Origin of the sequence: Acinetobacter sp. YH12041 (genome assembly GCF_013419975.1) — a bacterium.
Classification (GTDB): Bacteria; Pseudomonadota; Gammaproteobacteria; order Pseudomonadales; family Moraxellaceae; genus Acinetobacter.
The window spans coordinates 57,672-115,342 of the sequence record NZ_VOZC01000007.1 but is presented as its reverse complement, the minus strand read 5'-3'; the positions used below and the strand labels follow the sequence as shown (position 1 = coordinate 115,342).

48 protein-coding genes (1 of these 48 only partly in view) are annotated in these 57,671 nt (G+C 43.6%); 23 read left to right on the top strand and 25 right to left on the bottom strand.

Features of this window, described 5'->3' with window-relative positions; all coding sequences use genetic code 11:
- On the top strand, positions 1 to 427 hold the 3' portion of the coding sequence (locus tag FTU00_RS08095; protein WP_004785687.1) for an IclR family transcriptional regulator. The gene continues 410 nt to the left of window position 1, outside the view; only the last 427 of its 837 coding nucleotides appear in the window; its start codon lies off the left edge, out of view; it ends in the stop codon at positions 425 to 427.
- Between the two features lie 163 nt (positions 428 to 590).
- Here FTU00_RS08095 and FTU00_RS08090 read toward each other — a convergent pair whose 3' ends face one another.
- From FTU00_RS08090 to betI, 5 genes are all read right to left on the bottom strand, one after another.
- Positions 591 to 2,789, bottom strand: a complete 2,199-nt coding sequence (locus FTU00_RS08090; protein ID WP_180179481.1) for an OsmC domain/YcaO domain-containing protein — start codon at positions 2,787 to 2,789, stop codon at positions 591 to 593.
- A gap of 355 nt (positions 2,790 to 3,144) precedes the next feature.
- On the bottom strand, positions 3,145 to 3,915 hold the full coding sequence (locus tag FTU00_RS08085; protein ID WP_180179480.1) for a hypothetical protein: 771 nt from the start codon (positions 3,913 to 3,915) through the stop codon (positions 3,145 to 3,147).
- Between the two features lie 127 nt (positions 3,916 to 4,042).
- Positions 4,043 to 5,698: a choline dehydrogenase gene (gene betA / locus FTU00_RS08080; RefSeq protein ID WP_159122947.1), complete on the bottom strand. Its 1,656-nt coding sequence runs from the start codon at positions 5,696 to 5,698 to the stop codon at positions 4,043 to 4,045.
- A 10-nt stretch (positions 5,699 to 5,708) separates the two neighbouring features.
- A complete protein-coding gene (gene betB, locus FTU00_RS08075; RefSeq protein ID WP_179992564.1) occupies positions 5,709 to 7,184 on the bottom strand; it encodes a betaine-aldehyde dehydrogenase in 1,476 nt (491 codons plus the stop codon).
- Positions 7,185 to 7,205: 21 nt separating this feature from the next.
- On the bottom strand, positions 7,206 to 7,784 hold the full coding sequence (gene betI, locus FTU00_RS08070) for a transcriptional regulator BetI (RefSeq protein WP_005235723.1): 579 nt from the start codon (positions 7,782 to 7,784) through the stop codon (positions 7,206 to 7,208).
- A gap of 271 nt (positions 7,785 to 8,055) precedes the next feature.
- On the opposite strand from betI, the gene FTU00_RS08065 reads away from it, so the two are divergent.
- Entirely contained in the window at positions 8,056 to 10,092 is a 2,037-nt protein-coding gene (locus FTU00_RS08065; RefSeq protein ID WP_159122945.1) for a choline transporter, read from the top strand.
- 28 nt (positions 10,093 to 10,120) lie between these two features.
- Positions 10,121 to 10,729, top strand: a complete 609-nt coding sequence (locus FTU00_RS08060; RefSeq protein ID WP_159122944.1) for a MarC family protein — start codon at positions 10,121 to 10,123, stop codon at positions 10,727 to 10,729.
- 66 nt (positions 10,730 to 10,795) lie between these two features.
- Here FTU00_RS08060 and FTU00_RS08055 read toward each other — a convergent pair whose 3' ends face one another.
- Both FTU00_RS08055 and FTU00_RS08050 read right to left on the bottom strand, forming a co-directional pair.
- A complete protein-coding gene (locus FTU00_RS08055; protein ID WP_180179479.1) occupies positions 10,796 to 12,961 on the bottom strand; it encodes a TonB-dependent receptor domain-containing protein in 2,166 nt (721 codons plus the stop codon).
- A 484-nt stretch (positions 12,962 to 13,445) separates the two neighbouring features.
- Positions 13,446 to 13,598 carry a hypothetical protein gene (locus tag FTU00_RS08050; protein ID WP_180002021.1) on the bottom strand — a complete coding sequence of 51 codons (153 nt, stop codon included), beginning with the start codon at positions 13,596 to 13,598 and terminating at the stop codon, positions 13,446 to 13,448.
- Positions 13,599 to 13,991: 393 nt separating this feature from the next.
- Between FTU00_RS08050 and FTU00_RS08045 the strand changes: the two genes are divergently transcribed.
- Together FTU00_RS08045 and FTU00_RS08040 are read left to right on the top strand one after the other, a co-directional pair.
- Positions 13,992 to 14,570 (top strand): ANTAR domain-containing response regulator, encoded by a 579-nt coding sequence (locus FTU00_RS08045; RefSeq protein WP_004785667.1) that lies wholly within the window; start codon positions 13,992 to 13,994, stop codon positions 14,568 to 14,570.
- Between the two features lie 10 nt (positions 14,571 to 14,580).
- Positions 14,581 to 15,585, top strand: a complete 1,005-nt coding sequence (locus tag FTU00_RS08040; RefSeq protein WP_180179478.1) for an ABC transporter substrate-binding protein — start codon at positions 14,581 to 14,583, stop codon at positions 15,583 to 15,585.
- Positions 15,586 to 15,656: 71 nt separating this feature from the next.
- Here FTU00_RS08040 and mtlD read toward each other — a convergent pair whose 3' ends face one another.
- Positions 15,657 to 17,783: a bifunctional mannitol-1-phosphate dehydrogenase/phosphatase gene (gene mtlD, locus FTU00_RS08035; RefSeq protein WP_180179477.1), complete on the bottom strand. Its 2,127-nt coding sequence runs from the start codon at positions 17,781 to 17,783 to the stop codon at positions 15,657 to 15,659.
- 405 nt (positions 17,784 to 18,188) lie between these two features.
- Between mtlD and FTU00_RS08030 the strand changes: the two genes are divergently transcribed.
- Positions 18,189 to 18,899, top strand: coding sequence for an HAD family phosphatase (locus FTU00_RS08030; RefSeq protein WP_180002024.1), 711 nt, complete (start codon positions 18,189 to 18,191; stop codon positions 18,897 to 18,899).
- A 69-nt stretch (positions 18,900 to 18,968) separates the two neighbouring features.
- On the opposite strand, the gene FTU00_RS08025 is transcribed toward FTU00_RS08030, so the two are convergent.
- From FTU00_RS08025 to FTU00_RS08005, 5 genes are all read right to left on the bottom strand, one after another.
- The gene (locus FTU00_RS08025) at positions 18,969 to 19,319 is read right to left on the bottom strand and encodes a hypothetical protein (RefSeq protein WP_180179476.1); all 351 of its coding nucleotides are present in this window, start codon (positions 19,317 to 19,319) and stop codon (positions 18,969 to 18,971) included.
- 251 nt (positions 19,320 to 19,570) lie between these two features.
- The gene (locus FTU00_RS08020) at positions 19,571 to 20,737 is read right to left on the bottom strand and encodes an acyl-CoA desaturase (RefSeq protein ID WP_180179475.1); all 1,167 of its coding nucleotides are present in this window, start codon (positions 20,735 to 20,737) and stop codon (positions 19,571 to 19,573) included.
- A 40-nt stretch (positions 20,738 to 20,777) separates the two neighbouring features.
- Positions 20,778 to 21,800 (bottom strand): flavin reductase family protein, encoded by a 1,023-nt coding sequence (locus tag FTU00_RS08015; protein ID WP_180179474.1) that lies wholly within the window; start codon positions 21,798 to 21,800, stop codon positions 20,778 to 20,780.
- A gap of 317 nt (positions 21,801 to 22,117) precedes the next feature.
- Positions 22,118 to 23,755, bottom strand: a complete 1,638-nt coding sequence (locus FTU00_RS08010; protein ID WP_180179473.1) for a long-chain-fatty-acid--CoA ligase — start codon at positions 23,753 to 23,755, stop codon at positions 22,118 to 22,120.
- Between the two features lie 260 nt (positions 23,756 to 24,015).
- Entirely contained in the window at positions 24,016 to 24,177 is a 162-nt protein-coding gene (locus FTU00_RS08005; RefSeq protein ID WP_166138668.1) for a hypothetical protein, read from the bottom strand.
- Between the two features lie 189 nt (positions 24,178 to 24,366).
- On the opposite strand from FTU00_RS08005, the gene FTU00_RS08000 reads away from it, so the two are divergent.
- On the top strand, positions 24,367 to 25,788 hold the full coding sequence (locus FTU00_RS08000; RefSeq protein ID WP_180179472.1) for a PLP-dependent aminotransferase family protein: 1,422 nt from the start codon (positions 24,367 to 24,369) through the stop codon (positions 25,786 to 25,788).
- A gap of 40 nt (positions 25,789 to 25,828) precedes the next feature.
- Here FTU00_RS08000 and FTU00_RS07995 read toward each other — a convergent pair whose 3' ends face one another.
- The 3 genes from FTU00_RS07995 to FTU00_RS07985 all read right to left on the bottom strand — a co-directional run bounded on the left by FTU00_RS07995 (position 25,829) and on the right by FTU00_RS07985 (position 29,796).
- A complete protein-coding gene (locus tag FTU00_RS07995) occupies positions 25,829 to 27,172 on the bottom strand; it encodes a DcaP family trimeric outer membrane transporter (RefSeq protein WP_180179471.1) in 1,344 nt (447 codons plus the stop codon).
- Between the two features lie 112 nt (positions 27,173 to 27,284).
- The gene (locus FTU00_RS07990; RefSeq protein WP_180137910.1) at positions 27,285 to 28,655 is read right to left on the bottom strand and encodes an MFS transporter; all 1,371 of its coding nucleotides are present in this window, start codon (positions 28,653 to 28,655) and stop codon (positions 27,285 to 27,287) included.
- A 229-nt stretch (positions 28,656 to 28,884) separates the two neighbouring features.
- Entirely contained in the window at positions 28,885 to 29,796 is a 912-nt protein-coding gene (locus FTU00_RS07985) for a LysR family transcriptional regulator (protein ID WP_180137912.1), read from the bottom strand.
- A 115-nt stretch (positions 29,797 to 29,911) separates the two neighbouring features.
- Here FTU00_RS07985 and FTU00_RS07980 point away from each other — a divergent pair, with 115 nt between their 5' ends.
- From FTU00_RS07980 to pcaD, 12 genes are all read left to right on the top strand, one after another.
- The gene (locus tag FTU00_RS07980; RefSeq protein ID WP_180179470.1) at positions 29,912 to 31,021 is read left to right on the top strand and encodes a muconate/chloromuconate family cycloisomerase; all 1,110 of its coding nucleotides are present in this window, start codon (positions 29,912 to 29,914) and stop codon (positions 31,019 to 31,021) included.
- A 15-nt stretch (positions 31,022 to 31,036) separates the two neighbouring features.
- Positions 31,037 to 31,327 carry a muconolactone Delta-isomerase gene (gene catC, locus FTU00_RS07975; protein ID WP_180002032.1) on the top strand — a complete coding sequence of 97 codons (291 nt, stop codon included), beginning with the start codon at positions 31,037 to 31,039 and terminating at the stop codon, positions 31,325 to 31,327.
- Positions 31,328 to 31,482: 155 nt separating this feature from the next.
- Positions 31,483 to 32,403: a catechol 1,2-dioxygenase gene (gene catA / locus FTU00_RS07970; RefSeq protein WP_180179469.1), complete on the top strand. Its 921-nt coding sequence runs from the start codon at positions 31,483 to 31,485 to the stop codon at positions 32,401 to 32,403.
- 75 nt (positions 32,404 to 32,478) lie between these two features.
- Entirely contained in the window at positions 32,479 to 33,867 is a 1,389-nt protein-coding gene (gene benA, locus FTU00_RS07965) for a benzoate 1,2-dioxygenase large subunit (protein WP_104426109.1), read from the top strand.
- Positions 33,864 to 34,355, top strand: coding sequence for a benzoate 1,2-dioxygenase small subunit (gene benB / locus FTU00_RS07960; RefSeq protein WP_004785632.1), 492 nt, complete (start codon positions 33,864 to 33,866; stop codon positions 34,353 to 34,355). The genes benA and benB overlap by 4 nt, the downstream gene beginning before the upstream one ends.
- 88 nt (positions 34,356 to 34,443) lie before the next feature.
- Positions 34,444 to 35,460, top strand: a complete 1,017-nt coding sequence (gene benC / locus FTU00_RS07955) for a benzoate 1,2-dioxygenase electron transfer component BenC (RefSeq protein ID WP_180031195.1) — start codon at positions 34,444 to 34,446, stop codon at positions 35,458 to 35,460.
- Positions 35,461 to 35,481: 21 nt separating this feature from the next.
- Entirely contained in the window at positions 35,482 to 36,267 is a 786-nt protein-coding gene (benD, locus tag FTU00_RS07950; RefSeq protein WP_180179468.1) for a benzoate diol dehydrogenase BenD, read from the top strand.
- Positions 36,268 to 36,311: 44 nt separating this feature from the next.
- Positions 36,312 to 37,532 (top strand): benzoate/H(+) symporter BenE, encoded by a 1,221-nt coding sequence (gene benE / locus FTU00_RS07945; RefSeq protein ID WP_180179467.1) that lies wholly within the window; start codon positions 36,312 to 36,314, stop codon positions 37,530 to 37,532.
- Between the two features lie 24 nt (positions 37,533 to 37,556).
- Complete coding sequence (locus FTU00_RS07940) at positions 37,557 to 38,228, top strand: 3-oxoacid CoA-transferase subunit A (protein ID WP_175967690.1); 672 nt, start codon at positions 37,557 to 37,559, stop codon at positions 38,226 to 38,228.
- 15 nt (positions 38,229 to 38,243) lie between these two features.
- Positions 38,244 to 38,897 (top strand): 3-oxoacid CoA-transferase subunit B, encoded by a 654-nt coding sequence (locus FTU00_RS07935; RefSeq protein WP_180179466.1) that lies wholly within the window; start codon positions 38,244 to 38,246, stop codon positions 38,895 to 38,897.
- A gap of 130 nt (positions 38,898 to 39,027) precedes the next feature.
- Entirely contained in the window at positions 39,028 to 40,233 is a 1,206-nt protein-coding gene (pcaF, locus tag FTU00_RS07930; protein WP_180179465.1) for a 3-oxoadipyl-CoA thiolase, read from the top strand.
- Positions 40,234 to 40,330: 97 nt separating this feature from the next.
- A complete protein-coding gene (pcaD, locus tag FTU00_RS07925) occupies positions 40,331 to 41,110 on the top strand; it encodes a 3-oxoadipate enol-lactonase (RefSeq protein ID WP_180179464.1) in 780 nt (259 codons plus the stop codon).
- Between the two features lie 58 nt (positions 41,111 to 41,168).
- Here pcaD and FTU00_RS07920 read toward each other — a convergent pair whose 3' ends face one another.
- A complete protein-coding gene (locus tag FTU00_RS07920) occupies positions 41,169 to 42,056 on the bottom strand; it encodes a DMT family transporter (RefSeq protein ID WP_180179463.1) in 888 nt (295 codons plus the stop codon).
- 233 nt (positions 42,057 to 42,289) lie between these two features.
- The gene (locus tag FTU00_RS07915; protein WP_180179533.1) at positions 42,290 to 42,748 is read right to left on the bottom strand and encodes a GNAT family N-acetyltransferase; all 459 of its coding nucleotides are present in this window, start codon (positions 42,746 to 42,748) and stop codon (positions 42,290 to 42,292) included.
- Positions 42,749 to 43,205: 457 nt separating this feature from the next.
- Between FTU00_RS07915 and FTU00_RS07910 the strand changes: the two genes are divergently transcribed.
- A complete protein-coding gene (locus FTU00_RS07910) occupies positions 43,206 to 44,294 on the top strand; it encodes a putative zinc-binding metallopeptidase (RefSeq protein ID WP_159122920.1) in 1,089 nt (362 codons plus the stop codon).
- Between the two features lie 73 nt (positions 44,295 to 44,367).
- Here FTU00_RS07910 and FTU00_RS07905 read toward each other — a convergent pair whose 3' ends face one another.
- The 3 genes from FTU00_RS07905 to FTU00_RS07895 all read right to left on the bottom strand — a co-directional run bounded on the left by FTU00_RS07905 (position 44,368) and on the right by FTU00_RS07895 (position 49,025).
- Positions 44,368 to 45,864, bottom strand: coding sequence for a succinate CoA transferase (locus tag FTU00_RS07905; protein WP_179992603.1), 1,497 nt, complete (start codon positions 45,862 to 45,864; stop codon positions 44,368 to 44,370).
- 125 nt (positions 45,865 to 45,989) lie between these two features.
- Positions 45,990 to 47,165 (bottom strand): thiolase family protein, encoded by a 1,176-nt coding sequence (locus FTU00_RS07900; RefSeq protein WP_180179532.1) that lies wholly within the window; start codon positions 47,163 to 47,165, stop codon positions 45,990 to 45,992.
- Between the two features lie 84 nt (positions 47,166 to 47,249).
- Positions 47,250 to 49,025, bottom strand: coding sequence for an acyl-CoA dehydrogenase C-terminal domain-containing protein (locus tag FTU00_RS07895; protein ID WP_180179462.1), 1,776 nt, complete (start codon positions 49,023 to 49,025; stop codon positions 47,250 to 47,252).
- A 563-nt stretch (positions 49,026 to 49,588) separates the two neighbouring features.
- Here FTU00_RS07895 and FTU00_RS07890 point away from each other — a divergent pair.
- On the top strand, positions 49,589 to 50,197 hold the full coding sequence (locus FTU00_RS07890) for a TetR/AcrR family transcriptional regulator (protein ID WP_005235816.1): 609 nt from the start codon (positions 49,589 to 49,591) through the stop codon (positions 50,195 to 50,197).
- Between the two features lie 53 nt (positions 50,198 to 50,250).
- Here FTU00_RS07890 and FTU00_RS07885 read toward each other — a convergent pair whose 3' ends face one another.
- The 4 genes from FTU00_RS07885 to cysK form a co-directional block, all read right to left on the bottom strand.
- A complete protein-coding gene (locus FTU00_RS07885) occupies positions 50,251 to 50,448 on the bottom strand; it encodes a heavy-metal-associated domain-containing protein (RefSeq protein WP_125278609.1) in 198 nt (65 codons plus the stop codon).
- 54 nt (positions 50,449 to 50,502) lie between these two features.
- Positions 50,503 to 50,937, bottom strand: a complete 435-nt coding sequence (gene cueR / locus FTU00_RS07880) for a Cu(I)-responsive transcriptional regulator (protein WP_180179461.1) — start codon at positions 50,935 to 50,937, stop codon at positions 50,503 to 50,505.
- Entirely contained in the window at positions 50,937 to 53,627 is a 2,691-nt protein-coding gene (locus FTU00_RS07875) for a heavy metal translocating P-type ATPase (protein WP_180179460.1), read from the bottom strand. The genes cueR and FTU00_RS07875 overlap by 1 nt, the downstream gene beginning before the upstream one ends.
- A gap of 183 nt (positions 53,628 to 53,810) precedes the next feature.
- Positions 53,811 to 54,809 carry a cysteine synthase A gene (cysK, locus tag FTU00_RS07870; RefSeq protein WP_159122914.1) on the bottom strand — a complete coding sequence of 333 codons (999 nt, stop codon included), beginning with the start codon at positions 54,807 to 54,809 and terminating at the stop codon, positions 53,811 to 53,813.
- Between the two features lie 291 nt (positions 54,810 to 55,100).
- Between cysK and FTU00_RS07865 the strand changes: the two genes are divergently transcribed.
- Both FTU00_RS07865 and FTU00_RS07860 read left to right on the top strand, forming a co-directional pair.
- Positions 55,101 to 55,421, top strand: coding sequence for a metalloregulator ArsR/SmtB family transcription factor (locus FTU00_RS07865; protein ID WP_104426093.1), 321 nt, complete (start codon positions 55,101 to 55,103; stop codon positions 55,419 to 55,421).
- 206 nt (positions 55,422 to 55,627) lie between these two features.
- Positions 55,628 to 57,376, top strand: a complete 1,749-nt coding sequence (locus FTU00_RS07860; RefSeq protein ID WP_175967711.1) for a SulP family inorganic anion transporter — start codon at positions 55,628 to 55,630, stop codon at positions 57,374 to 57,376.
- Positions 57,377 to 57,671 lie beyond the last annotated feature (295 nt).

The following is a 57,671-nucleotide window of genomic DNA, read 5'->3' as shown; positions in this document are numbered from 1 at the left end:
CATGATTTATCTGGAAGTCGTTCACACAGAGTCTACTTTGACCATGCGTCGTCCAGTTGGCTCTACCCTGCCTATTCATAGTAGTGCGATGGGTCGTGCCTGCCTGGCTGCGATGGAAGTTAAAGAACGTGAATATTTATTTGATGCGATCAAGAAAAGAAATGAAGATCAATGGCCAACCATTAAGCGTAATTTAGAACGTGCCATTCGTGATTATCAGGATTATGGCTATTGCCTATCTCTCGGCGATTGGGCCAAAGATGTGAACTCTGTTGCAGTGCCATTGATTCACCCTAAACATGGTATTCTGACCTTTAACTGCGGTGCGCCAACTTACCTGCTTAATCAGGAAAAACTGGAAAATGAAATCGGTCCTCGCCTGATTCATATGGTCAATAATATTTCCCTGACTTTAAATAATATTTAAGCTGTTATTTAAGATTTAAATGGGCGGCAAGGATCGCCCTTTATTTTTTCTTTTTTTAATTACTCCTAAGATGTTAGAGCAATATAAAAAATAGCCCATTCTAAGATGGGCTATTTTTTTAAAGATTTAAAGACTAGCAAAGTCAGCTAATCATCTTCACTTACTACGCTGCTACAAACTTGGCACGCGCTGCATGCAGTTTCTTGTAGCTGTCAATTAAACGTAGATGACGATCCAGACCTTCAAGCTTCATACTGGTTTCAGTCAGGCCATAGAAACGAACTGTGCCCTCAACTGAACCCATCACCGCATCCATACGTTCATCACCAAACATACGGCGGAAGTTGTGCTCATAATCTTCCAGTTCCATGTCATCATCCAGCATGACTTCCAGAACGACATTCATGCACTGGTAGAACAGGCTACGTTCAACGGTATTGGTATTAAACTGCAGGAACTGCTCAACCAGATCTTTAGCTTCTTCAAATTGCTGCAAAGCCACATAAATCAGAAGTTTCAGTTCAAGAATAGTGAGCTGGCCCCATTCAGTATTTTCATCGAACTCGATACCGATCAAGGTTTTGATCTCGGTATAGTCATCCTCATCTGCTTCTTCCAGACGCTCAACCAATGCTTGCAGTTGTTCATCATCCAGTCGATGCAGATTCAGGATATCTTCACGATATAACAAAGCCTTGTTGGTATTGTCCCAAACCAGATCTTCTACCAGATAGATTTCCGAATAGCCCGGTACCAGAATACGGCAAGCGGTGGCACCCAAATGCTGATACACCGCCATATAAACTTCATGGCCCATGTCTTCAAGAATCGTGAATAATTCCTGAGCTTCATCCGCATTCGAGTTTTGACCATTATTGGTGAAATCCCACTCGACAAAATCATAATCTGATTTCGCGCTGAAGAAACGCCAAGACACTACACCACTAGAATCAATAAAGTGCTCAACGAAGTTATTCGGTTCAGTAACTGCATTTGAACTGAAGGTTGGTTTTGGCAGATCATTCAGGCCTTCAAAACTACGGCCTTGTAACAGCTCAGTCAAACTGCGTTCTAAAGCGACTTCAAAGTTTGGATGTGCACCGAATGAGGCAAAGACCCCACCTGTACGCGGGTTCATCAAGGTCACACACATCACCGGGAACTGGCCACCTAAAGAAGCATCTTTGACCAGCACTGGGAAGCCTTGCTCTTCTAAGCCTTTAATGCCTTCAACAATTTTCGGATATTTTGCCAATACGTGTTCAGGTACATCCGGCAGTGCCAGTTCACCTTCCAGAATTTCGCGTTTAACCGCACGTTCGAAAATTTCAGACAGACATTGCACTTGAGCTTCAGCCAAGGTATTGCCCGCGCTCATGCCATTACTGAGGTACAGGTTTTCAATCAGATTCGATGGGAAATATACAGTTTCACCATCAGACTGACGTACGAATGGTAAGGAACAGATACCGCGTGCTTTATTGCCCGAGTTGGTGTCATACAGATGAGTACCTAGTAACTCATCTTCAGGATCATAAATTTCACGGGTATGTTCATCTAAAACTTCGGCTGGCAGTTCACCATTTGGACCTGGCTGGAACCATTTTTCATCCGGATAATGCACAAATTCTGCATTAGCAATATCTTCACCCCAGAACTGATCATTATAGAAGAAGTTACAGTTCAAGCGTTCAATAAATTCACCCAGTGCAGACGCCAGCGCACTTTCTTTGGTTGAACCTTTACCATTGGTAAAGCACATCGGTGACTGAGCATCACGAATATGTAGTGACCAGACATTCGGTACAATGTTACGCCAAGACGCAATTTCAATTTTCATGCCGAGGCCTGCCAGAATCGCAGACATATTGGCAATAGTTTCTTCGAGTGGTAAGTCTTTACCCGGAATACAGGTCAAGCTATCTGAAGCCAGATTAGGCATTAATAATGCCTGAGCATCAGCATCAATACTTTCTACTTCTTCTATGACAAATTCAGGACCGGTTTGAATGACTTTTTTGACGGTACAACGGTCGATCGAACGCAAAATCCCCTGACGGTCTTTTTCAGAGATATCAGCCGGTAGCTCGACCTGAATTTTAAAAATCTGTTTGTAGCGGTTTTCAGGATCGACGATATTGTTTTGAGACAGACGGATATTGTCGGTTGGAATGTCACGCGCTGCACAATAAACTTTAACAAAATAAGCTGCACACAACGCAGAAGATGCCAGAAAATAATCAAATGGACCTGGCGCAGAACCATCACCTTTATAGCGGATCGGCTGATCGGCGATTACCGTGAAGTCATCGAACTTGGCTTCCTGACGAAGATTATCGAGATAATTGACCTTAATTTCCATGTGGATACCTAAATATTCTTATGTGCCACCACGGACAGATAAGATGCTAAATCTGAATATACAAGCCGAATCACGGAGGAGAATTTGACTCAAAAATAAAAATAACCCGGGTTAAACCTTCAACCAGTTAGTTTCAGGATAAGCTCGAGTAAGAATGGGCGCTATTATAGAATCATTTTATGAAATTGATAATGTTTGCTCGAATTTCCTGCAGATTTATCAAAATATCTGTTAATTAAATATTCAGAAAATCTGGCTTTAAGCCGGGAACAGGCTGTTTTTATTGATACTTGCTGTTCCCGACTGGATTTTATGGACTGCGAAATGCATTTTTTAAATCAGATCAAGATCCAAATTAAAAGTCATAACCAATGCCAAACACAGCGAGATCGCGCTGTTTATCACCAAAACGGTCGTAACCACCGAAGATATAATCACCAGACAAGGTCAACTTTGGCGCAACTTCATAACTCAATCCAGCAGTTGCATAACGGAAAGCATGCTGTTTGGTAGTGTTGCCCAGCTCATTACCTTCATATTTGCCTTCATCATTAAAATAACCACCCGCTGCACCGACATGCGCACCCAGCTTATCATTAATCTGATGGGTTAAATCCAAGGTATAAAAAGTATCACCCTGATTGGCATAGGCCACATCATATAAATAGGTCGATACACCCGCTGTAACACTGGTCTTGTCGTTTAGTGTACGACTTACATTCAGACCTAATTCATTTGAAGTGGTATGGCTGCCACCCGGATAATAATAGGTCGCATCCCAGAAATTCCAGTCGTAGTTTTCACTGCTATAGGTATAGCCCACGATAAAATCATGTTCGACTTTATCACGGCGATGTGATTTCTTGCCTTCCAGTTCTGGGTAGGAATAACCTAAGGTTGAGCCCCAGTAACCGACATAAAAATTACCATAAGCCAGATTCAGCGCTGCCTGTAAAGCAACGTCATCATTTTCTGGTGCATTGGTCAGACCACGAGAGATGTATTTAGAAACTACACTGATGTTTCCACTGGTTTCAATTTTTTTTGCTTCCGCATCATCTGCAAAACAATAAACACTAGAAACAGCAGCACAGCCGAAAAGGACTGTTTGTTTGAAAATTCTCATAAAATATAAATTATATTAAGCAAAGAATGGATAACACTGAAACCGATTACAGCCTTATCCAGCTTTGGGTAAAAATAAATTTCGCTATATTCCTTGATGCAATAAGCAACAGGAATATAGCCATGACTTAAGCGCGTGGGGCCCGGTAGAAAGGCGCTGTAGAAGCAGGTAATGCCTGCTTGCCACGGATATGATCTGCAAGCTTTTCAGCCATCATGATCGTGGTTGCATTGAGGTTGCCTGTAATAATAAGCGGCATAATTGAAGCATCGATAACACGCAGGCCTTGCATCTCATGCACACGCCCATAACCATCGACAACTGCCATATCATCCTCACCCATTTTACAGCTACAGGACGGATGATACGCTGTTTCTGCATGATTACGAACAAATTCATCAATTTCTGCATCAGTTTGCAGATTTTTGCCCGGACTGATTTCTTCACCACGATATGGATCCAGGGCGGGCTGATGCATAATTTCACGGGTAATACGGATGGCATCACGGAATTCACGCCAGTCCTGTTCAGTGCTCATATAGTTGAACAGAATGCTTGGATGTTCAAACGGATCTTTGGATTTCAGGCGAACCCGACCACGAGATGGTGAACGCATGGAACCGACATGGGCCTGGAAGCCGTGCTCATGGATAGCATTGGTCCCATTGTAATTGATCGCCACTGGCAGGAAGTGATACTGGATATTTGGCCATTCGAACTCATCCGAAGAACGGATAAAGCCACCGGCTTCAAACTGGTTGCTGGCACCAATGCCTTTACCTAAGAATAACCATTCTGCGCCAATCATGGGCTGATTATACCATTTCAATGCTGGGTATAAGCTGACCGGTTTTTTGCACTTATATTGTAAGTACATTTCCAGATGGTCTTGCAGGTTTTCACCCACACCCGGCAGGTCCTGAACCACCGGAATATCCAGACTTTTTAACAATTCAGCCGGACCTATACCAGAGCGTTGCAGGATTTGTGGAGATGCAATTGCACCTGCACATAGTAGAACTTCACGATCCGCAAAGACCTGAATCGGCTGTAAGGTATTTTGACCTTCAAAATATTCTACGCCAATCGCCTGATTGCGATTAAACAGAATTCGGTTGGTCATGGCATGGGTAATAATGGTGAGATTATCCCGGCCTTTGGCCATATCCAGATAACCACGTGCCGTACTGGAGCGACGACCTTGTGGTGTCACAGTACGATCCATTGGCCCGAAGCCTTCCTGTTGGTAGCCATTCAAGTCATCGGTACGTGGATAACCGGCTTGAACCCCAGCTTCGACCATGGCATGAAACAGCTCATTATTACCATTCTTAGGCGTTGCGACTGAAACCGGGCCTGAATCGCCATGATAGTCATTGCCTCCAATATCGCGGGTTTCAGCTTTTTTGTAATAGGGTAGACACTGCGCATAGTTCCAGTGTTCCAGACCTTTAAGGCTGGCCCACTGTTCCAGATCCATAGCATTACCACGGATATAGCACATGCCATTAATCAGTGAAGATCCGCCCAGACCTTTACCACGGCCGCATTCCATACGGCGATTGTTCATGTGGGGTTCTGGATCGGTCAGATAGGCCCAGTTATAACGGCGTCCTTGTAAAGGATAAGCTAAAGCAGCCGGCATCTGGGTTCTAAAATCCAGACGATAGTCCGGGCCACCTGCCTCAAGTAATAGAACCTTAGTATCTGGATCTTCAGTTAAACGCGCTGCCAGAACATTACCCGCAGAGCCCGCACCGATAATAATATAGTCGTAATTCATCAAATCCCCCTTATGCGCTAAATACAGACTGGAAAGGACTGAGTTCGACCTGAACCGATTTGGTCTGGGTGTAGTGCTGCAAAGTGACTAGACCATTTTCACGTCCGACACCGGAATGCTTATAGCCACCGACCGGCATTTCTGCAGGTGATTCACCCCAGGTATTGATCCAGCAGATACCTGCTTCGACCTGATGAATAATTCGGTGTGCACGGGCTAAGTCTGGTGTGACAACACCGGCGGCCAGACCATAATCGGTATCATTGGCACGACGAATGGCTTCTTGCTCGGTGTCATAACTCAGGATGCTCATGACTGGACCGAAGATTTCTTCACGTACAATGGTCATGTCATCGCGGCAGTCGGTAAATACGGTTGGCAGGACATAAGCCCCTTGGGCAAACTGTTCATCTTCGGCACGGCCGCCGCCACACAATAAGCGCGCCCCTTCTATCTTGCCTTTTTCGATATAGCCCAGCACTTTTTCCATATGCTCAAAGCTGGACACTGGGCCGAAATTGGTTTCAGGATCGAGAGGATCACCCATACGGATATGTTCAACACGCTGCAAAATCTTTTCTTCAAATGCTGCTTTCAATGCCAAAGGTACAAAAACACGAGTACCGTTGGTACAGACCTGACCAGAGCTATAGAAGTTGGCCATCATGGCAATATCAGCCGCTAGATCCAGATCGGCATCTTCACAGATAATCAGCGGAGACTTACCGCCCAGCTCCATAGTGACTTCTTTCAAACTAGAATTGGCAGCTTGCGCCATAACTTTTTTGCCGGTAGAAACGCCACCAGTGAATGACACTTTGGCAATATCGGGATGCGAAGTCAGATAACCACCAATTTCACCACTACCAGTCACCACATTAAATACACCATGCGGTACACCGGCTTCAGTATAAATTTCTGCCAGTTTCAACGCAGTTAAAGGTGTGACTTCACTGGCTTTGAAAATCATGGCATTGCCTGCAGCGAGTGCCGGTGCAGATTTCCATAAAGCGATCTGAATCGGATAATTCCATGCGCCAATTCCAGCGACGACACCCAAAGGTTCACGGCGGGTATAGACAAAGGAACTGCTTCTCAGCGGGATTTGCTGGCCTTCAAGAACCGGTAGAATCCCCGCATAATATTCGAGTACATCTGCACCTGTCGTAATATCAACAGTCGATGTTTCACTAAAGGCTTTACCGCTGTCCAGACTTTCTAATTTTGCCAGCTCATCGTTGCGCTCGCGTAAAATGGCGACTGCCTTGTTCAAGATGCGCGAACGTTGAATCGCGGTCATTTCTGCCCAGACTTTTTGCCCTTGTTGTGCAGATTCAACCGCACGATCGATATCATTTTTTGAACATACCTGCACTTCAGCCAGGACTTCGCCTGTTGCAGGGTTAATAGTTTGAAACGTGCTATTGGACGTTGCATCGACATATTGTCCATGGATATAAGGACGTTGCAGTTTGAATGTTGTCAATGGAATTCCCTCGCAGATTGGTTATTTGAGTTGTTGCCGGATATATTCACTACACAGTTCAATCGGCAGTTCTGGATCAATTTCGCCACTTACTAAAGCACCTCTTAGCCAGAATCCATCAATGAGTGCAGCCAGACCTTGTGCTGCCTTCTCAGCTTGATCCTTACTCAGCTTTTTCATGAATTCATATTTAAGATTGGAATGTAAGCGGTAATGGTTTATTTGCTGTAAACGATGTAAATCAGGCTGGTGCAGACTGCTGGCCCAAAAAGCCAACCACACCTTCATGGCCGCTTTATCCGTTTGTGGAGCAGTAAAATTGCCACGCACAATCGCCAGTAAGCGTTGTTCAGGGGCGTCATTCACCTGTGACTTGATTTCAGCAACAGATTTACCCAATTGCTGCAATAAGTAACGCATTGTGGCTTCAATTAACCCATTTTTACCTTGAAAATAATGACTTATGATGCCGGTTGAGACACCTGCCCTCTGAGCAATCTGACTAATTGAAGCTTCTGCAAAACCTAGCTCATTCACTGCAGCTAAGGTGGCATCGATCAGTTGCTGACGACGGATCGGTTGCATACCAACTTTTGGCATAGGACTAACCTGAATAACGGATGTAACAATAAAAAATCACTCTGCTAAAGCAAATAGCTGAATAATGTAACAATTCATAAACGCTTTTTTAATTGAACGTTCAATTAATAAAAATTATAGTGCCAGCTCACCCTTGATGTACAGCGCAGTTTGTTTTGGATTTGCAAAAGTTTGTAATTCACGAAAACAAGGAAGCTTTAGGGCCAGTTTTTGCTTTTAAATCACACTGCACTGTAGATCATCCGGCAACAAAAACGATGGTCAGAGATTTATGCAAAAGAAAAACGAAGAGGTGCAAGATAGTCTGAATAAGGTAGTCTTTTATTGTTCGGCGACGCTTATTCTGCTGTTTTCTATCATCACGATTTTATTTAATGAACAAGCCAATCTAGTCATTATTAATATTTTAAACTGGGTCAGTAGTACCTTTAGCTGGTATTACCTGCTGGCGGCAACGCTGTATCTGGTTTTTATTGTCTTTATCGCCTGCTCACGTTATGGCGAAATCAAGCTAGGTCCCAAACATTCTAAACCCGAATTCAGCCTGCTGAGCTGGTCGGCCATGCTGTTCTCAGCCGGGATCGGGATTGACTTGATGTTCTTCTCGGTCGCTGAACCCCTGTCGCACTATATGAGTCCACCAGTCGGTGAAGCTGAAACCTTTGAAGCCGCGCGTCAGTCCATGGTCTGGACCCTGTTTCACTATGGTCTGACTGGCTGGAGCATGTACGCGCTGATTGGGGTTGCGTTGGGATATTTCAGTTATCGCTATAATTTACCACTGACAATTCGCTCTGCGCTTTATCCTATATTTGGAAAAAGAATTAATGGCCCGATCGGCCATACGGTGGATACTGCTGCGGTACTCGGTACGATTTTCGGTATTGCCACAACCTGCGGTATTGGTGTGGTTCAGCTAAATTACGGTCTGCATGTCCTGTTTGGCTTGCCGGAAAATATCTGGATTCAAACTGCATTAATTGGTGTTGCAGTCATTATTACTATTATTTCCGTCACTGCGGGTGTCAATAAAGGTATTCGGGTTCTGTCTGAAATTAATATCTATGTATCAATCGGGTTGCTGCTCTTTATTCTCTTTATGGGAAATACCGAGTTTTTATTAGCGGCTCTAATTCAAAATTTTGGTGATTATCTCAGCCAGTTCCCGAAACTCTCTTTAAGCAGTTTTCCTTTTGAGCAGCCTAAAGAATGGATGAATAGCTGGACCCTGTTCTTCTGGGCATGGTGGATTGCTTGGTCGCCGTTTGTAGGTCTGTTCCTGGCACGTATTTCCCGTGGTCGTACTATTCGTGAATTTGTCACCGGGACTTTGGTTATTCCTCTGTTATTTACCCTCACTTGGTTGTCTATTTTCGGTAACAGTGCTTTATACAGCGTGATTTTTGATGGTAATACTCAGCTTGCGACAACTGTTTTAGAAAATCCGGCACATGGTTTTTATGACCTGCTGGCACAGTATCCAGGTTTCACATTTCTCGCAGGTGTCGCCACCATTACAGGTTTGCTGTTCTATGTGACTTCAGCGGATTCAGGGGCATTGGTATTGGGGAACTTCACCACTAAATTCACTAATATTGAGCATGATTCACCGCGCTGGCTCAGTGTGTTCTGGGCGATTGCGATTGGCCTGTTGACGCTAGCTATGCTAATGGCTAACGGTGTGACAGCATTGCAAAACACCACCATTATTATGGGCTTACCTTTTAGTTTCGTGATCTTCTTTGTCATGGCCGGTTTGTATAAATCCTTGCGGCTTGAGGATTTCCGTCAGGCCAGTACCAGTCTGAATGCTGCACCAGTCGTCGGTAATGTTGACATCTTTAACTGGAAGAAACGTCTGAGCCGGGTGATGTTGCATCCAAGCCTTTCACAGACTCGCGCCATGCTGGATGACGTCTGCAAGCCGGCCATTGAGGCAGTTGCGACTGAGTTAACCGATAAGGGTATTCAAGTGAATATTCAGGAAAAACCGCTTGAGGAAGAACCTGAACTGTATCATCTGGATCTCACCATTCAGCTGGATGAAGAAGAAAACTTTGTCTATCAAATCTGGCCAGTACGTTATGCCACACCGAACTTTAGTTCACGGGGTAAACGGACTAAACGCTATTACTATCGTCTGGAAAGTTACCTGTTTGAAGGATCTCAGGGCAATGATCTGGTCGGTTACAGCAAGGAACAAGTTATTAACGACATTCTGGATAAATATGAACGTCATATGATGTATCTGCACATCAACCGGATCAGCCCGGGTAAACGTCCACTTTTCCCGGATCGTGAAATCTAGGATCACTCAACTACGGAAGGATTGAATGATGTCAGCAAGTTTAAATGCCTTTGCCCTGTTTTTTTCGTTACTCAATCCATTTTTGATGAGTATCTATATGCTTGGAATTATTCGTAATTCTGAAGCAAAGGTCTTCAATATGGCATTGATTCAGGGCAGCCTGATCAGCTTTATTGTTTTCATCATTTTTGCGAAAACAGGTGAAGCCTTCTTTAATGAAGTGCTACATGCTCGCTTTGAATCCTTCCAGATTTTTGGTGGTCTGATTTTTCTGGTGATTGGTTATCGCTATGTCTTTGAAGGTGCGGATACCATTGGGGTGATGCGGGGTGCGCCGAATCATCTGGCGGGTACGATTGCCATGCCTTTTATGATTGGCCCCGGTACCATTTCAGCTTCAGTTATTACTGGTGTACAGCTCAGTTTAATGCAGACTATTCTGGTGATCTTTTTCACTTTATTTTTAACCTGCAGCTTACTGATCCTGATGAAATATCTGCATGATCATATGCAACACAAATATTCCAATTATATTGACCTTTATGTCGATATTGTTGGTCGTGTCGCAGCACTTTTAATCGGTACCATTGCCATTGATATGATTGTGACAGGTGTCAGTGGAATTCTGGAAGGCTAGTTTTATACAAGCTGACAGGATAAAAAAGCGGGTAAAAATGCCCGCTTTTTTTATAAAGTGATTATTTTAAAATTTAAACGACACGCCTGCATAGGTCGAAAAGCCTTCACCCGGTGAAGATCGTGCTCGATCTTCACCTTTGTCGTCATAACCTGGAATCACTACTGCTGCATATTTTTCATCGGTGATATTCTTGAAGTTAACCCAGGCACTCCATGACTGATCTTCTGGCGCATATCCCAGATCAATACCCCAGATCTGATAATCATCACTGAAGCGGCTATTGGCATAATCATGTGCCATCTTCGATGCATATTCAGTATTTAGCCCCACATAAAAACCATTATTCAAGGCATAACTGAGCTGCGCCTGATAAAGGTGTTTTGGAATTCCCGGCAGCTGGTTTTCGCCAAATAAAGGATCGTTTTTATATTGGAAATCACTCAAGGTATAAGCCTGTCGTAGGCGAAGTTCACCCTGCTGTGATGCATACAATGGTGTATCCAGACTGAGTTCTACACCTTGATGAAGGGTTGGAGTCGCATTGGATTCAACGGCAATTGGCTCAGAAGGTCGTTCCGATCCATCCTCATAGGTTTTGATCAACTCTGAGGTTAATAACTCGTTTTTAACTTTGGAATAATAGTAGCTCAGTGCCCAATCACCCCAAGCTGACTGACCCCTGCCACCCAGTTCTAAAGTATTTGCAGTTTGCGTGTCCAGATAAATAGGTTCACGTACCCGCCCTGAAGCAACACCACTGTCAAAATAATATGGTGAAGACCATGCCATTGCCCATGGATGTGCCGGTTCAATACTACGGCTTAAATTGGCAAACCATTGTAATGTTTCATTTGGCTGATAAGTCAGACCAATACGCGGTGCGAAATTCCATTCATAGCGACTGACTTCAGGACTGGCGACTGGGTAAGTCACTTCACTCTCACGATGGGTATAGGCAGCTGCCAATCCAAGATCAAGCTTAAACTGATCATTCAACTGGGTTTCCTGATCAAATTGCAATACATTGTCTGAACCACGATAGGTATAACGGCGTGTTACGGTATCTGCCGGATAAAGCGCACCGTCAATCGTAGTATCGCGTCGAATTGTTTCGGTTACACCACTATTCGGACGGTGCGTGGTACTTCGAAAAGCAACTTTTCCTTGATGTTCAAGACCGAATAACTGATAAGGTTTCTCATACTGAACCCGCGCACTAATATCCTCATAATCGACATTGGTACGATAACTACTTTCACGTAGATCCAATGGATAATGGTGATAAGCCAGACTACCGGTCAGTTTGGCATCATCCTGCAAGTTCCAAGTGGTAGTATTTGCCAGCCAGGTACTGCCCGGTTGAATCCGCTTGGCATCTACAGCCAGATTAAAATCATTGGCTGCTTCAGGATTATTCTTGAGCTGTTCCTGGGTAATGCGCCCTGGCGTTAAATGTTTGCTTTCACGGTAACGGGCATAAAAGCGGGTCTCAATATCTGGACTGATCTGATAACCCAGATTAAAAGCCAGACCTTTGCCATCACCTTCGGCATGATCCTGAATCCCATCAAACTGTGAACCCGTTACTGTCAGATAATAATCTAACTTATCGAGTTGTCGGCCAGTACTAAACTGGTATTTCTGATAGCCATGGCTACCCGTTTCATATTTTAATTCAGAGCCATTCTGCTCTGCACCAGTCTTACTTTTATAATTAACTGTTCCACCTAAGGACAATCCGCCCTGTTTTAAACCATTGGCACCACGGTACACCTCAACATGATCAATCCACCATGGTTCAAGCAGTTCATAAGCTGTACCACCCGGTCCGGTAAAGGGAATATCATCGATCATGACATAAGTTCCGGATGCATGTGCACCAGAAGTACGGTTAATGCCAGAACCACGGATAGAAATTTTGGCTCCTTCATTGCCCGGCGATTGGGCATAAATGCCGGGCTGGAGACGGAAGACGTCAGCAATGGTTCCCAGACGCTGATGTTCGAGCTGCTGATCTGAAATAAAATTGGTTCCTCCCGAAACGCTGGCAAGTTCAGCCGCAGTCTCTTGCTGGGAATTTGTATTTTGCTCAGTGGTCACCACAATAGTTTCCAGTTGCTGAACACTATCCTGTGCTAGCGTAGTTTCAGCATAAAGATGGCCTGAAAATGCCGACAGTATCATCAGGCTAAGCGGATTTTTCTTGAGAGGGATTTTTGTCATATTCATGGCGAATTTATACAATCCTGTATAAGTGATCCTGATCTGCTTTAGGACTTGGCTTAAAATTTAAGCTGTAGCATAAATGAAGCATGCAAAATTAAGCAGATATTTTCTGCCAAAATATCTGACTGGTGCGGCAATATTTTTAATTTTTTCTATACAAAAAATCTGTCAGTACTTTACAAGATCACAGACAGATTCATACAAGTTCTGACATCTAATTTATTAAGTATTTGTAATTTATAGATATGTATTTTTTTCTTGTAACCATCTAATTCGAGTTGGCAAAAAGTGATTTAAATTAAAAATTTTGAAGATATAAACAATATTCTGATTCATCAAGATCAGTTTAATAGACAGGTTTCTAGACCAAAATCTTAGTCATAACTAGAAAATAGAATTCTTATTTTTTGAACTATGGCTTATAGATTTCAGCCCAAAAAAGAAACCCTCCTGCTGGAGAGTTTCTTCATGTATTCTGGCTATTATTTTATTTAGAGGCATTTTCGATTACTTGTGCTTGTAATGGTACAGCTTGCTGGGTTTCAGCTGATTTTTTCTTGGTTTTCATTTCTGCCACTTTGGCCAGAGTTTTCTCGGTAAAACGTAAACCACCATCTTCTGCCATCACATTACCCGCCATCAAAAGACTGCTTATTACTAGCAGTGATGGTATAAGTTTTAATTTCATGTCTATTCCACCTTTTTATTTATAGTGGATTAAAAATAAGCAATTATTATTCCAATATTTTTAACTATATTTGATTTTTTATTTTTCCCGATCATCTGGATGAAATTAAAATTGATCTAAGCGGTAATTTTTATATTCTTTATTGCCTTAAAACTCCTTATTTTAGTGCGCTTATTTCAACAACGCCTTATTTTAGTCAGGTTAATTCGGGCTTTTAAGTTCCTCTGCACTATTTTTATGACACTTTTAACCTGATCTCCTGATTTTTTTGCACCAAATTGCATGGTATGTTTTTTGCATAAGTCCTTATGGAATATTCCCCGATGTACTAGCTAAAAATCTTGCATGTCTAAATTACGAATTGCCCTGATTGATGATGATCCAGAACGCGCTGAATTTATTCAGGCTTCTTTGCTTGCGCATGATTTTCATGTGGTGGCTTGTGTCATTCTGAATGACCTCAACATTGTTGATATCAAAAGCCTGCATGCCGATGTCATTCTGTTAAATATGGATCATCCTCATCGCGATATTATCGAAAGCTGCGTGAGTCAGTATGAATTACCTACGGTTCTATTTACCCAAAATTCCAACAAGGACACCATCAGAAATGCCATTGATGCCGGAGTCACGGCATATATTGTGGACGGGATTGATCCAACCAAACTGGAAAATATTCTGGAAATATCGATTGAACAATTCCAGAAACATAAAAAACTGTTACATGACCTGAAGGAAACTCAGGAAAAATTAAGTGATCGCAGGGATATTGATAAAGCCAAAGTCCTGCTGATCCAGCTGCATGGACTGAGCGAAGAAGAAGCATTTGCCCTGTTGCGCAAAAATGCCATGAGTCACCGGATTACCATTGGCGATATGGCAAGGCGCTTACTTGATGCACAAAAACTGTTATCCGGCCAATAAGGAGCATTCAATGACAACATTAGAAAAAACAGAACTCAATATTGGCTATATTCCACTGCTTGATTGTGTTGCCATTCTTTGGGCGGAGCGACAAGGTTATTTTAGTGAACAGGGTTTAAAGGTAAATCTGATCCGTGAAGCCTCCTGGTCCAGCTTACGCGACCGTCTGGCCTATGGCTTTCTGGATGCTGCCCATTGCCTGTCTGCCATGCTTCCCGCGGCTGCTTTGGGCGCAGACCAGTTACAAGTGGCTTTGCAAACCCCATTAGTGCTCAGTATTAATCAGGCATTTATCAGTTTAAGACAGGATCTGTGTTATGAACTGGGCATTCAGCCTGAAGATAATGAACAGATCACGTCGCAAAAGCTGGTCAGTGCCTTAAAGCAGCAACATAAAGTAGGTTTGGCGCATGTTTATAAATACTCCATTCATCATTACTGTTTAAGAGAATGGCTGGCTTTAACTGATCCGCAATATGCCAAAAATATATTGCTCAAGACCTCACCACCCCCTTTAATGGTCAAAGGAATTGCAGCACAGATTTTTGATGGTTTTTGTGTGGGTGAGCCATGGAATATTCAGGCCAAGCTTGAAGGTTATAGCCTGATTGTCGCAGCAAGCCAAAATGTGATTCCTAAAGTGGCAGATAAAGTACTAGCAATAACTCAGGAATGGGGCGAGTTGCATCCACTGACTGTAGAGGCCTTAGTCGCAGCTGTAAATAAAGCCCAGATGGATTTAAAGCATGCTACGGATCTTTCTGAAGTCTGGGACATGCTGATGGATTATCAGATTATCCAGTTTGAATGTTCAGCTTCTCGACACGTTTATGACTTCCATAAGATTCAGAATATTATTCGTAACCTTGCAGGTGAAAGTGTTGAGCCTCAATTCACCGATTTTATCTGGCTATTAGAGCAGATGGAAAAATGGGAAAATATTGATCTGTCCGCAGATGATCAGCTACAGATTGCACAATCCTGTATTTATCAGCAAGAATCCACGACTGTATAAATTATAAATTTATAAACTTCCATAAAAAAAGACCCAGAATCGTTCTGGGTCTTTTTATTTACTGCTGATATTTAGCTGAGCGCTTGCTGCAAATCCAGTTGCATAAATTTTTGCAAGGACAATTTTCCAGCGATAACCTGATTGATGAATTGTGACATTTCATCATACAAGGTCTCATATAGCTGCGGCTCTAATGCCATATGTCTTAACTGGATTTGTAAATGCATCAACAGTTCCTGCTGCTCGCATTCACCCTGTTCCAGAGCATAGATATAACCCAGCACTGCGCCTTTTAAAACCACATCAAATGGCAAGCTATATTTAAGCAAGGTCAATAATGAACCCATAACCCGTTCATTGTGTTCCAGCTTTCTTAAGGGTTCACGTCCTACACGTGCACATGGGTCCTGATAAGCATAGGCACAGGATTCAGTAAAACTTTGTGCCAGACGTTCCAGATCTGAAGCATGCTTAGGAATCTGGTAACAGAGACCATGCTTCACCTGCGCTAAGGCCTGCTGCATGAATTTTCTGACCGCATGATCTGACATGGCCACGCCAATGGTCTGATGACCGCGCAGGCTGGCATACCAGGCCATCATCGCATGCACACCATTCCATAAGCGGTTTTTAATCAGCTGGATATTGGCAATATCATCTACCAGAATCATTTGGCGCATTTTAGCCAATAATGGACTGTTATTTTCCACATAGATTGGCATATCCGTTTCGGCATTAAACAGAATCAGGTCCATCGACTGCAGAATATGACTTGGCTGAAAATTACGGCGCAGGTCTTCAATATATAAGCCCGCCTGATGTTCCTGCTCTGCATTCAGGGCTGTAGAATCATCCAGATCCACTACGGACAGATCTTCATCCAGCTGATACTGCTTGAACATGTTGTATTTGATGCGCAGCTGACGGTACAGTTTCTGGTCGGACAGTTTGGAGACCATACGGTTCACCACTGTGTCACAGAAATAATGCTGATCCATAATGTGCTGCGCTGTCTGTTCATCCGTAATCTGTTTCAGACGGCTCAGAATCTGCTGCATCACCAGCTGTTTGGCCCCGATTTTATTCAGGATAATTAACAGCGTCAGCGGCTGTTCCTGCTGCTCGTAGGCCAAGTATCGCGCATATAAACCCTGTGCAATTACTTCTGCTTCAGAAACCAGAGCTTCCTCAGGGACACAGACTGCCACCAGACTGGATTCAATATACATATTCTGCATTTGCTTCAGATCATATGCATCAATCACGCTCATATTTTCAATACGCTGGTCAAAAGAGTTCTGACCATAACGAATGCAATAGGTGCCAAACGCATTAACGGCAGACTGATAGAGTGGATTACGGGTCGAGGCAATAATTTTGCGTGGACGCGTATAACCATCCCAGTGTGATAACACCTGAGCCAGATAACCACCACCAATTGCACCGAAGCCGTGAATCCCAACTGTTAACTGATTCAGCGTTTGCGGAAATGCGGTCTCAAGTTCTGGCATTTCCAGAACAGGAACAAACTGGTTCAGGTCTGTCAGAAAATCTTCCATTGTTTCATAATAATACTGGGCTTCTGCCAGCATCGATTCATTCGGCGTTTTAATGTCTTTGAAAAGTACCGTCATACCACCTGCATCATAAGCAGATCGCAGGCCATTTTCAGAATCTTCAAACATCAGGCATTGAGCCGGACTTAAATTGATTTTTTCGGCTGCGCTGATAAAAATTTCTGGATGAGGTTTCCCCTGTTTAATCTCATCGCCACACACCAGCACATCAAAAAATTTATAGACATTGGCATTGATCAGATATTCTTCTGCGATCGCACGTCGACTCGAAGTCGCCACAGCCATTTTTAGACCTGCCTTGCGTAGGCGTTCCAGTACCTGTAATAAACCTTTTTTAATTGGAACACCATAATTGCGTACATGTTCTAGTTCCAGTACATCGGCGCGCTGGCGGATCTCGGCATAAGGAACATCTTGTCCATAACGCTCTTTGGCCAGCTGCTCGGCACTACGGGCACTTAAGCCCAAACACTGCATTAAATAGTTTTCAGAAAATTCGACGCCGATCAGCTCACGCGAAGCTTGTTGCAAGGTTTGAAAGCGCAAACGTTCAGTATCAAACATGGTTCCATCCATATCGAAAATTGCGCCGTGTACGATTTGATTTTTAAATTCTAGCATTGCTCCCCTTTTATAATTCAATGAGTTAAGAAGTGGACAATACCTTAAGGAAAATAAGAGATTAAATAAACCGATGTAAAGATATGAAATAGTTCTGACTATAAATTGATCAATAAAGACTAAATTAAATAGTTTTAGGTTTTCTTATATAACCGTTAGGTAACAAAAAGTAACTAGCAAGTTGTTTCTTATAAAGAATAAATATTCAAATTAGGAGGTGTAGATAAATGCAAATGCTGTGCCAATTTAGTATTACGATTTTTATTATTAGTAATACTTAAAATGCTCAAAATAAGTTCATTTTAGTAATTCACTGATAAATACAGTCTGGATGTGCACCCAAACTGGACTTTTTATCTCTTTCTAAAAACGGGATAATGGCGGCGAAAGAAAAATGAGGGTGACATGTTTAAAGATAAAAAGCTGGTGTGTTTTGACCTAGATGGAACCTTAATTGATTCAGTGGGGATCTGGAACCAGGTCGATGCTGCCCTGATTCTGGAATTATCGGGGATCGAAGTCGGTCTGGATCAGATTCAGCAACAGCGTGACCTGCAACTGAAAGCCTTTAGACATATGCCCGATCCTTATCTGGAATATTGTGGCTATTTAAAAGAGCTATATGGTTTTGAACCCAGCAAGGAAGAGGTTAAAAACCGTCGTTATCATATTTCACGGCATTTTCTGGATCATGTGATAGAACTCAAACCGCAAGCTGAGCTGCTGATTCAAGCCTTAAAACAGCAAGGGATACAATTGGCACTCACGACTACCACTAGTTTATTCAATGTGCAGCGTTATCAGGACAATAACCAGAAGATTAATCAGAAAATCAGTTTTGATGATGATTTTGCGATTATTTTGACTCGTGAAAATGTTGAGAATATCAAACCGCATCCAGAAGTGTATTTAAATGCGCTCCAGCATTTTGAAATTGAGGCTAAAGATTGCCTGATTGTTGAAGACTCTTTAATTGGGGTGGAAGCTGCCAACAATGCGGGAATTGATGTCGTTGCAATTTACGACCAGTATTCTGCGCATGAAATAGATCTGATCAAAGCCAAGGCAGATTATTTTGTAGAAGATTTTGCTGGTCTCATAAAATTGGTGAACTAAAAAAATGCCATGAATCCTCCCTGATCATGGCATTTTTCGTGTTATCTCTGAATTGATTAGATTAGAGCATTATTTGGCTTTTTTATAGACGGAGCCTGAACCGACCAGATTGCCAGTTTTTTCGTCAATTGCGAAATCAACGACACCTGTACCTGAATTAATCTGAAGCAGACCATTATCAGCGACTGAAGCTGGCATCGGATTTTTCTTGTCAGTTTTGCCGCTTTCTTTGTCTTTAATAGTATTGGTAATGAAATAGTTTTCACCATTTTTGGAAATCACCAGGATATTTTCCAATTTTGGATTTTCCAGTGTATTTTTCCAGTTCCCCTGATAATCTGGTGCTGGAGTTTCCGAGGTATTACACGCGGTTAACAGCAATAAAAGTGAGATGCCTGAAAAATATTTAAGATATTTCAAAACTGAGACCTTGAATGATAGAACGCGGCCATTATAAAAAGAACCTCCTTGAGGTAAACGCTTAGCTTGTAGGCGAAGCGTTTCAGCGGTAGTAAATCTGTCCCGCCTTCGTCATTTTTTGAAAATCATCTTCATATTTCATTCATAAATTCGTGTGAACTGACCACTTTTTAACAGATAAAAAAATCCTCAATAGACCATCCAAATCTATTGAGGAGTACCAAACTGGATAATAGAGAAACCTTAAAAAATTAATTTACAAGTTTGGATTTAAAGTAACGAAACACCGATTTAACTGCGTGAGTTTTTTCTGCAATTTGCTGATTCCATTCATTTGGCAGTGAGCATTTCGCCAGTCTGACCCATACAGTCGAGAACTGTTTCATAAAGCTGGCTTCGTTATAGTGAATCCCGTACTCAGCACATAAGGCTTTGATTTTTGGTGCAACTTCAGCATAACGGTTTGCTGGCATATCTGGGAACAGATGATGCTCAATCTGATGGCTTAAATTACCACTCAGAATATGCAACCAGTTCGCGCCACTGAAGTTGCTCGAACCACGGATCTGACGCAGATACCATTCCGCACGGGTTTCATTGTCGGTATTGTCCATTTCAAAGGTTTCTGCATCTTCAGTGAAATGTCCATTAAAGATCACCGCAGACGCCCATAGGCTACGAATCACATTGGCAACCGCATTCCCGGTAAATACTGGAATGGCATTTGGACCGGCAATCAGTGGGAAAAATACATAATCTTTCAGGACCTGACGGCGCATTTTTTTGCGTAAAGGCGCTGCTTCTTCCCAGACCTGTTTCCAGGTTTTGGTTTTATAGGCAATCACATCTTCCAGATGCAAACGCTGTACACCCACATACCATTCAAAGAACACCATCAACTGAATGGTTAAAGGAATATTCCAGATAAAACGTAGTTCCCACGGCTGAGATTCACTGACACGGATCAGACCATAACCGACATCATGATCCATACCGACAATATTAGTATACGTGTGGTGAATATAGTTATGGGTGTATTTCCAGTCATCCCCAGTGGAAATAGTATCCCAATCATAAGTCGAACCATTCAGACCCGGATCATTCATCCAGTCGAACTGGCCGTGCATCACATTATGGCCAAGTTCCATATTTTCCACGATTTTCGAGATACCCAATAAGCCTGTGCCCGCTAACCATACTGGTGGCAACCAGCCTGCGACCATCAGCATGCCGCGGGAAGCAATCTCGCTATAACGTACAAAATTACGGATTTTATAAATATATTCTGCATCTTTTTCGCCCAAATCTTCCATTACTTCACGGCGGATAGCATCAACCTTGGCACCGAACTCTTCAACCTGTTCCGGGCTTAGAAATTGAGATTTACTGTGTTTTTTAAAATCAATTTGCATATTCATGGGAGCACCTTCTTATTCGTTTAGTAATGGTTGAAATAGCTTATAAATTAATCACCACAGGACTAACGGCCTGTGAAATACAAAGTTTGATTGGAGTATTGCTGCCGTGGTCGATCTCACCCGTCAGCATGTTTTTAACTGAACCGCTGACTTTAGTACATGAGCAAGTATTACAAATGCCCATACGGCAACCATGCGCTGGACGAAGACCCGCCTGCTCTGCACTTTCCAGCAGATTAGATTCTGCCTGGAATTCCTGCTGCGATCTTAAAAACTGTACAGGCTGTGCTTTCACTTTTTCATCCATCGCAATCTGGAAATATTCAGAATGGAAACTGGATTTCACCGCCAGTTTATCGGCAATTTTGAGTGCAGTTTTCATCATTCCCGCTGAACCACAGGCATAGATTTCACGCTGTTCAAAGTCTGGTACCAGCTTGTTTAGCAATTGCTGACTCAAATGCTGCTTATGCTCGACTGTATTAAAATGATGATATTTCAGATGAGAATGCATCAACGCCAGTGTTTTGATCTCGGCATGAAACGCATCATCACGGGTAAAGTAGATCAGATCAATCGGATGCTGAAACTGCACGACTGCTTTTTGCAATAAGGAATAAATTGCAGTAATGCCACTGCCTGATGCCAGAAACAGAATCGGTTTAGGAGAGTTTAATAAGGTAAATTCGCCCTGTGGCTGAGACAGCTCGACCACTGCACCTAGTTGCAATAAAGTTAGGGCACGCGACACTTTACCTTGCTGCTTGACTGCAATAATCACATCACCATTTTTTAAAATGGTCACGATAGAATAATGACGTTGATGACGTACTCCATCCAGACGCAGAGTCACCGCGATATTTTTACCGGCCTGAAATGACCCGCGGTTAAAGTTATAATTTGGACGTAACTGGATTTTGAAAAAGTCTGGGCTAACCGCCTGAATATTCACGACCGATGCTTTGACTTTTTTGAGTGCCCAGGTTGGATGGACTTTTTCACCAACAAAATCAATGAAGTCTTCACGAATCCAATGCGGCTTGTAGGTTGTCATACTTGTCATTTTTATCCCCTCTATTCCGCAGACAGTATTAATGTACAACTGTCTATTTATTATGTAGTCCAGAATAAAGAATTCTGAAGCTCGCACCATGTCAATGTAGGTCAAATTATGTGCTTAGAAACCATAGTTAGACTTTTTGTAAGACAATCCTAACCAGAAAGTGCTGTTAAAACTGTATGAACTGAATAAATTGCTTTTTTGGTCTGTATATTTTTAGCAAAAACATATAAAAAACTGACCTCTATATAAGAGATCAGTTTCTGTTTTAAATATTGGGTGAGTTAAAAAGGCAAAAATTTACCTTTTAAAAAAATAGCTTAACCTACGGCCTGTTCCAGCAAGATAGAACCATAAAGTTCACGCAGGTCTTTTTTCAGCATCTTGCCGGTTCCACTTAACGGAATAGAATCTACAAAGATCACGCGATCCGGGATCTGCCATTTAGCGACTTTGTCCGCATAGTAATCCAGCATTTCGGCTTCACTCACATGACTCTCTGGCTTTTTAATCGCAATCAGAACTGGGCGCTCATCCCATTTAGGATGCTGTGCCGCAATCACGGCAGCCATGGCAATTTCAGGATGTCCCATCGCCATATTTTCAAGATCGACTGAAGAGATCCATTCACCGCCTGATTTGATCAGATCTTTGGAGCGATCACACAGCTTCATAAAGCCATCTTTATTTAAGGTAGCGATATCTCCGGTATCAAACCAGCCGTCTGCTGTGAGCGCAGATTCTTCCTTGCCAAAGTAATGATCAATGATCCAGTGCCCTTTAATCTGCAGATTACCTATGGTTTCACCATCGCGGGCAATTTCCTGAGTTCCTTTTTCTTCATCGGTTAAACGTAAATCAACGCCAAACGGTGGACGACCTTGAGACAGACGAATCTGCATTTTTTCTTCATCCGCCAGATCAAGGTGTTTGGTTTTTAGCTGATTGGCACTACCAAGTGGACTGGTTTCAGTCATCCCCCAGGCATGAATGGTTTCGCAGTTAAACTGCTCTTTAAAGGTTTTCAGCATAGCCGGTGGACAGGCAGAACCACCGACCACATTCCGTTTCAGGCTTTCCAGTTTTGAACCACTTTGCTGGGCAGCCGCAATCAGGCCTTGCCAGATCGTCGGAACACCTAAAGCCACAGAGACTTTATACGTATCAATCAGATTAACCAGACTAGCTCCATCCAGGCCTGGCCCCGGCAACACCAAGGTACAACCGACCATGGCAGCGGCATATGGGGTTCCCCAGGCATTGACATGGAACATTGGTACCACCGGCAGCATGATGTCACGCGCTGCCACATTCAGGGAATCCGGCATGATAATCGCATAACTATGCAGCACTGTTGAGCGATGGCTATATAAAACTCCTTTCGGATTTCCAGTCGTACCGGAGGTATAACACAGTGAACTCGCTGTATTTTCATCCAGTTCAGGCCAGTCAAATTCTGCAGATTGCTGGGCAAGTAAATCATCATAAAACTGCACTTCCGGAATGGCTTCACGAATCGCCGAATCTTCAGCATCCAGACAGATATACTGTTCTACAGTTTTTAATAACGGTTTGACGGCTTTAATTAAAGGTGCAAAGGTTTTATCAAACAGCAGTACCCGATCGGCAGCGTCATTGATAATAAATACCAGCTGTTCCGGAAATAAACGCGGGTTGATGGTGTGGCAAACCAGTCCACTTCCCGAAATGGCATACCATGATTCTAGATGTCGATGATTATTCCAGGCAATGGTCGCAACCCGATCGCCGAGTGTCAGACCGAATTGCTGTAATACATTGGCAAAACGTTTCGAGTTTTCCCGGATTTCTCCCCAATTGGTCTTTTTAATGCTGGTATCAGTATTTTTAGAAATGATCTCGGTATCGGCATGATAACGACCGGCATGTTCAATCATGCTGCTGATCAGTAAGGGCTGGAACATCATATTTCCGAGCATGCTTCACTCCTTTATCCTTGTTGTTTGTCCATCTGCTATATCGTTGTTATTTCTGTATGATGCGCTGGCGAAAAGCCTGTATTCATTTTTATCATCAAACAGTCTGAATCTAGCAAGGAAATCTGACTTTGTGAGTGTCAAATTGTGACAAAGTCATAGAGTGGATGCAGAAAAAGTAGAAAATAAAACTGGTAATGTGTGCCATAAAAAAAGCCCCAATTTAGATTGGGGCGATGATAGTGTTCAGGGAGAAGAGAATTTTAAAAGCCGCTCATCATAATTTTGTCTGCATTTACTACAAAGATAACGCCGAGGCAGAATAAACCAGTATAAAGTGCAAACCAGAGAATCATCTTCTTGAATGCTGCATCAGAAATACTGCTATCCGCATATTTTGGTGCTTTGTTGTCTTCTGAATTCATATGATCACCCATAGGTTGGTCTGGCGTTATGAGTTTTATTATCAGCAGACCTAAATCAACTGTATAGATACAATATTCATTTAAAAAAATATAACAGTTAGCCACTTATTTTTTTGATTTGTTATATTTTAATAACTTATTCATAATATGATTCTGATTATATTAGTACAGTTTAGATTTTATTTTCTTATGTTCAAATCTGAAAAGCTAGCCCAAAATATTCGCCAGATGATTGAAAATGGCGCATGGAAGGCGCATGACAAATTACCTTCATTACGGGAACAAACTGAACTGTCCGGCTATAGCCTGATGACGGTGCTTAATGCCTATCAGGTGCTTGAATCGCAAGGATTGGTCTATGCCAAAGATAAATCTGGCTACTATATTGCGGAGCGACCTCAAACCTATAACAGCAAAGAACCCGCGGTACAGATTGGCTTAAACTCCAAAGTTAAAATTAACTCTGTGGTATTTAATTATTTAAAGTCACTGCAAACTCCAAATATTGCACCTTTTGGTTCAGCTTTTCCAAATGCTGAACTGTTATATAACAGCCGGTTTATGCAGATTTTGGCGCAGCATAGCAAAAGAAAAAGCAGTTATAGCCATCAAAATCATATGCCACCAGGTAATCAGGAATTACGCCAACTAATTGCCAACCGCTATCAGTTACAAGGCATAAACTGCATTTCGGATGACATTGTCATTACTTCTGGTGCCTTGGAAGCCCTCAATCTGTCTTTACAGGCTTTGACTCAACCGGGTGATTTTATCCTGCTCCAGCAAACCATTTTTTATGGTGCCTGGCAGGCGGCTGAACGTTTAGGCCTGCAAGTCATCACAATCCCTGAACATCCACAGTTTGGTTTTGACCTGGAATCATTTGAACAAGCACTTAAACAGTACCCGATCAAAGTTTGCTGGCTGATGCTGAATGTGCATAATCCGATTGGCTTTACGGTAAATTCAGAGATCAAGCAAAGAATTGCGGAACTGTTGAATGAATATCAGGTATATCTGATTGAAGATGATGTCTATCAGGAACTCAATTACGGCGCTCATAAACCGGTTTCCGTGAAATATTTTGATCAGCATCAACGGGTATTGCACTGCTCTTCATTTTCCAAAACCTTGGGCATGGGTGCGCGGGTCGGCTGGGTTTTCGCTGGCCCATTTTCTGATGCAATCCAGCATTTACAGCTCATGAGTACTTTGACTGTTAGTCCGCTATTACAAAATGCACTGGTCGATTTTCTGTCCCATCATCATTATGAAAAGCATTTGCGCCATTTAAGACAGCAGCTGGAAAAGTATAAGCAAAAGTTTTATCAGGAACTCAAAGCGCGTTTAGATTCAGTCTGTGAAATTTATTATTATTCCAGTGGCTATTTTCTCTGGATCAAATTGCCCGAACAGCTGGATGGACAGGTTTTATATGAACAGCTGATTCAGCACAATATTGCTATTGCACCCGCTTTGCTGTTTAAACCGGAACATACCAGCCAGAATTATATTCGCCTGAACTGTTCATTTGACTGGCCCTCTGAGATAGAAAATGCTGTCAATGTGCTGGCAGAGGTGATCCTGAATCATGCAAAAAGCGTGGATTAATTCATCCACGCTTTAAGTTTCTTATGTAAATCGCTAGAGCTTAGAAACTGTAAATTGCAACGGCATTCACTCGGTTATCTTCACCTTTTGTACTGCCATTTGGTGCAGCACCCAATGCTTCACGTTCGCCATAGACATATTCAAGGCCAAAACTCAGCGGTTTTGTAGGGTTATAGAACACATTAGCCCAAGCCTGCCAAAGGTCTTTGTTCACTGCTGTTAGATTCAGACCAGGAGCAGCAAGATAGCCATTATCTTGGTCGAAATTCATATAACCATAGCCTACAGTACCACGTAATTTCTCAGTAAACTGCTGGGTCAGACCAACCGTAATCGAGTCAAATTCACTCTGTAGAAGATCACCATTAGGAGCTCGAACTACGCCAGGATTAGCGTAAGAGACAAAGCTGCTATCACCTTTGACATGATAATAATCTGCCTTAAGACTGGTGCCTGAAACAAACTCATATTTCGCACCTAAACCCACACCCCATGCAGTTTTTTCATCTTCATTCACGCGTTTTTCATTCCCCATCGCACGCGCACTGACAGAAAGATTATCTGCAAATTTGTGGTTTAAGCGTGCTGTTAAGGCAGGTAAACGCTGTTTGATTCCCGTAATGGTCGCATCTTTCGGATCTTCTACTGCAAGCACCAGATTGGTTGCCGGACTCAAAGTACTGGTATGACGAATCTGAGGGGTTCGTTTAATTGAACCGCCAGCATAAACCAGTGCATCTACCGTCTCAGGTATATAGTCCGGAGTTGCAAAGTTTGACCAGGTTTGACCAATTAACCAGTCAGCATAGCTGATATAGGCATGGCGAATACGCAGGTTGTCAAAACCAGCTCCACCCAGGAAATCGACCTCAACCTTACCACTTAAGGCATTTTCCCCAGCACCCACGGGCGCTTTAAAATCCATCCCTAAACGGGTGGCTGAAAGCGTGGATTTAAACTCATCACTGCGTTCACCCACGCCTTCAAGAGGTACCGTATTAATCTGGTTATACATACGTGTCGCTGCACCGCCCTCAGCCTGATAAGAGGCATCGGCACGGATATTACCGTACAGATTAAACTCGGCCCCACTGGCAATTTTCATCACAGGTTTGCTTGTAGGAGCTACTGCTGTATTTACTGGTGCAGGTGTTGTCGCTACAGGTGCAGTCACAGCAGCTGTCTGAGTTTGCTGCTGTTCAATCAGGGCGCGTAGAGCTTGAACCTCCTGACGCAACTGCTCAATTTCCTGCTGATTGGACTGAGCTGGAGTTTGTGCCTGGGTAGCCAAGCTGATGCCCCCTAAACTCATTGCCATCATGCTCATCAGAACCGTGCGTTTTAATGTGATTGTTTGATTATTAAATAATTGTTTCGTGTTCATCCTAAACTCACTTTTTTATTATGCGTCTCGATTCTAGCAACAGATCACCACTGCTTACGATGGCGATCTCTATCATTAGAAGTGTTTTCTTTATTAATTGATATTTAATCCATTAACTCGCTTTTTCAGCGAGAGAATCAGTGCGAATCTCAGGTGTAGCAAGGGCTTGACCTTCTACAGACATCTTTAAGTTCACCAGGAAAATTGCCAGCGCAGCAATCAAACCGGGAATCGCAATTGCAAAGAAGTTCATTTGATGCGGTAAATTCATGGTGAGTAAAGCACCTGTCAATACCGGTCCAACGATCGCACCGATACGTCCAATTCCGGAAGCCCAACCCATGCCAGTGGAACGCACCGTTGATGGATAATATTGCGCCACGAAGGTGTAGAGCAGGATTTGAGAACCAATGGTTGCTGCACCGGCCACAGCAATCAAGCTGTAAAGCACGAATTGCGGACTGTTATAACCGAGCAGGATTAAAGAAGCTGCCCCGCAAAGAAACATGATGGTCAGCACTTTTTTGATATGGAAACGGTCTGCCAGATAACCCCCACCAATAGCCCCGATCATGCCACCAATATTCAGGGCAAACAGGAAGATCATGCTGGCACCCAGTGAATATCCGGCTTGGATCATCAGTTTTGGTAACCAGCTACCCAGTGCGTAGACCATTAATAGACACATGAAAAATGCCAGCCAGAACATAAAGGTACTAAATGTGCGGCCTTGCTGAAATAATGCTTTTAAAGGTGCTTCATCGCCTTTTTGTACTTCATTCAGGACGAACTGGGTGTCAGATCCAATTACCTGGGTTGGCGAGATTTTCTGGATAATATTTTGCGCTTCAGCCGTTTGCTGCTTATTGGTCAGATACATCAGGGATTCTGGTAAATATTTCCAGAGTATCGGCAGGAACAGTAAAGGAGTACCCGCAAGCAAGAACATGATTTTCCAGCCGAACTGTGGTACCAGCCATGCGCCAAGCAAAGCAGATGTCATGCCTCCGATGGCATAGCCACTAAACATCAAGGCAACTAATGTACTGCGAATCCTTTTTGGTGCGTATTCCGTCATCAGGGCAACAACGTTTGGCATCACGCCCCCAATTCCGAGTCCGGCAAGAAAGCGTAAAATTCCGAATTCGACAGGTGATGTTGCAAAGGCACCGATAAACGTAAAACCACTAAAGATCGCGACACAGATCATGATGGTTTTTTTACGTCCCAGTTTATCGGACAAAGTGCCGAAACTCATCGCTCCAAACATCATACCGAACAAGGCGGTGCTGGCTAACATGCCTGCCTGTACTGCACTGAGTGCCCATTCCTGCATCAGTAGCGGTAAAGCCACGCCGTAAATTACCAGGTCATAACCGTCAAAAATAATGATCAGCAAACACCAGATCAGGACGCCCCAATGAAATGGCGTGAACTTTGCTTCATCAATCAGCGTATTTATATTCACTTTATTTGTAGACATCTCCACCTCCTAATTGTGAAGTTCAATTTATGAGATTCACAATGCAGAAGATGTGCATAAATGTCCAAAACTGAATAGGCATGCTTCTATACCTATAAAGTCTGCCTTAAAGAAAAGGCTTTATTTACTATGCCTTAATGATATTCATCCAAAAAATGAAACCTTCATTCAATATTAAAATATGGATTCGCTTTATTCCCTATAAGATCCAGACAGGTATTGATCTGAATTAAAATACAGCACGATCATATTTAATCGCTTCAAGATCATAGACCTGATAGACCGCATCAAACAGATATCGAATATATTCACTTTCATCCATATTACGAATAGCCATAAAAACCGGACTGACCGCAAATTCATCTAATAAAGGGATAAAGTTTAAATGTGCCAGACGAATATTCTGGGCACTTTCCGGCACAATACAGACGCCCTCTCCGGCAGCCACAAAACCAAGCGCCAGTTGCAATTCACTGACTGCACGGATATTTTTCGGTTCCAGCCCATACTCGGAAAATATACCGCGCACCTGGGTAGAAAAATTAGCCTTACCATTATTCGGGTATAAAAAGAGTGGCTGATCCACCAGTTCAGTCAGGTTCACGCCATCTCGTTGCGAGAGAAAATGGCTGGAATGTGCCGCGACCATCAGCCGTTCTTCACGCAGCAACACCCGTTTTACTGCCGGATCTGAAATCCTTAAACGTCCAAAACCGACATCAATCCGCCCTTCTTTAAGTGCCTGAATCTGCTCTGAAGTATTCATTTCAACCATCTCAATTTTGAGCTGGGGATGTTGCTGCTTAAATAGAAACACAATACGCGATAGCAAACCGAACAATAACGAGCCAACAAAACCAATGCTAATGGTGCGATCCGCGATACCAATCCGCTTGGTCATCGATTTAATTTCTTCTGCATTAGACAAAAGTTTAACCGCATGCTGGTAGAAGAATTGACCTGCTTCTGTGGTCTTAAGCGGTCTGCTCCCTCTTTCAAAGAGCTGAATATCCAGTTCCTGTTCCAGATTTTGTATCTGTCTGCTTAAAGGTGGTTGAGCAATAAACAGTTTTTCTGCCGCCTTGGTAAAACTTTGTTCTTCGACGACTGCGACGAAGTAACGCAAATGCCTGAGTTCCATATTATTGCATACCTTTAAAGTATAAAAAAATGCTAAATCGATCTTAGACCAATCAAAATTATTCTTTTAAGGTATATCAAGTCAAAACATTAAAGCAAGAATGTGAAGCGTAATTATGTATAAGTCAGTTGAAACCTTGCTGGTTCAAATACCGACGATCCGTCCTCACAAGATGGCTGTCGCAACCATGCAAACCCAGACACTGGTCCTGGTCAAAATCACCACCGAAGACCGCTATGTGGGTTGGGGCGAAGCCACCACTATTGGCGGTTTAGGCTACGGTGAAGAAAGCCCAGAAAGTGTCAAAGTGAATATTGAGACTTACTTTGCACCGCTTCTGAAAACATTATCAGGTTTGAATGTTGCACAGACATTACAAGCCATCAAAAAGAATATTAATGGTAACCGTTTTGCCAAGTGTGCCATTCAAACTGCGCTACTGGATATTCAGGCACAACGTTTGAACCAGCCACTGAGTGAAATTCTAGGTGGACGTTTACGTGACAGCGTACCAGTGCTGTGGGTCCTGGCATCTGGCAATACCGAGAAAGACATTGCTGAAGCCCAGAAAATGATTGCGGCCAAACGCCACAATATTTTCAAACTGAAAATTGGTTCTCGTCCAGTGGAACAGGATGTTGAACACGTGCTTGCCATTAAACAGGCATTAGGCAAAGACATTTCGATCCGTGTTGATGTGAACCGTGCCTGGACAGAGCTAGACGCGATTAAAGGCATTCAGTTACTCCAGGACGGCGGCATTGACCTGATTGAACAGCCATGTGCCATTGATAATCTGGATGCAATGCGACGTCTGACCCAGCGTTTTGATATCGCCATCATGGCGGATGAATCCTTGATGGGTCCGCAGTCTGCCTATCAGATCGCACGTCAGCATGGCTCATCAGTTTTTGCAGTCAAAGTGGCGCAATCTGGTGGCCTGATTGAAGGTTGTGAAGTTGCAAAAGTGGCACAGCTGGCAGGTATCGATCTGTATGGCGGCACCATGCTTGAAGGTCCGGTGGGCACGATCGCCTCTGCCCATGCCTTCTCGACTTTTGAAAGTCTCGCTTATGGCACCGAACTGTTTGGTCCACTGCTGTTAACTGATGAAATTTTAAGAACCCCACTCCAGTATCAAAACTTTGAACTTGAGATTCCGAAAGGACCAGGTCTGGGTATTGAGTTGGATGAAAACAAAATTGACAACTTGCGTCGTCAATAATTCCAGGAGAACCCCATGCTTTTCCAAGTACGAATGGACGTCAATATTCCAAAAGATATGCCGGTTGAACAGGCCAATGAAATTAAGGCAGTTGAAAAAGCTTATTCACAGGATCTGCAACGCCAGGGTAAGTGGCGTCATATCTGGCGCATCACTGGGCAGTATTCAAACATCAGTATTTTTGATGTTGAAAGCAATGAAGAGTTGCACAACCTGCTACAAGGCTTGCCTCTCTACCCGTATATGAACATCAAAGTTATGGCATTGAACCGCCATCCATCATCGATTCGGGATGATGACAAGTAATGAATAAATTCGGGAATGGAAATGAAAGAGTTTTCTTCCCCCCTTACACCTGAGGGTAATCCAAAAGGACTTGTGGCCAGCAAGATTTAGCCAGCCAAACGAATGCTAAAACATGCGCCACTAAAATATGAAAGACATACTTTAGGAGCAATAGTATGAACCGCCAAGAAATTGATGTACTGGTTAAAAAAATGAATGTCGATACAGCGACAGGACCAGTTGATGAGCGTGTACAACAAGTTGTTGTACGTTTATTAGGTGATCTTTTCCAGGCTATTGAAGATCTTGATATTTCTCAGACTGAACTCTGGAAAGGTCTGGAATACTTTACTGATGCAGGTCAAGCCAATGAATTAGGCTTACTGGCTGCAGGTCTGGGTCTGGAACATTACTTAGACTTACGCGCGGATGAAGCAGATGCCAAAGCAGGCATTACTGGCGGTACACCACGTACCATCGAAGGCCCGCTGTATGTTGCAGGTGCTCCTGAGTCAGTTGGTTTTGCGCGTATGGATGACGGTTCTGAAGAGGGCAAAATTCCAACCCTGATTATTGAAGGCACAGTGACCGATACTGACGGCAACATCATTGAAGGTGCAAAAGTTGAAGTCTGGCATGCCAACAGCCTGGGCAACTACTCTTTCTTTGACAAGTCGCAATCTGACTTTAACCTGCGCCGTTCTATCTTTACCGATCAAGACGGTAAATATGTTGCCCTGACTACCATGCCGGTCGGTTATGGCTGTCCACCTGAAGGTACTACCCAGTTCGTACTGGACAAATTAGGTCGTCACGGTAACCGCCCATCTCATGTGCATTACTTCGTATCTGCACCGGGTTACCGAAAGTTAACCACACAGTTCAATATCGAAGGCGATCAATACCTGTGGGATGACTTTGCCTTCGCCACACGTGATGGTCTGGTCGCAACCGCTGTTGATGTGACCGATGAAGCTGAAATCGCACGCCGTGGTTTAAATGGTCCATTCAAACATATCCAGTTCAATATTGAACTGGTGAAAGACCAGGCTGCAGCGCCAAGCACTGAAGTAGAACGTCGTCGCGCAAGCGCTTAATTCAAAATGGAATCGGGATGTCAGTCTGAGCAACATCCCGATGACTTCCCCTCCTTGGAAAGTCGGAGACTGGACATGCCTCGTATTCCTGTAATTAACACCAGCCATTTAGACCGTATTGATGAATTACTGGTCGATGATTTTGAATCTGGTGAATTTAAACTGCACCGTTCCGTATTTACTGATCAAGCACTGTTTGATCTGGAAATGAAATACATCTTTGAAGGAAACTGGGTTTATCTGGCCCATGAGAGCCAGATTCCCAATAACAACGATTACTACACAACCCATATTGGCCGTCAGCCAATCATCATTGCACGTAACCGCAATGGCGAACTGAATGCCATGATCAATGCCTGCTCTCACCGCGGTGCACAGCTCTGCCGTTATAAGCGTGGCAATAAAGCAACCTATACCTGCCCATTCCATGGCTGGACATTCAATAACTCGGGCAAGCTATTAAAAGTGAAAGATCCGGCTGATGCAGGCTATTCAGATTGCTTTAACCAGGACGGTTCTCATGACCTGAAAAAAGTAGCCCGTTTTGAAAATTACAAAGGCTTCTTGTTTGGCAGCCTGAATCCGGATGTTCCTTCTCTGGAAGAATACCTGGGTGAAGCCACCAAGATCATCGACATGATCGTGGGTCAGTCTGAGCAAGGTCTGGAAGTTTTACGCGGTTCGTCGACTTATACCTATGAAGGTAACTGGAAGCTGACTGCAGAAAACGGTGCCGATGGTTATCACGTCTCTGCCGTGCACTGGAACTATGCTGCAACGACTCAGCAACGTAAGGAAAAAGAAGCTGGCGATAATATTCGTGCCATGAGCGCAGGTTCATGGGGCAAACAAGGCGGTGGTTCTTACGGCTTTGAACATGGTCACATGCTGCTTTGGACACAATGGGCCAACCCGGAAGACCGTCCAAACTTTGCTAAGAAAGATGAATATACCGAGCGTTATGGCGAAGCCATGGCGAAATGGATGATCGAACGTTCACGTAACCTGTGTATCTATCCAAACGTTTACTTCATGGATCAGTTCGGCTCACAAATCCGTGTTCTGCGTCCAATCTCTGTCGATAAGACTGAAGTGACGATTTACTGTATCGGTCCTGTCGGTGAAGAGCCTGAAGCACGCACCCGCCGTATCCGTCAGTATGAAGATTTCTTTAATGCTTCTGGTATGGCTACCCCAGACGATCTGGAAGAATTCCGTGCCTGTCAGGCTGGTTATGCCGGGATCGCACTGGAATGGAACGACATGTGTCGCGGGTCTAAGCACTGGATTCAAGGGCCAGATGATGCAGCCAATGAAATTGGCCTGAAACCAAAACTGTCTGGTATTAAAACAGAAGATGAAGGCCTGTACCTGGCTCAGCACCAGTACTGGTTAGAGCTGATCAAAAAAGGCATTGCGACTGAAAAAGAAATTGCTGCAAGCACTGAAGGAGAAACCGCATGAGCGACATCACTTTAGAAAATATTGCACAGTTCCTGTATCAGGAAGCCCGCTTTTTAGATGATGAGCAATGGGATGACTGGTTACAGTGCTACGCCCCTACTGCTTCTTTCTGGATGCCAGCCTGGGATGATGATGACCGTCTGACTGAAGATCCACAGTCTGAAATCTCACTGATCTACTATCCAGATCGTCAAGGTTTAGAAGACCGTGTATTCCGGATCAAGACGGAACGTTCATCTGCCACCATGCCGGATACCCGTACCAGCCACAACATCTGCAATATTGAAATTGTGGAACGTGATGGCGACAAGGTCACTGTACGTTTTAACTGGAATACCCTGAGTTTCCGCTACAAAACCAGTTACAGCTACTTCGGTATGTCTCGTTATGTAATCGATTTTTCAGGCGAAAAACCACAGATTTTAAGCAAATACGTGGTACTGAAAAACGATTACATCAACCAGGTTATCGACATTTATCACCTCTAAGACTGTCTCGACAGCAAGGTCAAACCTTTCAGCCAGGGAAATATGGCTGAAAGGCTAAGTTTCAAAGATTTATATAGGATATTCAGCCATGTCAAACCACAATGTTGCACTCCAATTTGAAGATGGCGTTACACGTTTTATTAGTGTTGCCCAAGGCGAAACCTTGTCCGATGCAGCTTACCGTCAAAAGATCAATATCCCTCTAGATTGCCGTGACGGTGCATGTGGAACGTGCCGCGCTTTTTGTGAATCAGGTGCGTATGACATGCCTGAAGAAATGTACATTGAAGATGCACTGACTCCAGAAGAAGCCGCAGAAGGTTTTATCCTGGCTTGCCAATGTAAACCGACTTCGGATGCCGTATTTCAAATTCAGGCCTCCTCTGATGTCTGTAAAACCGAGATTCATGCATTTCAAGGTACGTTGGCCCGTGTAGAAAACCTGTCTGATTCCACCATTACTTTTGATATTCAACTCGATGATGGTCAACCAGATATCCATTTTCTGGCCGGACAATATGTCAATGTCGGCATTCCTGGCACCACTGAAACCCGTTCTTACTCATTCAGTTCCAAGCCGGGCAACCGTTTAACCGGCTTCGTGGTGCGCAATGTGCCGAACGGCAAAATGTCGAGTTTCCTCAGCGCTGATGCAAAAGCGGGTGACAAAATGACCTTTACCGGTCCATTCGGCAGCTTCTATCTGCGTAATGTGACCCGTCCGGTATTGATGCTGGCAGGTGGTACAGGCATCGCGCCATTCATGTCGATGTTACAGGTACTGGAAGAAAAAGGTTCTGAATATCCAGTACGTCTGGTATTTGGTGTGACCAATGACTTTGACCTGGTCGCAATTGAAAAGCTGAATGAACTGCAAGACAAATTCCCATGGTTCGAATATCGCACAGTGGTTGCAAATCCGGAATCTGCGCATGAGCGTAAAGGTTATGTGACTGGTCATATTGAAAATGAATGGTTAAATGGTGGCGATGTCGACATCTATCTGTGTGGTCCAGTGCCAATGGTTGAAGCGGTTCGCGGCTGGCTGGATGCGGAAGGTGTTAAACCTGCCAGCTTCCTGTTTGAAAAATTCTCTGCCAACTAAGTTTAGAAGCCGGAGAACCTCATGAACTGTAACCCAAGATTTGAAAATAAAGTCGTGATCGTGACTGGTGCTGCGCAAGGCATCGGTCGCGGTGTCGCGATTCAGGTGGCGAGCGAAGGCGCTCAAGTCATCATGGCCGATCTTTCTCCCTATGTAGAAGAAGTATTGGCAGAGATTGAAGCCACAGGTGGCGATGCCATTACTGTAAAAGCCGATCTGGAAACTTATGCCGGTGCTCAATCTGTCGTTGAAAAAGCCTTAGATACCTATGGTCGTGTCGATGTACTGATCAATAACGTGGGTGGTGCCATCTGGATGAAACCTTTTGAAGAATTCTCTGAAGAAGAAATCATCAAGGAAGTGAACCGCTCGCTTTTTCCAACCATGTGGTGCTGCCGTGCAGTGCTACCGCAAATGATCAAGCAGCAACATGGCACCATCGTGAGTGTGTCTTCGATTGCAACCTGTGGGATTCATCGTGCGCCGTATTCAGCATCCAAAGGTGGCGTGAATGCGCTGACCGCTTCCCTAGCCTTTGCCTATGCCAAAGATGGTATCCGCGTGAATGCTGTGGCAACAGGTGGTACCGAAGCACCGCCACGCAAGATTCCACGCAATGCCAAACCGCTGAGCGAACAGGAAGAACAATGGATGCAGGATGTGGTCGACCAGACCAAGGATCGCAGCCATATGAAACGCTATGGCACGATCCAGGAACAGGTCAATGCCATTCTGTTCCTGGCTTCAGATGAAGCATCATATATGACTGGAACTATAGTTCCAGTTGGTGGCGGCGATCAGGGTTAAACCTGATTGCATACAGGCTCATTGACCGCAAGGAGGCAACTGCAATGACACACCTGTTTCAAACCCTGAAGGATGACTGGTCGATTTCAGCCACGGTGGCAGGATTTTTAGCCGTGCTGATTTCCTATTCCGGTCCTCTGATTATTTTCTTCCAGGCGGCCCAGCAGGCGCAGGTCTCGCCAGCCATGATGATTTCATGGATCTGGGGGATTTCCATTGCTGCCGCCATTTCCAGCATTTACCTGTCGGTGAAGTTTAAAGTACCTGTAGTGATGGCCTGGTCGGCACCAGGAACCGCCCTACTGGTGACCCTGTTTCCGGAAATTTCCCTGAATGAAGCCATTGCCGCCTATATCACCACGGCGGTGGTGTTGTTCGTGATTGGTATTACTGGCTATTTCGACAAATTACTGGCATTGATTCCACAATCGGTCGCTGCCGGGATGATGGCTGGGATTCTAGTGAATTTTGGACTTGGGCTTTTTACTGCTACCGAAAACATGCCCATCATCGTGACCAGCATGCTGATGGTGTTCCTGATCGCGAAACGCTTTAACCCACGCTATGCCATGCTCTGGGTACTGGGTGTAGGGCTGATCCTGAGTTTGATCTTTGGCAAATTCCAGCCCGTTACCATGAATTTCAGTATTGCTATTCCTCAATTCATCCAACCAGAATGGAGCTGGAATTCTACCCTAAACCTGGCACTCCCGCTGATTCTGGTTAGCCTTTCGGGCCAGTTCCTGCCAGGCATGAGTTTATTAAAGCTGTCTGGTTATAACGTTCCAGCCAAACCGATTATTACCACCGCCAGTATTACCTCACTGATTTTTGCCTGCTTTGGTGCCATCACAACCGTGCTTGGTTCGATTACTGCAGCCCTGTGTATGGGTGCAGATGCGCATGAAGCCAAAGACAAACGTTATATCGCTGGTATCTGTAATGGACTGTTTTACATCCTCGGTGGCCTGTTTGCTGGCAGCATTGTATTGCTGTTTAGCCTGTTTCCAAAAGAACTGGTCGCTGCACTGGCTGGTTTGGCATTACTCGGTGCAATTTCCAGCAACCTGACCGTGGCCATGCAAACCGAAAACCAGCGTGAATCTGCCCTGATTACCTTTCTAGCTACTGCTTCTGGCATGAGCCTGTTGGGCATGAGTTCTGTGGTCTGGGGCATCTGTATCGGCCTGCTGGCGCACTTTGTACTTACCTCAAAGAAATCTTCACCGAAAACAAATTTAGCTTCTGATTCAAAACGTGCCTGAGTGATAGGCAGTAAAGGAAAGATTATGATTGATAAAAGTTCTGCTTCTCTGGTTGAAGCACTTTCACAAATCAAAGACGGTTCCACCATCATGATTGGTGGTTTCGGTACCGCAGGTCAGCCTGCTGAACTGATTGATGGACTGATTGAGCTGGGCGTGAAAGATCTGGTGATCGTTAACAATAATGCCGGCAATGGTGACTATGGTCTGGCAAAACTGCTAAAGACTGGCGCAGTACGTAAAATCATCTGCTCTTTCCCGCGCCAGTCAGACTCATGGGTCTTTGACGAGCTGTACCGTGCCGGAAAAATCGAGCTGGAACTGGTGCCGCAAGGAAACCTGGCCTGCCGGATTCAGGCTGCAGGTATGGGGCTAGGGCCAATCTACACGCCTACCGGTTTTGGTACCTTGCTGGCGGAAGGCAAGCCAACCCTGAATTATGAAGGCAAAGATTACGTTTTAGAAAATCCAATTAAAGCAGACTTTGCCCTGATCAAGGCGCATAAAGGCGATCGCTGGGGCAATCTGGTTTACCGTAAATCCGCACGTAACTTTGGTCCAATCATGGCGATGGCCGCAGACATTACCATTGCCCAAGTCGCTGAAGTGGTTGAACTCGGTGAGCTGGATCCGGAACACATTATTACCCCGGGCATCTTTGTCCAACACGTTGTCCAAGTACAAACGGCACAGTAATTCAGGAGCAAAATCATGAGCTATATCAAACTGACCCGCGACCAGATTGCTGAACGTGTTGCCCAGGACATTCCTGATGGTACCTATGTCAACCTTGGTATTGGCCTGCCGACCAAGATTGCCAGCTATCTGCCTGCAGACAAGGATGTTTTCCTGCATTCTGAAAATGGCTTGCTAGCTTTTGGCCCGCCACCTGCCAAAGGTGAAGAAGACCCTGAACTGATCAATGCCGGTAAAGAATTTGTGACCATGCTGACTGGCGGTGCTTTTTTCCATCATGGGGATTCTTTTGCGATGATGCGCGGCGGACACTTAGATATCGCAGTTTTGGGTGCTTTCCAAGTCGCTGAAAATGGTGATCTGGCCAACTGGCATACCGGTGCACCCGATGCAATTCCTGCAGTCGGTGGCGCGATGGATCTGGCCGTCGGCGCCAAGAAAGTCTTTATCACTACTGATCACGTCACTAAAAAAGGCGAACCTAAGATTGTGGCTGAACTGACTTATCCTGCGACTGGCCTGAAATGTGTGGACCGCATCTATACTGACCTGTGTGTAATTGATGTCACTCCTGAAGGCATGAAAGTCATTGAAAAAGTCGAAGGTCTGTCATTTGAAGAATTGCAGTCCATGACGGGTGCACCACTGATTGATGCGACACAGGGTTAATAATCCCTCCTAACCTCCCTGAGTGAGTTTTAAAGCACAGCTTTTAAAATTCAGCATAAGAAAGGGAGGAAAAGTCCCCCTTTGATAAAGGGGGATTTAGGGGGATTTAAAGGAACAAGGAATTTAATAAATGAAAAATGCATATATCATTGATGCCATTCGTACCCCATTCGGTCGCTATGCTGGTGGGCTGGCACCTGTTCGTGCTGATGATCTTGGCGCGATCCCGATTAAAGCCTTGATGGAACGCAACCCAAGTATCAACTGGGAAAAAGTTGATGACATTATCTACGGCTGTGCCAACCAGGCCGGTGAAGACAACCGCAACGTGGGTCGTATGTCAGCACTGCTTGCAAGTGTACCTTATCAAGTGCCAGCCACTACCATTAACCGTCTTTGCGGATCCTCCCTGGATGCAATAGCGATTGCGGCACGTGCCATTAAAGCCGGTGAAGCGAATCTGATTGTGGCTGGTGGTGTGGAATCCATGTCACGCGCCCCTTTTGTCATGGGTAAAGCAGAAACCGCTTATGGCCGTAGCCAGAAAATTGAAGACACCACCATGGGCTGGCGTTTTATCAACCCGAAACTGAAAGAACTGTATGGCGTGGAAACCATGCCGGAAACTGCTGAAAACGTGGCAGAACAGTTCAATATTAATCGTGAAGATCAAGACAAGTTTGCCCTGACCAGCCAGCAACGTACAGCAGCAGCACAAGCCAAAGGTTTCTTTAAAAATGAAATCGTGCCCGTGGTCATTCCTCAGCGTAAAGGCGAACCAGTTGTGGTAGATACTGATGAACATCCTCGTGCTTCTACAACACTAGAAGGTTTAACTAAGTTAAAACCAGTCGTCAAAGCAGATGGTACGGTGACAGCAGGCAATGCTTCTGGCATTAACGATGGTGCAGCGGCACTCCTGATTGCATCCGATGAAGCTGTTGCTGAATATGGCCTGAAAGCACGTGCCAAGATTATTGGTTCAACTGTCGTAGGTGTAGAACCACGCATTATGGGCTTTGGTCCGACACCTGCCATTAAAAAATTGCTTGTTCAAACGGGTTTAACTCTTGAGCAAATGGATGTGATTGAGCTGAATGAAGCCTTTGCCGCACAGGCACTGGCGGTAACCCGTGACTTAGGTCTTCCGGATGATGCCGCACATGTAAACCCGAATGGTGGTGCCATTGCCCTTGGTCATCCACTTGGTGCTTCCGGTGCCCGTCTGGTGACCACGGCCTTGAACCAGCTTGAACGGACTGGCGGGAAATATGCCCTCTGCTCTATGTGCATTGGCGTAGGCCAAGGTATCGCGCTGATTATTGAACGTGTTTAAAAAATCCCTCCTAACCTCCCTTTCTTGCACAAGGCTTAAGCAGTGCTTATGCCTTGTTCAGGGAGGAACTTTTAGAAGGAAATAAAAGGAATAACAAATGCCAATATTTACATCAAATGATGCCCAGATTAATTACCAGACTTTTGGGGATGCTAGCAAACCTGCATTGGTATTTTCCAATTCACTGGGCACCAAATACAGCATGTGGCAGCCACAGATTGCGCATTTCCAGCAAGATTATTACGTAATCTGCTATGACACCCGTGGTCATGGTGGTTCGGAAGCACCGCAAGGCCCGTATAGCCTGGAGCAGTTGGGTCAGGATATAGTGAATCTTCTGGATCATTTGAACATTGCAAAAGCAGCATTCTGTGGTATTTCTATGGGTGGCTTAACCGGTCAATGGTTAGCGATTCATAAGCCAGAACGTTTTAGCCAGGTGATTGTCTGCAATACTGCAGCCAAAATTGGCCAGGAACAGGCATGGCAAGACCGTGCTGCGCTTGTCCGTGAGCAAGGTCTTGCTCCGATTGCTGCAACTGCGGCATCACGCTGGTTTACTGATCCCTTTATCCAGAGCAACCCGGCAGTCGTTGCAGAACTTTCAAACGACCTCGGAGCTGGCATCCCAGAAGGCTATGCAAACTGCTGTGAGGCTCTGGCTAAGGCGGATGTCCGCGAACAACTTAGTAGCATTCAAATCCCTGTGCTGATTATTGCGGGTCAGCAGGATCCGGTGACGACTGTTGCAGATGGACAGTTTATGCAGCAACGTATTGCGAATAGCCAGTTGTTTGAAATCAATGCTTCGCATATTTCCAATATTGAACAACCGGAAGCCTTTAATCAGGCCGTACAAACTTTTCTTGCTGCTTAAATTTATTCTTATAAAAAAGCCACGATATATCGTGGCTTTTCTTTTATTCGTGTATTCGTTAAGCCCAGATCACCAGCATCGCTGCAATCACCACCAGTACCAAGCCCCAATGCTCGGCACGCGCCAGTTTTTCTTTAAAGAAATAAGCTGAAATCAGCAGACTGAACAGGATTTCGATTTGTCCCAAGGTTTTCACGATTGGCACGCTCATCATACTCATGGCGGTAAACCAGCCGAGGGATGCTATAAAGCTGCAGAAGCTGACTTTAAAGGTTAGACCTAAACGTTGCCACATGGCAACTAAGGTTTTTCGACTAAACAGGCTCAGGTAAATCAGCATACTGAGACACTGGAAACCAATCACCGAAATCAATACCCATGAAGCACGATGCACGGTTGGTAACATCGGCAGTTCCAGACTGGCTTCACGGACCAAGAGTGAAGTAATGGCAAAGCTCAAACCACTGCCGATTCCGATGGCTAAAGTCTTGGTAGATAGGCCGGTGAGCTGATTGCCCTTACTCAGCAGGAATACCGCATAACCACCGATCAGCACCCCAATCCATGCCAGTACAGACAGATGATCTGACAGGAAAATTACTCCGATAATGGCTGCCAGAATCGCTTCACTTTTTGCCAGTCCAACGCCAATCGCATAATTTTTCTGTTTAAATAGCTGCACCATCAAGGCGGTTGCCAGAATCTGGCTGATACCCGCAATCAGGATATAGATCCAGTACTTCGGGCTAAAATGCACCACACTTTCTACCGGTTTGAAGTGGTATAAAGCTGCAATGTAAAGCCCGGCCAGCGGCAAGCCAAACAGGAAACGTGCCAGTGTCACGCCCCAAATATCGACAGTGGTACTGAGCTGCTTTTGAAAGGCATTTCGCCAGGCCTGCATAAATGCAGCTATTAAAGTAAAGAAAATCCAGCTGATTGCCATACCCTGATCATTAATACCGTAAAAGTGAATTAATTCTATGCCTTAGTACAATCTATGACTAATTAAAAATGAGATAATGGCTAATAGCTAAAAGTTTAATTTTCTAATTTAAAAATAATTAAAATTTATCAATTTGACAGGGATAAAATTGATTTCTCAAATTCCAACTATGCTAATAAATAAGAAAATAACTCCTGATCTCTGATTAACTTATAATAAACGGCTCTTCTATTTTAAGAGATCGAAGATGTTTCATCAGAATAAACTTTTTCCATTGGAATAAAGCGAATGCCATGTTCGTGAGTAAGTTCACCTGTTTCTACAAAACCAAATTTTTTATAAATGTTGAAGCCATATAAACTGGATTTGACTGTAATCTTTTGATGATCCTGTCCACGAATTTGTTTTTCTAAAAAATTCCACATTTGACGACCGTATCCTTGCCCCTGATACGCCGGATCAAGAAAAAAGTGCATGAAGTGTGCAGGTTCCATATAAGCCACCATGCCCACAATTTTTTGATTAATTTCTCCAACAAAATAATGAATATCAGCTCGATCAAAAATGGTCTGAAGAATTTTAGGTTGAAAACGCTTGCGTCCCTCTTCATTAGAAATCAAGACATCAACAAATGGGGCAATGACGTTCGCAATTGCTAGTGTATCCTGAACAGTGGCTTTTCTTATCTTCATCATATTTTAATACCCAAAAAGCAGAACTAAAAAATGAAAAATAATTTATTTTTCAGCATGATATATGTTTTAAAATTGAGCAAAATATATACCAATTAAGTCTTTTGAAAAACGCGATTCAATCGATTTTTTTCAATAATTTTTGATCTCTAATTTTTTTATAGTTTGCATTATTCAGTTTTTTTAAATTGATACTCTCGTTTTTATTTAAGAAAAAAATACATAAGTCAGTTCATCAGTTTTTTTATTTCTGTCAGCTTTTCGTCTATAAACAGTCACTAAACCATAATTTAATGAATAATCGATCACATGCATTTTACAATTAATCAACATAGTGTTTTTTAAGAAATTTTTATGATGAATTTTTAAACAGGATAAAATTCCGCAATGCAATCTGAATATAAATTATAGAGTTTCAGTAATTCATTGTAATTCATTCATTTTGCAGGGAGTATCGATGAAGTATTTTGAATGTCCAGTTTGCGAACAGCAGATCTTTTTCGCCAAATTCGTATGTGATCACTGCCTTTCTCCTATCGGCTATATCGCATCCGAAAAAGAAATGACGACATTTAAAAAGCTGAATGCTCAGGAGTGGGTTCCCGTTGCCGAGAAGTATCAATATTCCCGTTATAAACCTTGTTATAACTATACCCATCATCAGGTATGTAACTGGATGATCCCCGTAGATGACGAGGAAGATTTTTGCGAATCCTGCCAGCTGACTCATGTAATTCCAAATCTGGAAAATGCCGAAAACATGATTTACTGGTATCGGCTTGAGGAAGCCAAACGCCGGTTTCTATATCTGACCCAACGTATGAACATTATGCCTCGTCCAAAACATTCGGATGATGATCCATTAGGTTTGCGTTTTGATTTTCTTCTTCCTGAAAAAGACAAGCCAGTACTTACCGGCCATGCCAATGGGGTGATTACCTTAAATGCCTTCGAGGCCGATGTGGTTTATCGGGAAACAACCCGGGTCAATATGGGTGAAAATTACAGGACATTACTAGGGCATTTTCGTCATGAAAGTGGGCATTTTTATTTTAATGTCATCCAGCATCTACATCCGGAATTACTCGATGAACTTCGCCATTATTTTGGAGATGAGCGGCAAAATTATAGTGAAGCACTAGAGAGGCACTATAATCAAGGTGCGCCTATCAACTGGCATGAAAAATATATTAGTCCCTATGCCACTGCACACCCGTGGGAAGATTGGGCTGAAACCTGGTCACATTATCTGCATATCATGGAAACACTGGAAACTGCATTTTATGCCGGTCTACGCGTGGAAGGTAATGGCCGAAATCTAGCCAGTATGGACTTTAAAGAATGCCCGATTGGTGGACAGGATTTTGAACATATCCTGGAAAACTGGGTCACCCTGACTTTTAATTTGAATGCCTTAAACCGCAGTATGGGTCTGGAAGATGCTTACCCCTTTAAGCTGACTGAAGCTGTGAAAGATAAACTGCGTTTCATTCATCGGCATATCTTGGATAAAGTCTTTAATAACCCACGTCTGATTCAGAACTAAAATATTTATCTAGTACAATAAATAAAGCCCGTGATTCACAGGCTTTATTTTGGGCTTATTTTAAGAAAGAGAACTAAGCAATTTTCATTGAACCGGTTTCTTCAAACTGGGCATGCCAGGACAAAGCTTCATTTAACAAATGCGGTGTTTGCCCACCATGCGCACAGGCGCGCTCAAAGTAATCATTCAGACTTTTACGATAATCGGGATGAGCACAAATATCGATAATCTTGCGGGCACGTTCACGTGGTGCCAATCCGCGCAGATCGGCCAAACCTTGCTCTGTTACCAGAATATCCACGTCATGGTCAGTATGATCTGTATGGCTCACCAGTGGAACCACAGACGAAATCGCACCACCTTTGGCATAGGATTTAGTCACAAAAATCGCAATATGTGCATGACGGGTAAAATCACCTGAGCCGCCAATACCATTCATCATCTTGGTGCCAGCGACATGGGTTGAATTCACATTCCCGTAAATATCAAACTCCAGTGCGGTATTGATTGCAATTATACCCAGACGGCGAATCAGCTCAGGGTTGTTGGAAAGTTCTTGCGGGCGTAAGACAATTTTATCTTTGTACTGATCAAAATTCTTCATCACCCGTGCCGCACATTCATCGCTCAGGGTCATGGAACAACCAGAAGCAAAGGTCATTTTTCCTGAATCGATAAGCTGGAAAGTACAGTCTTGCAGGACTTCAGAATACATTTCCAGATGGTTGAAATTAGAATGTTCAAAACCTGCAAATACGGCATTTGCCACGGAACCTACTCCGGACTGCAGCGGCCCCAGATTTTCAGGTAATCGTCCTGCGGCGACTTCATTTTCAAAGAATTGAATTAAGTGGCTGGCAATCGCCAGTGTTTCTTCATCCGGCTCATCCATTGCGAAAGAAGTATCCGGAATCTCATTAATGACAATCGCAGCAATTTTTTCAGGTGCAACATGGATTCCGATTGTACCTATCTTGTCACTGGCTTGCGTCAAAGGAATCGGACCACGGTTTGGACGGGTTTTAGGCAAATAAATATCATGTACGCCTTCTAGCACCGGATTAACTGTTGTATCAATTTCAACAATGACCCGATCTGCCATTTCGATGAAATTCGCCGAGTTTCCACAAGAACCGGTCGGAATAATCTGGCCATCTTCAGTAATGGCCGTTGCGGCAATTATAGCTACATTAATCGCCGGCAGGTTTTTATGACGGATATTGTCTGCCAGTTCAGAAAGATGCTGATCGATATACATCACTTCACCATTATTGATGGCCTGACGTAAAGAAGGATCAGCCTGATAAGGATAACGGCGGGTTATAACGTTAGCTTCATTCAGTTTCCCATCAATCCGGTTCCCCAGACTTGCACCTGTCGCCAAGGTAATATGGATCGGATGCTGCCGGGCATATTCAGCCAATGCCAAAGGCACAGTTTTCGCTTCACCGGCGCCGCCAAAACCGCTCAAACCAATTACATCACCATCTTGAATCAATTGTAGTGCTTTTTCTACAGGAACTACTTTATCTTGTAATGCGAGCAAACGAATACGCTCTAAACCGTTCATAAAAATTCTCAAAAATTAAAAATAAAGAGACACCTGCTCCTGGCGTACCAGAAGCATTGTGGTCTAATTCAAAAAATATTTAAGTTTGCTACTTTGAGCATATGATCATGCAATTATGAAAAGACTTAAATTAGTTCTACTGCAATCGCTGTTGCTTCCCCACCGCCAATACATAGTGCTGCAATGCCTTTCTTGCCACCAGTACGCTTTAAGGCATGAATCAGGGTCACAATGATACGGGAACCTGAAGAGCCCAGTGGATGACCTAAAGCACAGGCACCACCATTAATATTCACTTTGGCAGGATCCAGTTCAAAGGCATCAATCGCAGCCATGGTTACCATCGCGAAAGCTTCATTAATTTCCCATAGATCCACATCAGCTGCATTCCAGCCAGTTTTCTTCAGTACCTTGTCAATTGCGCCCACCGGTGCAATCGTGAATTCTGATGGATGTTGTGAATGGCTGGCATAAGCCAGAATATTCGCTAGAGGTTTCAGGTTACGCTGTGCTGCAATCTCGCTCGATGTTACGACCAGTGCTGAAGCACCATCGGAAATTGAACTGGCATTTGCCGCAGTAATCGTACCGTCTTTTTTAAATGCCGGACGTAAAGATGGAATTTTGTCTGCTTTGGCATTCAGTGGCTGTTCATCCTGTTCTACCACGACATCGCCTTTACGGCTACTCACAGTGACCGGTACGATTTCATCTTTAAAGAAACCTTGCTGCACGGCGGTCACGGCTTTATTTAAGGAACCAATTGCATAGTCATCCTGCTGCTCACGGGTATAGCCCTTTTTATCTGCCATTTCCTGAGCAAGGATTCCCATCGACAGACCTGTTTCCGCATCTTCCAGACCTTCCTGGAACATATGGTCAATGACTTTTCCATGCCCCATACGGAATCCGGTCCGTGCCTTGTCCATTAAATAGGGTGCGTTTGACATCGATTCCATACCACCTGCAACCACAATCTCTGCTGAACCGGCCTTGATTGCGTCTGCTGCCTGCATCACCGCCTTCATGCCTGAACCACAAATTTTATTAATCGTGGTCGCCCCCGTGGAATCCGGTAGACCCGCCTGACGCATTGCCTGACGTGCCGGACCCTGTTTTAAACCAGCAGGAAGAACGCAGCCCATAATCACTTCATCAATATCATTAGCTGCCAGACCTGCACGCGCTACCGCTTCCTTGATCGCTACAGCACCCAAATCTGATGCTGTACAAGTTGAAAGTGAGCCTTGAAAACCGCCCATTGCGGTACGTACAGCTTCTACAATTACAATCATTCTAATCTCATCCTTTAACATCATTGTTATCAACACTGTAAAGTGATAGCTCTACAGTGTTTGTCCTTCGCAATATTTGCGGGTTTAGGCTTATGCAGTGAAATATTCTTCTGGCAATTGCATCACCAACTCTGCACCTGCCTGAATGCGTTGAATTCTCGCACTTAAATCCGGAAGTACTTTAGCAATATAGTAATTAGCCAGTACCAGTTTATTCTGGAAATAGCTTTCTTCTTTGGTAGCCGCCGCTTTACTGATACGCGCATACATATAGACGAAGCTCAACAAACCTACGGCGTGCAGATAATCAACAGCAATGGAGTTGGCGAAATCAGGATTCTGCTGAGACTGCTCAACAATAAAATTGGTAATATCTTCCAGTTGCTGACAGGTATCTAAGGTTGCCTTTTTAATCGTTAAGGCATCATCCAGACCTTCGGCAAACTTACGGATTTCTGCAATATATTCTGCAATATAAGCACCTTTACATTTCGTAGTTTTACGGCCAATCAGGTCAATTGCCTGTACCCCATTGGTCCCTTCATAGATCTGTGAAATGCGCAGGTCACGGATACATTGTTCCATGCCCCATTCACGGATATAGCCATGACCACCGAAGCACATTTGCGCTTCCAGCGCAGCATCTAGGGCTTTATCAGTCAGATAGGCTTTGGCAATTGGCGTTAATAAAGCCACACGATCAGTTGCTTTACGTACCGCCTCAGGGTCGGTGGAGTATTTGGTAATATCCAGCTGCTGACCGACATAGACTGCGAAAGCACGAGAAGCTTCATTATTGGCACGTACATTCAGCAACATACGGCGTACATCGCCATGGACCAGAATTGAATCGGCTGGTTTTTCTGGAGATTTTGCACCAGTTGATGCACGGCCCTGTAAACGGTCCGTCGCATATTGTGCCGCATTCTGGTAGCCAAATTCTGCCGCGCCAATGCCTTGAATCCCCATCGACAAACGTTCGTAGTTCATCATCACGAACATGCCCGCCAGACCTTCATTTTCATTGCCCACCATATAGCCTTTAGCACCATCAAAGTTCATGACGCAGGTTGCTGAGCCTTTGATGCCCATCTTATGTTCGATCGAACCGGCAGCCACTGCATTGCGCTCACCCAGGGAACCGTCTGCATTGACCAGAAATTTAGGGACAATAAACAGAGAAATACCGCGTGAACCTGCTGGCGCGTTTGGGGTTTTGGCCAGCACCAGATGAATGATATTTTCACTCAGATCATGCTCGCCGCTGGTAATAAAAATTTTGGTGCCGGTAATATTGTATGAACCATCTTCATTCGGTTCAGCTTTAGTCTTGATAATGCCAAGATCTGTGCCGGAATGTGGTTCAGTCAGGCACATGGTGCCCGACCATTCACCCGTATAGAATTTTGGTAAATAAGTTTCTTTTTGTTCCTGTGAGGCGCGGTCATTGATGGCCATACCTGCACCCACCGTTAATAGCGGATAAAGCATAAAAGATGGATTGGTGCTCCAGATCATTTCATCCGCTAGAACCGTGAGCATCTTCGGCATGTTTTGTCCGCCCCATTCTTCAGGAGCACCCAAGCCTACCCAGCCACCTTCGGCAAACTGTCTGAACGCTTCTTTAAAACCTTTGGGTGTCGTCACCACACCATTGTTAAACTGAGCACCGCCCTCTTCATCTGCAGGACGATTCAGATCAAGAATGACATTTTTTGAAAATTTTGCCATTTCTTCCAGAACCGCATTTGCAGTCGCCATATCGAGATGTGCAAGATTTTCGTTACCTTGCCAAAATTGTTCAGCATGAAATACATCATTTAAAATAAATTCCATGTCTTTCAGCGGCGCATTATAAATCGGCATTTTCAACTTCCTAAAATGGTGATACTCAATCCTGTTACTGAGTATTTTTTCATTATGGATTCGAGAAAATATTTTGAGGCTTTTTGCTCGAATCCATGCATGTCATTCAAAAATCATCATATCGAATTAATCTGGCGATGAATTCATTGACATAAATTAGCGATATAAAATTTAAAATCAAAAACTTTATACCTCTGGTATTTACTGAATCATTAAAACTTAAATCCATTGATGAATGAAAAATTTAAGCTGTTAAAATGACTCTGGCTTCACTTCGCTAAACCTTGTCTGGTCTGGGTTTAAAACGAAAATATGATTCAGCTTTATGCCCTAAAACCATAAATCAAATATATTGAAAATGGAATTTTATTTAGCAAAGTTGATCTCAAGGGTTCAATTTTCTTGACAATATTTTTAGCACAGCTGTATATGACTTTTTTCTACAAGAAATGTTGAATAAATATACAAATTTAGATAAATATCACGACCTTAGTTTTATAGCTATACCTGTGAAAATAGCATATTCTTAGTAGGTTCCTTTTCTAAAATGATGAGTCAAGAAGATGACGACTGTAAGACAGCAGAACTTCCTTCTTCGTAAAGAGAAGATCCTGAGCATGGCAGAAAGTCTACTGCTTGATAATAATCAGGACATCACCTTGAGTGAACTTGCTGAAGAACTGGACATCGCCAAAGGAACCATCTACAAGCATTTTAAAAGCAAGAACCAGTTATATTTAGAACTCATCATTCTGAATGAAAAAAGAATTCTGGCAATTTCCGATAAATATAATAACGATATTAAAAATTATGTTTCGCAATATATGCTTTATCACATGCTCAATTCAAACCGGACTATTTTGCTGCATGTTATTGAAGAGCGTTTAACCAATAATGAAAAAAACCTGAAAGAGTTATTTCAGGAACTCTATCGTATTCGTGAAGAACGGATTATCCGCATTAAAGATATGACCCATGATTATCTGGTATCTTTAGACAGTGCCATGTCAATCCGGGATTATTTATCTTATATCTGGACGGTCACTTACGGGGCTTCACTATTATTAAATTCGACCAGTTATCAAAAAGCGATTGGTTCGCGTGAACGCTTGATTAAACTGTATATTAATCAGGCATTAATGACGCCAGATAAAATATCGGCAGTTTCATAAAAAATGCCTAATCATGATTAGGCATTTTAGAATTATTTTTTAAATGGCAAATATCAAGCCATAGTTTCAGGCGGGAAGCCATCTTCAGTTAATGCCGCGATAATCTCAGATTCGCTTGCACTCGATTCAACTTCCACCATTTTGCTGACTACATCAACATTGACTTTAGCATTTTCATCCAGCTCCTGAATGGTTGCCGTCACACTACGTGCACAACCACCACAAGTCATATTTTCAATACGGAATTTCATCTTGATCTCCCTTTGATCAGTTTAAATTTGGGTTAAGCGAATTTTAATTCAAGGCTATTGATCTGCTTTGATAGCCGTATGTGCAGTTTTCCCATGTGACACACCCTGCTCAATCTGTTTCAGGATCTGACAATCAGACTGCTCATCTCCAGCACACTGTGCAACCGATTGCTGCAAAATTTTCATCATATTTTGCATGTCCGCAATTTTCTGTTGCAGTAACTCGATATGCTTTTGCGCCAACTGTTTGACATCACTGCTGTGTCTGGCATCGTTCAGCCACAGGCCGAGCAATTCTTTCATCTGTTCAGAAGAAAAACCCAGTTCACGCGCATGCTGAATAAAACTTAAAGTCTTGATGTCATCGTCACTATAGATACGATAACCCGAATCGCTACGTTTAGGATTGGGTAATAAACCGATACCTTCATAATAACGGATCATTTTGGCCGAGATCCCGGAGCGTTTCGCGGCCTGTCCAATATTCATTACACTGCCTCCTTCAACTGGATCGGCTGATAAGTCTTTAAACGAAGCGCATTGCTGACCACAAAAACTGAGGATAATGCCATCGCGCCTGCTGCAAACATCGGTGATAACAAAATACCGAAGAATGGATACAACAGACCGGCAGCAATCGGAATCAAGGCAATATTATAAACAAAGGCCCAGAACAGGTTCTGTTTGATATTGCGCATGGTCGCCTGACTCAGGCCAATACCGGTTGCCACATGCTGTAAATTTCCTGACATCAGCACCACATCTGCTGCTTCAATCGCCACATCCGTACCAGTTCCTATTGCCATCCCGACATCGGCCTGAGCCAAGGCAGGTGCATCATTAATCCCGTCACCGACAAAAGTGACGATGCCATGTTGCTGTTGGAGTTGATGTACCGCATCGACTTTTTCATTAGGCAGAACTTCAGCAATGACATGGTCAATTTTCAACTGTCTGGCAATGGCCTGTGCAGTATGCTGGTTATCACCGGTGATCATGGCAATCTTTAAGCCTTGATCATGTAAGGCCTGAATCGCACTATAGGTTGTGGCTTTAATCGGATCAGCCACAGCAATAATGGCAGCCAACTGCTGATCTATCGCGACATATAAAGGTGTGCGTCCCTGTTCGCCCAACTGTTGTGCCTTCTCTTTAAAAATATCGACACTTAAACCCAATTGCTGCATCAGGCGTTCAGCGCCAATATGAATTTGCTGACCTGAAACTTGAGCTTTCACGCCTGCACCGGTGATTGAATCAAAATCACTGACTTCAGGTAGTTGCAACTGTTGTGCTTTCGCAGCTTCCACAATTGCATGGGCAATGGGATGTTCGGATTTGGCTTCCACTGCTGCGACCATTTGCAATACTATTTGCTGCTCAAAACCAGATGTCACTGTAAAATCGGTTAGGGCTGGTTTCCCTTCAGTTAAGGTTCCGGTTTTATCCACCGCCACAACTCTGGTTTGCTGCAAGAGTTGCAATGCTTCGCCTTTACGGAACAAGACACCCAGCTCTGCTGCCCGGCCGGTGCCGACCATAATAGATGTTGGCGTAGCCAGGCCCATTGCACAAGGACAGGCAATAATCAGTACTGCAACAGCATTGACCAGTGCATAAGTCAGATTTGGTTCAGGACCCAACAGGAACCAGACGATAAAGGTCAAAGTCGCGAGAAGCATCACAGCCGGCACAAACCATAAGGTCACTTTATCGACAGCTGCCTGAATCGGAAGCTTTGCGCCTTGTGCCTGTTCCACCATATGAATGATCTGAGCCAAGACGGAATCTTGACCGACCGCAGTCGCCTTGATCTGCAAAGTGCCATTCTGATTCACCGTTCCGCCAATCACCCGATCTCCAGCCTGTTTAGCCACCGCTAAAGGTTCACCGCTGATCATGGCTTCATCGATATAACTTTGACCAGAAACGACTTCACCATCAACTGCGACTTTCTCACCCGGACGAATCTCGATCAGCATGCCCTGCTGTACATCAGCAATTTTCAGATCAACCCAGGTTCCATTTTGCTGTACTCGAGCAGTTTTTGGCTGCAAGCCAACCAGATATTGAATCGCTTCAGAGGTTTTACCTTTGGCTCGAGCTTCCAGATAACGTCCCAGTAAGATCAAGGCAACAATCACAGCCGCCGCTTCGAAATACACATGTACAGTGCTTTGCGGCAATAATTGCGGAAAGAAAGTGGAAATACAGGAAAATCCATAAGCGGCTATTGTTCCCACGGCAACCAGAGAATTCATATCGGGTGCCAGTCGCAACAATGCCGGAATCCCATGCTGATAAAACCGCCGTCCTGGTATCAGCAAAACCAGAGTCGTCAGTACAAACTGGATATACCAGCTGTTTTGGGTACCTAGCGTATGTGCAATCCAGTGATGAAAAGCCGGAATCAGATGTGAACCCATTTCCAGAATAAACACCGGAACAGCCAGAATTAGTGCTAACCATAAGTCACGTTTTAGCTGTTCAGTTTCAGCGGTTTTCTTTTCCTGAAATGCCGTCTGGGCATCGGTAGCCTGTGTATCTAATTTTTCATGGGCGTTATAGCCAGCTTTTTTGACAGCAGCAATTAAAGCTGGAAGCTGACTACGCGGCGCCTTGACCGAAGCTGTTTCAGTGGCGAGATTGACGTGTGCTTCACTTACCTGATCGACTTTTAATAAAGCCTTTTCTACACGTGCCACACAGGAGGCACAGGTCATTCCTTCAATAGCCAGTTCAATTCGGTCGGTTTGAATATCAAAGCCGGCCTTTTGTACCGCCTTAACCAGTTGGGAAACAGCGAGAGGACGAATTGCAGTGACGTGAGCTTTTTCGGTTGCCAGATTAACCTGCGCATCCAGTACCTGATCGACTTTTTTCAAGGCTTTTTCAACACGAGCTACACAAGAGGCACAGGTCATGCCTTCAATATTTAAATCAAACTGCTGGATCACGGCTTCAAAACCGATTTTATTGATAGCATTGACGAGTTGCGTTGCAGGAATAGGTTGTTCACTTTTTAAAAAAGCCTGTTCAGTGGAGAGATTGACGTTCGCTTCCACCACACCTTCAATTTTCTTTAAGGCTTTTTCCACACGTGCGACACAAGAGGCACAGGTCATTCCTGAAATCTGTACCTGCTGTTCGTACAACTGTGTGGTTGCTGGTTTATTCATTCTGCGCTCTCCATTCACCCATTCACTGCCTATGCTATAGCTTAAACATTACCATAATGGGAAGGTCAAGCTTCTGGTTTAAATTCTTGATCTTTCATTATATGAAGGCATAAAGTCCAATAAAAAAGCCCAAAGATGACTTCAGGCTTTTTCGAGATTTAGTGAAACTAATTTGTTAAATATTTACTCAGCAGAAATATCTTCAAAAAGAATTGAAGATAAATAGCGCTCACCACCATCTGGCAGAATCACCACGATATTTTTGCCTGCATTTTCAGGACGTGCAGCCAGTTGCGCAGCTGCAGCCATTGCAGCACCACTTGAAATACCCACCAAGATGCCTTCTTGAGTCGCAGTTTTACGTGCCCATTCCACTGCATCGCTACTGGTAATGGCAATCACTTCATCGACCAGATCCAGATCCAGGTTCTTTGGAATAAAGTTTGCGCCAATACCCTGAATTTTATGTGGTCCTGGAGTGAGTGTCTCACCACGTTTTGCCTGACCAATAATGGCAGATTCAGCAGGCTCTACAGCAACTGAATAAATCGGCTTGTTTTTCACTTTTTCAAAAAAGCGTGAAATACCGGTAATCGTACCGCCTGTCCCTACACCCGCTACCAGAATATCGACATTACCTGCAGTCGCTTCCCAGATTTCAGGACCGGTCGTCTCTTCATGGATTTTTGGGTTAGCTGGATTTTCAAACTGTTGTGGCAGGTAATACAGTTCAGGATTTTCATTCACCAGACGTTGTGCTTCTTCCACCGCGCCTTTCATGCCTTTGGCTGGATCTGTCAGTACTAAATTAGCACCTAATGCTTTCACCACTTTACGGCGTTCAATACTCATGCTGGATGGCATGGTTAAGGTAATATCATAGCCTTTAGCCGCTGCTACAAATGCCAGCGCAATACCGGTATTACCACTGGTTGGCTCAACAATGTGCATGCCCGGCTTCAATTTACCTGACTTTTCTGCATCAGCAATCAAGGCTGCGCCAATACGGCATTTCACCGAAAATGCCGGGTTACGGCTTTCAATTTTCGCAAGTACAGTCGCTCCGCCTGAAATGGCACGATTGATACGAACCAGAGGGGTATTACCAATTGCCTCTGCATTATTGCTATAAACCGCGATACCTAAATTGGCAGGTGTTGGAAAAGCTGAATCTGTAGTCATTAGAATATCCTTGATGTTATTCGCCAAGATGTATTTACATGATACAAGCATTTTCCGGCTTTGTAGATGCCTGAAACAAGATGGAATCACGATAGCAGTTTGAAATGAAACATCTTCTTCCTAAAAAACCGGAACACGATAAAATTATCTTATATTTTAATTAGTAAATTATAACTATTCTTGATAACACAATTCATTAAAAACCATAGTAATTCACGCTTTCTATCCATCAATTCACGCTGTTCGAGTCGTATAATTCGCGGGCTGTAATTGTATAAATGGACATAGTAAATGAAAACCGATCTTGAAATTGCCGCGATGCGGGATTCAGCTCAACAGGTTGTCGGTATTTTAAAGTTAATGGCCAATACGGACCGACTGCTCATTTTATGTCATCTCTCCCAAAATGAACTGAATGTCTCTCAAATTGAAGAGATTACCGACATCAGACAGCCAACCCTGTCTCAGCAGCTCATGATTTTGCGTAAAAGCGATGCGGTAAATACCCGTCGAGACGGTAAACAGATCTATTATTCGATCAAAGACCAGAACCTGGTAGAAATGTTAAAAAAGCTTTATCAAATCTACTGTGTAAATCAAGCAGTCGCTTAAAGCTGCAATTTACCTCATTCGTCCTGTTTTATTTTAAAGCGATCTGCCTGATTTAAATTTTCTTTACTGAGAGTTTTAAGTCTTTTGCCTTGATCCTTTGTCCCCTCATTCATTTTTTAAAATGTGAATGATCACCTATTTATATCCTAAGACTTCTTAGCAGAATTTGTGCATAATATATCTATATTTGTGATTTAGACCTGTATATGCCAAATTTTAAGTCTAGACTGCTCAATAGACTCCCTGCCTGGTCATGGTTAAGTCAGTACAGCCCAGTGAAATTAAAATCAGATGTACTGGCTGCCCTGATTGTCGTCGCGATGCTGGTACCCCAAGGGATGGCCTATGCCATGCTGGCAGGTTTGCCACCGATTATGGGACTCTATGCCAGTATTCTACCAATGATCATTTATGCCTTATTGGGCGGCAGTACGACCTTATCGATTGGACCAGTAGCCATCATTTCCATGATGACCTTTGCCACACTGAATCCATTATTTGAAGTGGGTTCTCCGGTCTATATTGAAGCGGCAACTTTATTGGCATTGATGGTCGGCATTATTTCCCTGCTTTTAGGTGTATTCCGTTTCGGCTTTTTAATTCAGCTGATCAGCCATCCGGTCATTCAGAGTTTTATTATTGCTTCGGCTCTATTGATTGCTTTTGGTCAGTTCAAGTTTCTGGTGGATTTACCTTTAAAAGCCAATAATATTCCCGAGCTGGTGAAAAGCCTGATTGAATATTTACCACTTTTGCATCTCCCGAGTCTGATCTTTGGCCTGCTTTCTATCGGTTTACTGGTTTATCTGCCGAAACTATTAAAATCTCAAGCAGTACAAAGCCGGATCGGTTCGACTGATTTTCTGGTTCGAGCAGTTCCACTGATTCTGGTTTTTCTCGGTATTGCAGCCGTTCTGTTTTTAGACTTAAAAGTTCAAGGCATTAAAACGGTCGGTGAAATTCCTTCAGGCTTTCCGCCTTTGTCTTTCCCACACTGGAACTGGGAGTTGGTGATGACCTTATTACCGGGTGCCAGCATGATTGCCATGATCAGTTTTGTGGAATCTCTCTCTATTGCTCAGGCAACGGCGCTACAGCAGCGTAGCAATTTGAACAGTAATCAGGAACTGATTGCGCTCGGTGTAGCCAATATCAGTGCCGGAATCAGTTCCGCCTTTCCTGTAACCGGTAGTCTGTCACGTACTGTGGTGAATGCTGACGCTGGCGCCAAAACACCTTTGGCTGGCGTATTGTCTTCTTTATTGATTGTCGTGGTTAGTCTGTTTTTTACCAGCTTCTTTGAGGATCTGCCGCTGACCATTCTGGCTGCAACCATTATTGTGTCTATCTGGAAACTGGTCAATTTCCAGCCTTTCGTCGATGCCTGGCGTTATTCCAAAGCTGATGGCATTGCCATGTGGATTACTTTTTTTGGTGTGGTATTACTGGATATTACTACCGGTCTAATCGTCGGGATTATTTCGACCTTTATTCTTATGCTATGGCGCATCAGCCGCCCTCATATTGCAGTCGTGGGTCTGGTCGAAGGCACCCAGCATTTCCGGAATATCCAGCGTCATCAGGTGATGACTTCTGATCGGGTTCTATCTCTGCGTATTGATGAAAACCTAAGTTTTTTAAATGCGCATACTCTTAAAGGTTATCTGATTAATCAGTTAAGTTTAAATGACAAGTTAGAGCATGTGATTTTGAACTGCTCTAGTATTAGTGCGATTGACTTGAGTGCTTTGGAAACGCTGGAAGAGCTCAATGCTGAATTATCCAAACTAAATATTCGCCTGCACTTTGCAGAAGTGAAAGGCCCGGTATTCGACCGCTTGCAAGCCTCCAAACTCATGACACATTTGAGTGGACGGATTTATCTAACCCATTTTCAGGCAATTCAGGATCTGGCTCCGGAAATCTTCGAGAAGCCTCAACATTATATGATTTAAGATTTTTTAATTCCTTGCATGATAGACATGCTGTCATGCAAAGAATTGAACTGAAACATAACTGGAAATGATTGATTTAAATTCTATATTCATTTAAAAAATAAAGATTAAAAACCAATCAGTAAATCTGGCTATTTCTAAGAATTTTGTATGGAAATAATACGATCAAGATAAAAAACCATCTTAATTATTTATTAATTTTCAGTCACTTAAATATTATCTAAAAATATATTTTAAGCGATCCTTAATTTAAGTATAAAATAACGCAAATTTTTTTCGCATTTAGCCCTCGTAA

What these genes read in the sequence shown, in the direction of transcription:
- FTU00_RS08090 (WP_180179481.1), bottom strand. Translation starts at nt 2,789, where the DNA reads ATGGAAATTAAGGTCAATTATCTCGATAATCTTCGTCAGGAAGCCAAG.
- FTU00_RS08085 (WP_180179480.1), bottom strand. Translation starts at nt 3,915, where the DNA reads ATGAGAATTTTCAAACAAACAGTCCTTTTCGGCTGTGCTGCTGTTTCT.
- betA (WP_159122947.1), bottom strand. Translation starts at nt 5,698, where the DNA reads ATGAATTACGACTATATTATTATCGGTGCGGGCTCTGCGGGTAATGTT.
- betI (WP_005235723.1), bottom strand. Translation starts at nt 7,784, where the DNA reads ATGCCAAAAGTTGGTATGCAACCGATCCGTCGTCAGCAACTGATCGAT.
- FTU00_RS08065 (WP_159122945.1), top strand. Translation starts at nt 8,056, where the DNA reads ATGCAAAAGAAAAACGAAGAGGTGCAAGATAGTCTGAATAAGGTAGTC.
- FTU00_RS08060 (WP_159122944.1), top strand. Translation starts at nt 10,121, where the DNA reads ATGTCAGCAAGTTTAAATGCCTTTGCCCTGTTTTTTTCGTTACTCAAT.
- FTU00_RS08055 (WP_180179479.1), bottom strand. Translation starts at nt 12,961, where the DNA reads ATGAATATGACAAAAATCCCTCTCAAGAAAAATCCGCTTAGCCTGATG.
- FTU00_RS08050 (WP_180002021.1), bottom strand. Translation starts at nt 13,598, where the DNA reads ATGGCGGGTAATGTGATGGCAGAAGATGGTGGTTTACGTTTTACCGAG.
- FTU00_RS08045 (WP_004785667.1), top strand. Translation starts at nt 13,992, where the DNA reads ATGTCTAAATTACGAATTGCCCTGATTGATGATGATCCAGAACGCGCT.
- FTU00_RS08040 (WP_180179478.1), top strand. Translation starts at nt 14,581, where the DNA reads ATGACAACATTAGAAAAAACAGAACTCAATATTGGCTATATTCCACTG.
- mtlD (WP_180179477.1), bottom strand. Translation starts at nt 17,783, where the DNA reads ATGCTAGAATTTAAAAATCAAATCGTACACGGCGCAATTTTCGATATG.
- FTU00_RS08030 (WP_180002024.1), top strand. Translation starts at nt 18,189, where the DNA reads ATGTTTAAAGATAAAAAGCTGGTGTGTTTTGACCTAGATGGAACCTTA.
- FTU00_RS08020 (WP_180179475.1), bottom strand. Translation starts at nt 20,737, where the DNA reads ATGAATATGCAAATTGATTTTAAAAAACACAGTAAATCTCAATTTCTA.
- FTU00_RS08015 (WP_180179474.1), bottom strand. Translation starts at nt 21,800, where the DNA reads ATGACAAGTATGACAACCTACAAGCCGCATTGGATTCGTGAAGACTTC.
- FTU00_RS08010 (WP_180179473.1), bottom strand. Translation starts at nt 23,755, where the DNA reads ATGCTCGGAAATATGATGTTCCAGCCCTTACTGATCAGCAGCATGATT.
- FTU00_RS08005 (WP_166138668.1), bottom strand. Translation starts at nt 24,177, where the DNA reads ATGAATTCAGAAGACAACAAAGCACCAAAATATGCGGATAGCAGTATT.
- FTU00_RS08000 (WP_180179472.1), top strand. Translation starts at nt 24,367, where the DNA reads ATGTTCAAATCTGAAAAGCTAGCCCAAAATATTCGCCAGATGATTGAA.
- FTU00_RS07995 (WP_180179471.1), bottom strand. Translation starts at nt 27,172, where the DNA reads ATGAACACGAAACAATTATTTAATAATCAAACAATCACATTAAAACGC.
- FTU00_RS07990 (WP_180137910.1), bottom strand. Translation starts at nt 28,655, where the DNA reads ATGTCTACAAATAAAGTGAATATAAATACGCTGATTGATGAAGCAAAG.
- FTU00_RS07985 (WP_180137912.1), bottom strand. Translation starts at nt 29,796, where the DNA reads ATGGAACTCAGGCATTTGCGTTACTTCGTCGCAGTCGTCGAAGAACAA.
- FTU00_RS07980 (WP_180179470.1), top strand. Translation starts at nt 29,912, where the DNA reads ATGTATAAGTCAGTTGAAACCTTGCTGGTTCAAATACCGACGATCCGT.
- catC (WP_180002032.1), top strand. Translation starts at nt 31,037, where the DNA reads ATGCTTTTCCAAGTACGAATGGACGTCAATATTCCAAAAGATATGCCG.
- catA (WP_180179469.1), top strand. Translation starts at nt 31,483, where the DNA reads ATGAACCGCCAAGAAATTGATGTACTGGTTAAAAAAATGAATGTCGAT.
- benA (WP_104426109.1), top strand. Translation starts at nt 32,479, where the DNA reads ATGCCTCGTATTCCTGTAATTAACACCAGCCATTTAGACCGTATTGAT.
- benB (WP_004785632.1), top strand. Translation starts at nt 33,864, where the DNA reads ATGAGCGACATCACTTTAGAAAATATTGCACAGTTCCTGTATCAGGAA.
- benC (WP_180031195.1), top strand. Translation starts at nt 34,444, where the DNA reads ATGTCAAACCACAATGTTGCACTCCAATTTGAAGATGGCGTTACACGT.
- benD (WP_180179468.1), top strand. Translation starts at nt 35,482, where the DNA reads ATGAACTGTAACCCAAGATTTGAAAATAAAGTCGTGATCGTGACTGGT.
- benE (WP_180179467.1), top strand. Translation starts at nt 36,312, where the DNA reads ATGACACACCTGTTTCAAACCCTGAAGGATGACTGGTCGATTTCAGCC.
- FTU00_RS07940 (WP_175967690.1), top strand. Translation starts at nt 37,557, where the DNA reads ATGATTGATAAAAGTTCTGCTTCTCTGGTTGAAGCACTTTCACAAATC.
- FTU00_RS07935 (WP_180179466.1), top strand. Translation starts at nt 38,244, where the DNA reads ATGAGCTATATCAAACTGACCCGCGACCAGATTGCTGAACGTGTTGCC.
- pcaF (WP_180179465.1), top strand. Translation starts at nt 39,028, where the DNA reads ATGAAAAATGCATATATCATTGATGCCATTCGTACCCCATTCGGTCGC.
- pcaD (WP_180179464.1), top strand. Translation starts at nt 40,331, where the DNA reads ATGCCAATATTTACATCAAATGATGCCCAGATTAATTACCAGACTTTT.
- FTU00_RS07920 (WP_180179463.1), bottom strand. Translation starts at nt 42,056, where the DNA reads ATGGCAATCAGCTGGATTTTCTTTACTTTAATAGCTGCATTTATGCAG.
- FTU00_RS07915 (WP_180179533.1), bottom strand. Translation starts at nt 42,748, where the DNA reads ATGAAGATAAGAAAAGCCACTGTTCAGGATACACTAGCAATTGCGAAC.
- FTU00_RS07910 (WP_159122920.1), top strand. Translation starts at nt 43,206, where the DNA reads ATGAAGTATTTTGAATGTCCAGTTTGCGAACAGCAGATCTTTTTCGCC.
- FTU00_RS07905 (WP_179992603.1), bottom strand. Translation starts at nt 45,864, where the DNA reads ATGAACGGTTTAGAGCGTATTCGTTTGCTCGCATTACAAGATAAAGTA.
- FTU00_RS07895 (WP_180179462.1), bottom strand. Translation starts at nt 49,025, where the DNA reads ATGCCGATTTATAATGCGCCGCTGAAAGACATGGAATTTATTTTAAAT.
- FTU00_RS07890 (WP_005235816.1), top strand. Translation starts at nt 49,589, where the DNA reads ATGACGACTGTAAGACAGCAGAACTTCCTTCTTCGTAAAGAGAAGATC.
- FTU00_RS07885 (WP_125278609.1), bottom strand. Translation starts at nt 50,448, where the DNA reads ATGAAATTCCGTATTGAAAATATGACTTGTGGTGGTTGTGCACGTAGT.
- cueR (WP_180179461.1), bottom strand. Translation starts at nt 50,937, where the DNA reads ATGAATATTGGACAGGCCGCGAAACGCTCCGGGATCTCGGCCAAAATG.
- FTU00_RS07875 (WP_180179460.1), bottom strand. Translation starts at nt 53,627, where the DNA reads ATGAATAAACCAGCAACCACACAGTTGTACGAACAGCAGGTACAGATT.
- cysK (WP_159122914.1), bottom strand. Translation starts at nt 54,809, where the DNA reads ATGACTACAGATTCAGCTTTTCCAACACCTGCCAATTTAGGTATCGCG.
- FTU00_RS07865 (WP_104426093.1), top strand. Translation starts at nt 55,101, where the DNA reads ATGAAAACCGATCTTGAAATTGCCGCGATGCGGGATTCAGCTCAACAG.
- FTU00_RS07860 (WP_175967711.1), top strand. Translation starts at nt 55,628, where the DNA reads ATGCCAAATTTTAAGTCTAGACTGCTCAATAGACTCCCTGCCTGGTCA.